This is a genomic window from Pseudodesulfovibrio thermohalotolerans (genome assembly GCF_021353295.2).
Taxonomy (GTDB): Bacteria; Desulfobacterota; Desulfovibrionia; order Desulfovibrionales; family Desulfovibrionaceae; genus Pseudodesulfovibrio; species Pseudodesulfovibrio thermohalotolerans.
Genome location: NZ_CP120635.1, coordinates 2,676,063 through 2,733,733 on the forward strand (window position 1 = coordinate 2,676,063; position 57,671 = coordinate 2,733,733).

At 61.4% G+C, this 57,671-nt stretch carries 44 protein-coding genes (1 of these 44 only partly in view); 23 read left to right on the top strand and 21 right to left on the bottom strand.

Translation table 11 applies throughout. From position 1 onward, the window contains the following. Window positions 1-1,109: the 5' portion of a pyridoxal-phosphate-dependent aminotransferase family protein gene (locus tag LF599_RS12695; protein ID WP_279521031.1), read on the bottom strand. Its footprint begins 34 nt before the window's first position; 1,109 of the gene's 1,143 nt are visible here — the first part of the coding sequence; it begins with the start codon at window positions 1,107-1,109; its stop codon lies beyond the left edge, outside the window. Window positions 1,110-1,340: 231 nt separating this feature from the next. Further along, complete coding sequence (locus tag LF599_RS12700; RefSeq protein WP_279521032.1) at window positions 1,341-3,041, bottom strand: autotransporter family protein; 1,701 nt, start codon at window positions 3,039-3,041, stop codon at window positions 1,341-1,343. 491 nt (window positions 3,042-3,532) lie between these two features. On the opposite strand from LF599_RS12700, the gene LF599_RS12705 reads away from it, so the two are divergent. From LF599_RS12705 to LF599_RS12720, 4 genes are all read left to right on the top strand, one after another. Continuing rightward, on the top strand, window positions 3,533-7,054 hold the full coding sequence (locus LF599_RS12705; RefSeq protein WP_279521033.1) for an FAD-binding and (Fe-S)-binding domain-containing protein: 3,522 nt from the start codon (window positions 3,533-3,535) through the stop codon (window positions 7,052-7,054). A gap of 170 nt (window positions 7,055-7,224) precedes the next feature. After that, on the top strand, window positions 7,225-7,638 hold the full coding sequence (ruvX, locus tag LF599_RS12710; protein WP_279521034.1) for a Holliday junction resolvase RuvX: 414 nt from the start codon (window positions 7,225-7,227) through the stop codon (window positions 7,636-7,638). Beyond that, the gene (gene mltG, locus LF599_RS12715; RefSeq protein WP_279521035.1) at window positions 7,614-8,675 is read left to right on the top strand and encodes an endolytic transglycosylase MltG; all 1,062 of its coding nucleotides are present in this window, start codon (window positions 7,614-7,616) and stop codon (window positions 8,673-8,675) included. Before ruvX ends, mltG begins: the two co-directional genes overlap by 25 nt. Before the next feature lie 61 nt (window positions 8,676-8,736). Next, complete coding sequence (locus LF599_RS12720) at window positions 8,737-9,789, top strand: Ppx/GppA phosphatase family protein (RefSeq protein WP_279521036.1); 1,053 nt, start codon at window positions 8,737-8,739, stop codon at window positions 9,787-9,789. Window positions 9,790-9,802: 13 nt separating this feature from the next. Here the strand turns inward: LF599_RS12720 and lepB are convergent, their stop codons facing one another. From lepB to LF599_RS12740, 4 genes are all read right to left on the bottom strand, one after another. Then, window positions 9,803-10,654, bottom strand: a complete 852-nt coding sequence (lepB, locus tag LF599_RS12725; RefSeq protein WP_279521037.1) for a signal peptidase I — start codon at window positions 10,652-10,654, stop codon at window positions 9,803-9,805. A 164-nt stretch (window positions 10,655-10,818) separates the two neighbouring features. Then, window positions 10,819-11,838, bottom strand: coding sequence for a glycosyltransferase family 2 protein (locus tag LF599_RS12730; RefSeq protein ID WP_279521038.1), 1,020 nt, complete (start codon window positions 11,836-11,838; stop codon window positions 10,819-10,821). A gap of 4 nt (window positions 11,839-11,842) precedes the next feature. Then, entirely contained in the window at window positions 11,843-12,760 is a 918-nt protein-coding gene (locus tag LF599_RS12735) for a TIGR00269 family protein (protein ID WP_279521039.1), read from the bottom strand. 11 nt (window positions 12,761-12,771) lie between these two features. Continuing rightward, window positions 12,772-12,969: a hypothetical protein gene (locus tag LF599_RS12740; protein ID WP_269942141.1), complete on the bottom strand. Its 198-nt coding sequence runs from the start codon at window positions 12,967-12,969 to the stop codon at window positions 12,772-12,774. A 205-nt stretch (window positions 12,970-13,174) separates the two neighbouring features. Here LF599_RS12740 and LF599_RS12745 point away from each other — a divergent pair, with 205 nt between their 5' ends. The 5 genes from LF599_RS12745 to LF599_RS12765 all read left to right on the top strand — a co-directional run bounded on the left by LF599_RS12745 (window position 13,175) and on the right by LF599_RS12765 (window position 17,169). Next, complete coding sequence (locus tag LF599_RS12745) at window positions 13,175-13,546, top strand: response regulator (RefSeq protein ID WP_269942140.1); 372 nt, start codon at window positions 13,175-13,177, stop codon at window positions 13,544-13,546. 217 nt (window positions 13,547-13,763) lie between these two features. Beyond that, a complete protein-coding gene (locus tag LF599_RS12750; protein WP_279521040.1) occupies window positions 13,764-14,405 on the top strand; it encodes a site-2 protease family protein in 642 nt (213 codons plus the stop codon). A gap of 24 nt (window positions 14,406-14,429) precedes the next feature. Further along, window positions 14,430-15,419: a tryptophan--tRNA ligase gene (trpS, locus tag LF599_RS12755; RefSeq protein ID WP_279521041.1), complete on the top strand. Its 990-nt coding sequence runs from the start codon at window positions 14,430-14,432 to the stop codon at window positions 15,417-15,419. Between the two features lie 69 nt (window positions 15,420-15,488). Continuing rightward, window positions 15,489-15,917 (top strand): FKBP-type peptidyl-prolyl cis-trans isomerase, encoded by a 429-nt coding sequence (locus tag LF599_RS12760; protein ID WP_279521042.1) that lies wholly within the window; start codon window positions 15,489-15,491, stop codon window positions 15,915-15,917. A 76-nt stretch (window positions 15,918-15,993) separates the two neighbouring features. Beyond that, entirely contained in the window at window positions 15,994-17,169 is a 1,176-nt protein-coding gene (locus LF599_RS12765) for a pyridoxal phosphate-dependent aminotransferase (RefSeq protein WP_279521043.1), read from the top strand. 388 nt (window positions 17,170-17,557) lie between these two features. On the opposite strand, the gene LF599_RS12770 is transcribed toward LF599_RS12765, so the two are convergent. After that, a complete protein-coding gene (locus LF599_RS12770) occupies window positions 17,558-18,172 on the bottom strand; it encodes a hypothetical protein (RefSeq protein ID WP_279521044.1) in 615 nt (204 codons plus the stop codon). A gap of 157 nt (window positions 18,173-18,329) precedes the next feature. Here LF599_RS12770 and LF599_RS12775 point away from each other — a divergent pair, with 157 nt between their 5' ends. Then, window positions 18,330-18,626 carry a late competence development ComFB family protein gene (locus LF599_RS12775; protein WP_279521045.1) on the top strand — a complete coding sequence of 99 codons (297 nt, stop codon included), beginning with the start codon at window positions 18,330-18,332 and terminating at the stop codon, window positions 18,624-18,626. Window positions 18,627-18,701: 75 nt separating this feature from the next. Here the strand turns inward: LF599_RS12775 and LF599_RS12780 are convergent, their stop codons facing one another. The 4 genes from LF599_RS12780 to LF599_RS12795 form a co-directional block, all read right to left on the bottom strand. Continuing rightward, entirely contained in the window at window positions 18,702-21,872 is a 3,171-nt protein-coding gene (locus LF599_RS12780) for an efflux RND transporter permease subunit (RefSeq protein WP_279521046.1), read from the bottom strand. 8 nt (window positions 21,873-21,880) lie between these two features. Next, window positions 21,881-22,951: an efflux RND transporter periplasmic adaptor subunit gene (locus tag LF599_RS12785; RefSeq protein WP_279521047.1), complete on the bottom strand. Its 1,071-nt coding sequence runs from the start codon at window positions 22,949-22,951 to the stop codon at window positions 21,881-21,883. After that, the gene (locus tag LF599_RS12790; protein ID WP_279521048.1) at window positions 22,951-23,319 is read right to left on the bottom strand and encodes a hypothetical protein; all 369 of its coding nucleotides are present in this window, start codon (window positions 23,317-23,319) and stop codon (window positions 22,951-22,953) included. Before LF599_RS12790 ends, LF599_RS12785 begins: the two co-directional genes overlap by 1 nt. 138 nt (window positions 23,320-23,457) lie before the next feature. Beyond that, a complete protein-coding gene (locus tag LF599_RS12795; RefSeq protein WP_279521049.1) occupies window positions 23,458-23,931 on the bottom strand; it encodes a MarR family winged helix-turn-helix transcriptional regulator in 474 nt (157 codons plus the stop codon). A gap of 94 nt (window positions 23,932-24,025) precedes the next feature. Between LF599_RS12795 and LF599_RS12800 the strand changes: the two genes are divergently transcribed. The 5 genes from LF599_RS12800 (at window position 24,026) to polA (ending at window position 32,341) form a co-directional block, all read left to right on the top strand. Further along, window positions 24,026-27,124 (top strand): UvrD-helicase domain-containing protein, encoded by a 3,099-nt coding sequence (locus LF599_RS12800; protein ID WP_279521050.1) that lies wholly within the window; start codon window positions 24,026-24,028, stop codon window positions 27,122-27,124. A 297-nt stretch (window positions 27,125-27,421) separates the two neighbouring features. Next, complete coding sequence (cbiR, locus tag LF599_RS12805) at window positions 27,422-28,150, top strand: cobamide remodeling phosphodiesterase CbiR (protein WP_279521051.1); 729 nt, start codon at window positions 27,422-27,424, stop codon at window positions 28,148-28,150. After that, complete coding sequence (locus LF599_RS12810) at window positions 28,147-28,656, top strand: bifunctional adenosylcobinamide kinase/adenosylcobinamide-phosphate guanylyltransferase (RefSeq protein ID WP_279521052.1); 510 nt, start codon at window positions 28,147-28,149, stop codon at window positions 28,654-28,656. The genes cbiR and LF599_RS12810 overlap by 4 nt, the downstream gene beginning before the upstream one ends. 3 nt (window positions 28,657-28,659) lie before the next feature. After that, window positions 28,660-29,655: a DHH family phosphoesterase gene (locus LF599_RS12815; RefSeq protein ID WP_269942128.1), complete on the top strand. Its 996-nt coding sequence runs from the start codon at window positions 28,660-28,662 to the stop codon at window positions 29,653-29,655. A 19-nt stretch (window positions 29,656-29,674) separates the two neighbouring features. Continuing rightward, window positions 29,675-32,341 (top strand): DNA polymerase I, encoded by a 2,667-nt coding sequence (gene polA / locus LF599_RS12820; RefSeq protein WP_279521053.1) that lies wholly within the window; start codon window positions 29,675-29,677, stop codon window positions 32,339-32,341. A gap of 448 nt (window positions 32,342-32,789) precedes the next feature. On the opposite strand, the gene LF599_RS12825 is transcribed toward polA, so the two are convergent. The 3 genes from LF599_RS12825 to LF599_RS12835 all read right to left on the bottom strand — a co-directional run bounded on the left by LF599_RS12825 (window position 32,790) and on the right by LF599_RS12835 (window position 37,982). Next, window positions 32,790-33,593: a substrate-binding periplasmic protein gene (locus LF599_RS12825; protein WP_319023421.1), complete on the bottom strand. Its 804-nt coding sequence runs from the start codon at window positions 33,591-33,593 to the stop codon at window positions 32,790-32,792. Window positions 33,594-33,719: 126 nt separating this feature from the next. Continuing rightward, window positions 33,720-36,869 carry an efflux RND transporter permease subunit gene (locus tag LF599_RS12830; protein WP_279521055.1) on the bottom strand — a complete coding sequence of 1,050 codons (3,150 nt, stop codon included), beginning with the start codon at window positions 36,867-36,869 and terminating at the stop codon, window positions 33,720-33,722. A 3-nt stretch (window positions 36,870-36,872) separates the two neighbouring features. After that, on the bottom strand, window positions 36,873-37,982 hold the full coding sequence (locus tag LF599_RS12835; protein WP_279521056.1) for an efflux RND transporter periplasmic adaptor subunit: 1,110 nt from the start codon (window positions 37,980-37,982) through the stop codon (window positions 36,873-36,875). Between the two features lie 351 nt (window positions 37,983-38,333). Between LF599_RS12835 and LF599_RS12840 the strand changes: the two genes are divergently transcribed. From LF599_RS12840 to LF599_RS12850, 3 genes are all read left to right on the top strand, one after another. Then, on the top strand, window positions 38,334-38,621 hold the full coding sequence (locus tag LF599_RS12840; RefSeq protein WP_269942124.1) for a DUF1844 domain-containing protein: 288 nt from the start codon (window positions 38,334-38,336) through the stop codon (window positions 38,619-38,621). Window positions 38,622-38,632: 11 nt separating this feature from the next. Continuing rightward, window positions 38,633-39,688 carry an N-acetyl-gamma-glutamyl-phosphate reductase gene (gene argC, locus LF599_RS12845; protein WP_269942123.1) on the top strand — a complete coding sequence of 352 codons (1,056 nt, stop codon included), beginning with the start codon at window positions 38,633-38,635 and terminating at the stop codon, window positions 39,686-39,688. Window positions 39,689-39,810: 122 nt separating this feature from the next. Further along, window positions 39,811-40,422, top strand: coding sequence for a nitroreductase family protein (locus LF599_RS12850; RefSeq protein WP_279521057.1), 612 nt, complete (start codon window positions 39,811-39,813; stop codon window positions 40,420-40,422). Between the two features lie 216 nt (window positions 40,423-40,638). Here the strand turns inward: LF599_RS12850 and LF599_RS12855 are convergent, their stop codons facing one another. Both LF599_RS12855 and LF599_RS12860 read right to left on the bottom strand, forming a co-directional pair. Continuing rightward, window positions 40,639-41,100 carry a 4Fe-4S ferredoxin gene (locus LF599_RS12855; RefSeq protein WP_279521058.1) on the bottom strand — a complete coding sequence of 154 codons (462 nt, stop codon included), beginning with the start codon at window positions 41,098-41,100 and terminating at the stop codon, window positions 40,639-40,641. After that, window positions 41,090-42,169, bottom strand: coding sequence for a 4Fe-4S dicluster domain-containing protein (locus LF599_RS12860; protein WP_279521059.1), 1,080 nt, complete (start codon window positions 42,167-42,169; stop codon window positions 41,090-41,092). The genes LF599_RS12855 and LF599_RS12860 overlap by 11 nt, the downstream gene beginning before the upstream one ends. A 409-nt stretch (window positions 42,170-42,578) precedes the next feature. Between LF599_RS12860 and LF599_RS12865 the strand changes: the two genes are divergently transcribed. The 4 genes from LF599_RS12865 to LF599_RS12880 all read left to right on the top strand — a co-directional run bounded on the left by LF599_RS12865 (window position 42,579) and on the right by LF599_RS12880 (window position 47,418). After that, on the top strand, window positions 42,579-43,886 hold the full coding sequence (locus LF599_RS12865) for a citrate synthase (RefSeq protein WP_279521060.1): 1,308 nt from the start codon (window positions 42,579-42,581) through the stop codon (window positions 43,884-43,886). Between the two features lie 64 nt (window positions 43,887-43,950). Further along, window positions 43,951-44,730 carry an NAD kinase gene (locus tag LF599_RS12870; protein WP_279521061.1) on the top strand — a complete coding sequence of 260 codons (780 nt, stop codon included), beginning with the start codon at window positions 43,951-43,953 and terminating at the stop codon, window positions 44,728-44,730. Between the two features lie 135 nt (window positions 44,731-44,865). Beyond that, window positions 44,866-46,626 (top strand): DEAD/DEAH box helicase, encoded by a 1,761-nt coding sequence (locus tag LF599_RS12875; protein WP_279521062.1) that lies wholly within the window; start codon window positions 44,866-44,868, stop codon window positions 46,624-46,626. Between the two features lie 3 nt (window positions 46,627-46,629). Beyond that, entirely contained in the window at window positions 46,630-47,418 is a 789-nt protein-coding gene (locus tag LF599_RS12880) for a hypothetical protein (RefSeq protein ID WP_279521063.1), read from the top strand. A 13-nt stretch (window positions 47,419-47,431) separates the two neighbouring features. Here the strand turns inward: LF599_RS12880 and LF599_RS12885 are convergent, their stop codons facing one another. Beyond that, a complete protein-coding gene (locus tag LF599_RS12885) occupies window positions 47,432-48,469 on the bottom strand; it encodes an HD-GYP domain-containing protein (protein WP_279521064.1) in 1,038 nt (345 codons plus the stop codon). Between the two features lie 229 nt (window positions 48,470-48,698). On the opposite strand from LF599_RS12885, the gene LF599_RS12890 reads away from it, so the two are divergent. Continuing rightward, on the top strand, window positions 48,699-52,049 hold the full coding sequence (locus LF599_RS12890) for a response regulator (RefSeq protein ID WP_279521065.1): 3,351 nt from the start codon (window positions 48,699-48,701) through the stop codon (window positions 52,047-52,049). A gap of 4 nt (window positions 52,050-52,053) precedes the next feature. Here the strand turns inward: LF599_RS12890 and LF599_RS12895 are convergent, their stop codons facing one another. The 4 genes from LF599_RS12895 to LF599_RS12910 all read right to left on the bottom strand — a co-directional run bounded on the left by LF599_RS12895 (window position 52,054) and on the right by LF599_RS12910 (window position 57,079). Continuing rightward, complete coding sequence (locus LF599_RS12895; protein WP_279521066.1) at window positions 52,054-52,956, bottom strand: Lcl C-terminal domain-containing protein; 903 nt, start codon at window positions 52,954-52,956, stop codon at window positions 52,054-52,056. Next, on the bottom strand, window positions 52,953-54,311 hold the full coding sequence (locus tag LF599_RS12900) for a dihydrolipoyl dehydrogenase family protein (protein WP_279521067.1): 1,359 nt from the start codon (window positions 54,309-54,311) through the stop codon (window positions 52,953-52,955). Before LF599_RS12900 ends, LF599_RS12895 begins: the two co-directional genes overlap by 4 nt. 148 nt (window positions 54,312-54,459) lie before the next feature. Further along, window positions 54,460-55,071 carry an SET domain-containing protein gene (locus LF599_RS12905; protein WP_279521068.1) on the bottom strand — a complete coding sequence of 204 codons (612 nt, stop codon included), beginning with the start codon at window positions 55,069-55,071 and terminating at the stop codon, window positions 54,460-54,462. Between the two features lie 10 nt (window positions 55,072-55,081). Beyond that, window positions 55,082-57,079: a GNAT family N-acetyltransferase gene (locus tag LF599_RS12910; RefSeq protein ID WP_279521069.1), complete on the bottom strand. Its 1,998-nt coding sequence runs from the start codon at window positions 57,077-57,079 to the stop codon at window positions 55,082-55,084. Window positions 57,080-57,671: the final 592 nt, after the last annotated feature.

Genomic DNA, 57,671 nt, shown 5'->3' on the forward strand with positions numbered 1-57,671 from the left:
GCCAGGTATTCCGTGAGCATGGCAGGCGTGATGTCACCCATGTGGCCCACACGGAAGATCGGGCGACGGCCCGCCTCCTCCAGGAGCTGATTCAACTTGAAGTAGCCCGGGTCCATGAGGTAGCCCTCGCCGCGCAAGGCTTCCTTCACTATCCCCTTGAGCTGGGCCGTGGTCACGCCTTCCGGGCAGATCACGGTGGACAGGGTGGGGGAACGGTGTCCTTCGGGGGCGAACATCTCGAAGCCGTCAAGACCGCCGACCCACTTTTCGACCATGGAGCGCATTTCACGATGGCGGGCAAAACGGTTCTCGATGCCTTCCTCGTTGACGATGCGATCAAGCTGGAACCACATCTGGTTGGCCAGGGTAGTGTTGGGCGTGGTCAGGGTCTGATTCTTGCGCGCCCGGTCGAGGTGCTTGGTGATGTCGTGATGGTGGCCTTTGTTGGTCACCTTCCGGGCCTTTTCCTCGGCCTCGCCGGAAACGAACCCGATGCCGAACCCGGCGGGCAGGCCGAGCGCCTTCTGGGTGGCCGTGGAATACATGGCCGCCCCGGACTCGGACAACGCCAGCTCCGAGCCGCCGAAGATGGATACGCCGTCCACGATGGGCATGGCCCCGTACTGCCGGACAAGGGCGCAAACGGCCTTGACGTCGTTGACCACGCCGGTGGACGTCTCGTTGTGGGTGAAGGAAACCACCTGGGGACGAACTTCCTTCAGCTTGTCCTCCAGCACGTTCAGATCGATGGCCTCGCCGTAATCGAACTTGAGGTTCACGGCCTTCTTCCCGTTGCTGGCCGCCAGATTGAAATACATGTCGCCAAAAGAGCCCACGGACACGTTGAGGATGGTCTCGTCCTCGGCCACCAGGGAGCGCACCGAGGTCTCCATGGCCGTGGAGCCGGAGCCAAGGCACAGGATCGGCTCGAAATCGGCACCGCACCCGGCAAGTTTCCGCAAATTCTCGCGAATAGGCCCGAACCGCAGCTCGTTTTCCGTGTCGCGGTGCCCGAACTCGGGCAACAGGGCCGCCTCCTTGACATCCTGCCGGATGTAGGTCGGCCCCGTGATGAACAGTTTCAAAGGCGCAAAATTCGGCTTGCTCATGATCTCTACCCTTCAGTGATGATGACGGAAATGAAAAGACTGCCCCATACCATGAAAAATGTTTCAGATCAGTATAACGGCAGAGGTTGAAAGGCAAGGGGGACAAGGGGATGGGCACGGTGTTCGGAACCGCGCGAAGCAGGCCGAACGGCCTTTCGAAAACCGCCGGATTCACCGGCGGTCATGCGGCGCGGACCGGCCATCCTGAAATGGCCGGTCCGCCCGGAAACGTTAGAACAAAACACAAAGCATGGCGGAACCGCCCACGGAAGTGGATTCATCGCTCAATTCGGCATTACCGCGCACCTTGAACGTGACCTGCTCCGACAGGTTGGCGGCAACTCCGCCGCTCAGGAAGAAGGCATCGCGGTCCTTCACTTCCGTCGGCACATCCATACTCTGGTCGAGCAAGGTCAACTCGACCTCGTCGTCGCCCATGGCCTGGCGATGCTGCCAGCCGCCACGGACATCCAGGGAAACGAATTCCATCACTCCGCGCAGACCGATCTCCAGCCGTTCTTCGAGCATGGCGACGTTGCGCCCGGCGACATGCGCGTTGGCGTCACCGCCGTCGGACTCGGTGTAGCTCTCCACATTCTCCTGGGCATAACGCACACGCACGGCGGGCACGAACGACCAAGTGTCGCTCATCGCCAGTTCGAGGCCGACGGTCGCCTCCGGGGAGAACCACCAACTGTCGTAGGAACCCTTGGCCTTGGATTCTCCCATGGCGGCGAGGTTATCGTTGACCTTGCGATTGTCGCTGTGATCGAGCCAGCCGCCGGTGACGGCGAGGTCAATGAACACGGGATTCCAACGTTGCCTGCCGTAAACGCCGACGAACGCGCCGTCCGACTCGTTGTCGAAAGACTTCGTGAACTGGGAATCCGCGTCAAAATCATTCCAGAGATAGCCTACCAGGAATCCCAGGGTGGTGCTGTCCGTGATGGACGCGTCATAGCCGATGGCCACACCCAGATTATTGGAATCGAAGTCCTGGATTGACGACGAGCCGTCGTATGAGGAGGTCGAACCGAAAACTGATGTCCACCAACGATCTCCGACGCAATCGAGACGGTCGCGAATCACGGATGAAACGTTGTCGGTCATGTCCGCGAGCACATCCGAGGAGCCTGAAAACGCAGTGGGATCGAAGGTCGCGACCTGGGAGGTTGTAGCGTTATAAAAGACCGGTACCGAGCCGGTGAAATTCATGGCGTCAACCGTGCCGGTAAATTCCCACAATACGGAGCCGGAAGGGTCTAAATCGATGTTCACCGTGGTTCCAAGACCCAGGTCGACAGCTCCGCCGAGGAAGGAGGTAGCATTCAGATTCAGCGTATTGCCTGATCCCAAAAAGGTAATGGCGTTGGACTGGTCGCTGACGATTCTTCCGGAGTTGGTGACCGTGTTGTCGTTGTCCTCGGCCCGAATGCCGTGGGCTCCAGTGCCGTGGGTGGTGATCGTTCCCGTGTTGGTGACCGTGTTGCTGCCGGCATCGGTGGATATGCCGTGGGCATCCGTGCCTTGGGTAGTGATTGTCCCCGTATTGGTGACCGTGTTGTTGGCGTGCTCGACGTGGATGCCGTCGCCAGAGCCTCCCGAGGTAGCAATTATGCCGTTGTTGATGATCACGTTGTTCTCTTCCGTGGCGTAGACGCCCACGGAGGTGTTGCCGGAGGTCGTGATCTCGCCAGAGTTGACCACCTGGTTGGCGCCACCCTGGAGGTCAACAGCGTAACTGCCCGACCCTGTGGTGGCGATGGTCCCGGTATTACTTATGGTGCTGGAGCCGCCTTGAGCTAATATTCCGTCCGCGCCGCTCCCTGTAGTCGTGAGATCGCCGGAGTTGGTAACCTGATTATTACCGCCTGTAAGGTGAACGCCCAAGACGTGCGAACCCGTGGCGGAGATGGTCCCGGTATTATTCACGGAACTGGAGCCGCCTTCAGCACTAATCGCGTTCGTGCTGCTCCCCGAGGCGGAAATCTCACCGGCGTTGTCGATAGTGTGTCCCCCTCCCAATGCGTTGACGCCCTCATCCCCGGGGGGAGGTACGATGCTGCCGCTGCCGGTAATGGACAACGTGTCGCCCGCTGCCAGATTCTGCGTGGCCGTGGCCTGATCCTCGATAACGTAATCGGCGGCAAAACCAGGCGTCGCCCACAGGACCAAACAACACGCGACAAGACACGCAACAAAACATTTCCTCTTGGGATGCGGCATCATATGAATCCTCGCTCAATTATAGAATTACTTTATATTGACTGATAAAACAAATTTAAGTCAAGCGATTGCAACACTCATCGTTTTATATTTTTTTAAAAACCACCCAAAGCACGAAGCGAATCGGCCCAAACTTGCCAACCGGGCAAAAAGGGCTTAACTCTCACCTCTTCACCCAACCCATGGAGTAATAAGACATGGCCCAGCTCGGACCTCATATATCTATTTCCGATGAACAGCTCATCACCCGCGCCCTCGGAGTGGTGGACATGGAACAGTTTCAGCATTGGCCCGAAAAGGTGAAGAAACTCGCCTCGAACCTGGCCGCTGAGCTCTTCCTCGTGCGCTACAACCCTTTCATCGACCCGGAACTGGTCCGCACGGCCGTGGACCGGCGGCTGAACATGTCCCGGCCCATGCTGGACCGCGAGTTCGCCACCATCCTGACCAAGGGAATCGAACTTTTCTGGGAACGTCACGGCAACGAGTTGGCCTTCCGGGACGAAATAGTGAAACGCCTCAAGTCGTTCATGCCCGAGGACGCCATCGGCCACGAGCCGCACTCGCGCATCGAATCGGCCACCGACGCCACGGACCTGCGCATGGAACTGCCCATGCTCGTACTCTTCCCCGATGACGAGGCGCAGATTCAGGGAATCGTCCGGCTGGCCAACGAAATGCGTTTCGGGCTCATCCCGCGCGGCGGCGGCACGGGCCTGACCGGCGGAGCCATCCCGGCCGAAGCGCGCAGCGTGATCCTGTCGCTCTCCCGCTTCAAGCGGATCATCGACATCGACCCGGAAGAGCGGACCATGACCGCCCAGTCCGGGGTCATCACCCTGAACGCCATCCAGGCGGCGGCCAAGAAGGGGCTGCTCTTCACGGTGGACCCGGCCTCCAAGGCGGGCTCCTCCCTGGGCGGCAACATTTCCGAGAACGCGGGCGGACCGTTCGCCTTCGAATACGGCACGACCATCGACAATCTTCTCAGCTACCGCATGGTCCGGCCCGACGGCTCGCTCATCGAGATTCGCCGCAAGGACCACCCGCGCCACAAAATCTACCCTTCCGACACGGCCGTATTCGAAATTCTCGACGACCGTGGCAAACTCCTCGACACGGTGACGCTCGGGGGCGACGAAATACGCGGTCCCGGGCTCGGCAAGGACGTTTCCAACAAGTATCTGGGCGGCCTGCCCGGCGTGCAGAAGGAAGGAACCGACGGCATCATCACCACCGCCACCTTCATCTGCCACCCCACCCTGGCCCACTCGCAGGTGCTTTGCCTGGAGTTCTTCGGCCGGTCCATGAACAACGCCATGCTGGTCATCAAGGACGTGGTCAGGATGCGCGACTCCATCCGCGAGGAAGGAGACCGGGTCAAAATCTCCGCCCTGGAGGAATTCGGACCGAAGTACGTCCAGGCCATCGAATACCAGACCAAGTCCACCCGCTACGAAGGCGACCCCATCTCGGTCATCATCATGCAGCTCGACTCGGACGACCGGGAAGCCCTGGACGCTGCCTGCCAGACAGTGCTCGCCCTGGCCCAGCCCTACGACGGCGTGGACATCTTCGCCGCCCGCGACGAACGCGAGGCCGAGCTGTTCTGGGAAGACCGCCACAAGCTGTCCGCCATCGCCAAGCGCACCTCGGGCTTCAAGGTCAACGAGGACGTGGTCATTCCCATGGAGGTCATCCCCCAATTCTCGGAGTTCCTCGAAGACCTGAACCTGGTCTACCTGGCCAAGATATACTCGACCACCCTGGACAAGATCGAAGACCTGGAAGGCATCAATCCCAAGGATGCGGACATCGGGGAAGCGCGCGAGCGCATCCGGTCCATCCTCGACGGCGACGTCACTTCCCGCGACTTTTCCGACGTCGAGCAGGAGGCCCAGTGCCGGTTCCTGTTCCTGAAGTTGCGCGACACCTATCCCAAACTCGACCGCGAGATTAAGGACCTGTGGCAGGAGCTCCAGCTCAAGCGCATCGTCATCGCCAACCACATGCACGCCGGAGACGGCAACTGCCACGTGAACCTGCCGGTCAACTCCAACGACGCGGACATGCTCGCCGCCGCGCATGAAGCCGCCGACACGGTCATGACCAAGGTTCTGGAAATCGGCGGCCAGGTATCCGGCGAACACGGCATCGGCATCACCAAGATAGGCTTCCTGAGCGAGGCAAAGATCAAGGCCCTGACCGAATATCGCGCAGAGATGGACCCGAACGGCGTGTTCAACCCCGGCAAGCTGACTTCGCGCGAACTGCCGAGCACGCCTTTCACCTTCTCCTTCAACCGGCTCATCCAAGACCTGGACGCGACCGCGCTCAAGGACAAGGAAGCCCTCATGGGGCTGCTGAAAAACATCCAGACCTGCACCCGCTGCGGAAAGTGCAAACAGGTCTGCCCCATGTACCAGCCCGCCCGCGGGCTCATGTACCACCCGCGCAACAAGAACATCGCGCTCGGCGCGCTCATCGAGGGCATCTACTACTCGCAGACCCAGACCGGCGAGCCCGCACACGAGCTGATGAAGGAACTGCGGGACCTCATGGACCACTGCACCGCCTGCGGCAAATGCCAGGCCGTCTGCCCCGTCAAGATCGACTCGGCCGGAGCCGCCCTGTCCATGCGCTCCTTCCTCGATTCCAAGGGCAAGTCCGGCCACCCGCTCAAGCAGGTCATCCTGCGCAACCTGGCCAAGAACCCGGCTCAGACCCTGCCCATGGCCGCCAAGGTCCTGGCCGTGGGCCAGTCCCTCCAGGACAAGACGCTCGGCATGATTCCGGCCCGCTGGCTGTCCAGAATCCAGTCGCCCGTGGTCAAAAATCGCAGTCCGCACATGGACTACCACAACCTGGCGGAACGGCTGCGCCTCGAAGAGGGCTCGGTCTTCAGGAATCCGGGCGCGGACCGCGACCAGACCGTGCTCTACTTCCCCGGCTGCGGCGCATCGCTTTTCTCCCGGTCCATCGGCATGGCCTCGGTCTATCTGCTGCTCAAATCCGGCGTGAACGTGGTCCTGCCCGACCACCACATGTGCTGCGGCTACCCCCTGCTCGCCTCGGGCTGCGAGGAGGCATACAAGACCAACCGCCACCGCAACGTGCAGGAATTCCTGGACCTGCTGGTAAAGACCGGCAAGGCGGGGCTCAAGGCGACCACCCTGCTCACGGCCTGCGGCACCTGCCGCGAATCGCTGGAAACGTATGACTTTTCCTCCGAGCTGGCCGACCCGCTCAAGCACCTCGACGTGGTCCAGTTCCTCCTGGAGCGGCTGCCCGCCGTGCGCCGGGCCGAACCGATCCTGTACCACTCCGCCTGCCACATGGAGTGGACCGGCGTGCCCAAGCTCAAGGCCCCGGAGATGTACCGCGCGGCCCTGGCGGGGCTGACCGGATCGAACGTGGACCTCTCGCCCGGCTGCTGCGGCGAATCCGGTCTCGGCGCCCTGACCAGTCCGGCCATCTACAACCGGCTGCGCGAGCGCAAGCAGGAACAGTTGCGCGAGGACCTCGGCTTTGACCGCCACCGCCCCATCGTGGTGGGCTGCCCGTCCTGCAAGGTGGGCATCAAGCGGTCCATGCTGCAAATGAAGCGGCCCAACCGCGTCCTTCATGCCGTGGAATACCTGGCCGAATGCGTGGGCGGCCCCAAGTGGGAAAAGGAACTCAACGAACTGCTCGACAAGGTGGACCGCAAGGGGGCCTAGCCCCCTCTGGATTCCCCCTATCGGCCCGGGTGCGCCCGGCTTCCGAAGGCCCGAACCTACACATGGAGGAGACCATGGACAGCCTCGGCGTAATAGACGCCCCAGGCAAGCCCGGAGCCCGTGTTCTGGCCGCGCGCCGCTCAACCGGCCTCCCTTCGGAGGCCGAATAGATGCGTGTGCTCGGCATAGACTTCGGCCTCAAACGCGTGGGGCTGGCCGTCTGCGACCCGACGGGAACCCTGGTGTCGCCCTTCCGGACCATTGAACGGACCACCCGGCAGGCGCTCTTTGACGAACTGACCGACATCATTCATGATGAGGCCATCGAGGCGGTGGTGGTCGGCCTCCCGCTCGCCATGTCGGGCGAGGAGACCCTGACCACCCGGCAGGCCCGCAATTTCGCCGAGAGCCTGGAACGAAGGATCGACGCCCCCATCCATCTCATGGATGAGCGGCTGACCTCGGCCCAGGCCGAAGAGGAACTCAACGCCGCCGGGCTGCGCGGCAAAAAACGCAAGGCCGTCCTGGACAGCCAGGCGGCCGTGGTCATCCTTCGCTCATGGCTCGATTCCGTTACGTCCTGATCTCCCTGGCCCTGCTGGCCACCCTGACCGCGCTCGGCGCGGGCGGCTACGCATGGTACAAGGCGTGGCAGGAACAGCAGTTCCTGACCACCGCGCCCGAAACGCCCGGCCGCGAAGTCCAGTTCCGTGTGGAGCCGGGCCAGATATTCACCACCATCGCCGCCAATCTCAAGAACGAGGGGCTCATCACCGACACCCGCCGCTTTTATCAGTTGGCCGTGCGCACCGGACGGGGCTCGGCCGTACGCGCCGGGGTATTCCGCCTGTCCACGGGATGGGTGCCCGAACGCATCCTGACCGAACTAACCTCGTCCAGCGGGGTCATGCACCGGGTCTCGGTCCGCGAAGGACTGACTTGGTGGCAGACGGCCCGGGTCCTTGAAGAGGCGGGCCTCGGCGACGCGGCCGGTTTCGCCAAGGCCGTGGCCGACCCCGAGCTGCTGGCCGAATTCGGCATCGAGGCCGGAGACGCCGAGGGATACCTCTTCCCCGAGACCTATCTGGTCACTCCGCCCAAGGACCGCCCCTCGCGCCACATGGCCGAGGTCATGCTCCGGGAATTCTTCCGGAGCATAAGGAAGATATGGCCCGCCGGACCGCCACCCGCAGAAGAGTTGCGCAAGATCGTTATCCTGGCCTCCCTCGTCGAAAAGGAGACAGGCGACGCAACGGAACGCGCCCGCATTTCGGGAGTGTTCCACAACAGGCTGAAAAAGCACATGCTCATCCAATGCGATCCCACGGTCATCTACGGCATGGGCCCGGACTTCGACGGCAACCTGAAAAAAAGCGACCTCCAGAACAAGGACAACGCCTACAATACCTATGTGCACCGGGGGTTGCCGCCCGGCCCCATTTGCTCGCCAGGCCTGGAATCCCTCATGGCCGCCGTCCACCCGGAAGAACATGGCTATCTCTATTTTGTCGCCAAGGGAGACGGCTCGCACCATTTCAGCCGAACCCTTTCGGAACACAACCGGGCCGTACGTACGTATCAGCTCAAGCGCAACCGCGCCACGTACCGTTCCACCAAGTAGTAACGGCTCTCGGCCCGGCGTTGCGGTGTCTCCGTTTTTTCTATAGGTTACAGGGGAAATCGTGACAGGATTCAAAGGGGAAAAGATGCGTCCGAGACTGAATACGGCACTGCTGACGGGATTGCTCCTCGTTATGCTCACGGCCTCGCCCGGAGCGGCGCAGGACGTCACCGTTGTCCGGCGCGCGGCCTTCGACATCGGCGCGGCGGTCATCAAATGCATCATCGCCGATGTGGACGTCTCCACGGGACTGATCGTCAACACCGTGGACAGCCTGTCCGAAAAGGTCGATTTCGCCGAAGACCTGAGCCGTTCCTATGACGGCAACCTGAGCAAGGGAGTCATGGATCAGGGGATCAATATCCTCGAACGATTCAAGGCCGTGGCCGTGGCGAAGAACGCCCTGGAATACTCCGCCGTGGGCGGCAGGCTCTTCCAGAAGGCCCAGAACGGCAGGGCGTATTTCGTGCGCATCCGCCAGGAGACAGGCATTCCGTCGCGGGTAATCTCGGAGCAGCAAGCGGCCATGCTCAGCTTTCATGCCGTGCGCCACGCGCTGGCGGGCAAGGCGGGCGACCTTCTGGTATGGGACATCGGCGGCAACTCCATGCAGATGACTATCCGCAAGCCCGACGGCGGCCTACTCTTCTATTTAGACCCCATGGCCGCAGTGGCCTTCAAAAACGTGGTCATCCAAACCATCCAGAAAAAGGACATCAACATAACGGTCAGCCCCAACCCGGTCAGCGTCGGGGAGGTAAGCCAAGCCCGGGCCCACATCCAGGCCCACGCGGCCATGACCGTTCCCAGGTATATTTGCAACAAGCTGGCCAACCAGGAACTGACCGTGGCGGGAATCGGCGGGGTACACTACTATTCCGTGCCCGAGGTTATAGGCAACCGCAAGGCGACCTACACCCGCGACGAAGTGGCGACGGCCCTCAATAAATGGACCGGCAAGACCGACAAGGACTTCAACAGCGAATACGCCGAGAGCCGCCTGACCAACCTCATCCTGGTCCTGGGCTACATGGACGCCCTGGGCATCAGGGAAGTCCGCCCGCTGAAGATCAACCAGGCCGACGGCCTGCTGGCTGCCCGCGAATTCTGGTAGGCCGCCCCGCCGCCTAGCGCAAAGGCGCGCCCAACCTCTCCGTCCAGTCGGAAGCCCCGGTATCGCCGGGGAAATACACGTATCCGGCCCTTCCCTTTATCCGCGCCCGGGGCACGGCTCCGAGCCAACGCGAGTCATAACTGTCCTCGCGGTTGTCTCCCATGAGGAAATACTCGTCCCCACCCAGGACCACAGGCCCGAAAACATCCCGCACCGGAATCATCCCCTCCTTGGTATGAACGGCGTATGTCTCCTCCAGGGGGACACCGTTCACCAACACCTGCCGGTCCCTGATCTCAACGGTCTCGCCGGGCAGACCGACGATCCGCTTCACGAAATCAAGCTCCCGGGTGGCGGGCAGGGAAAAAATGACGATCTCGCCCCGGCGCAGTTCGTCCTCGGGCTCCAGGACCTCGACCATGAAGTGATCGCCCTCACGGATGGTGGGCAGCATGGATGCGGACGGCACCTGGTAGGCCATGAAGAACCGGCTCTTGACCACCTCCTCGAACACCAGGCCCGAAACAAGGCTGACGATCAGGCAAAGCAGATAGACCCACCATTGGTTATACTGCTTGAGCGTGTATTCGGACAGTTTGCGGGCCGAGGCGAAAGCCTCCCCGGCCACGAACAAATTGTAGCCGAGCAGGATGGACACGCACAGAAGCATGGCCGCGAAATCGGCCCAGAACAGAAGCATGAACAAGGCCAGGGCCAGCTCGGCCAGATAAAAGCCGATCCCCTTTTTCCACTGACCGTTATAGACCTGGCCCAATCCCGGCGCAGCCAGGGAAAGGAGCAGGGCCAGCCACGGATTGCGGGACTTGACGGCGTTCCGCTTCGTTTGAATATCGTTATGGGCCACGGGTGAACCCTCCCGAACCGGAGGCGACCGGCTTGAGCGGTTTGTCCCCGGCCTTGCGCTCTTGGCCGGGGCCGCGATCCGATGCGGATGCGGGACAAGGAAGAACCCTTGTCTAAAGGAAAGAGTGCCAGATTCCGGCACGTTTGGCTAGACGAAGACGATAATCAGGCGGCCGGAATGTAGTCCCGGCCAAGGACACAGCCCCGCGCGTCCAAGAACTTGAAAATATCCTCGCGCGCGCCCCGACTGGCCACGTAGGGGATGCAGAACCCTTCCCCCGGCCCCGGAACCTCCTCGCGATCGCGGACCGTCAGGCCGTTCACGGTGTGGCCGATCTTTTTCGGGTCCACATCATAATAGGCGGCGAATTCGATGCCGTGGGCAAGCAGCAGGTCGGCCCGCTTGCGGGTGGTCCGCCCCGAACCGAGAATGTGGACCACCGGATGATGCGGATTGTTGCGCTCCAGCCAGCGCGCCAGATACTCGGTCTTGATGCGGTAGAAAGCGTCCACATCGTAACGCGGATGGGTGCGCGACAGCCTGTCCGGCGGATCGTTCCAGACCAGCAGCTCGGCGTCAGCCTTCATCATGCGCACACCGCCCTCCAACCAGCGCAGGAGCAGGTCGTAATCCTCGGGAAAATCGCCTTCCCGGTAGGGACCGTATTTATCAAGACAGGACCGCCGGAACATGATGGACGGGTTGGGCACGGGAAATTCCACGAACCTATTCAGGCTGATGGCCTCGTGGGTCAGCAGCTTGTTGGTCCAGTCCACGTAATGAGCATACCCGCGACAGGTCTCGCGGCAGCCGCCGAATCGCACCCGGCAACCGACGAGACCGACATCGGGGCGGTTGTCGAGAAGCGTTGCCTGCGCCGCCAGCCGTCCCGGCAGGACAATATCGTCGGCGTCCATGCGCGCGATGAACTCGCCCCGCGCGGCTTCGATGGCCGCGTTGGCCGCCCGGATGACGCCGCCGTGCGCGATGGACAAGCAACGGACGCGGGAATCCCGGCGCGCGTATTCGGCCAGGATTCCCGCGGTGTCGTCGGTGCTGCCGTCGTCCACGGCCACCACTTCGAAGTCCGCGCCATCCTGGGCCAGGAGCGAATCGAGCGCCCCGGCCACGGTATCCCCGCACTCGTAGCAGGGCATGGTCACGGATATTCTCGGAGCGGCCACAGCCCTACTCCGCCTGCGCCTTGCTCTCGGCCACGGCCGCCTTGATACGGCAGACCGAGCATATCTCGGCGCTGGTGGGCGATCCGCACTCGGTGCACGGGGCGAGTTCGGCCCCGCTTTCCTTCTCCATGTGAGCGAAAGCGGGCTTTCCATTCTTGAGGAACGACTGATAGAATTGGAGCTTCTGGCCGGGGCTGCGGTGCTCAAGCTCTCCCCACAATTCCTTGTGGCTGGTGAAACTGGCCCCCGAGGCATACGGACAGGGATCGGAATGTATTTCTATTTCCTTGAGAAAGGCGTAGTTCGCGGTCTCGAACTCGCTCAACCTGAACAGCGGCTTGACCTTGCGCACGAATCCCTCGGACGCGGGCAGGACCGGCCCCTGATCGGACAGGTAGGCCGTGTCCCAGCGCAGGGTGTTGGCGAACAGCCGAGCCACCTCGTCGTCGAGGTTGTGGCCCGTGGCCAGGACGTCGAAGCCCTCCTCCACGGCGATGCGGTTGAAATGATGACGCTTCATCTTTCCGCACACGGCGCAGACCGGGCGTTTGATGTGCTTTTTGACGTCGGGGATAGGCAGCCCCCAGGCCGCCATCTCGAAGACGCGCAAGGGCAGTCCGTGAAGCGCGCAGAAATCCTCGACCTTTTTCCGGGCCTTCTCCGACGAATTCGGGATGCCCAGATCAATATGCAGGCCGGTCACGTCGTACCCCTGCAACTTCAATTCGAGCATCAGCGCGAGGGAATCCTTGCCCCCGGACAGGGCCACCAGAATCCGGTCATCGCGGGTGAACATCTTTTCGCGGCGGATGGCAGTCTCCACCTGCTTGGTGAAAAAGAGCGGATAACAATCCGCGCAAAAGCCGGAATGATGGCTCGGCAAGGCAACATGGGCCGTCTTGCGGCATCGGGTGCATTTCATATCTCGCCCCCCTAGCCGGCCGAGGTTACTTTGCGGACCAGAAGCTCGTCGCCGTGGGAAAGCTTGCGGTCCGGGGTGAGCAGCTCGCCGCCCCGGGCGACGAGAGCCATGGTGGAACGGAGCTGCAATCTGTTCAGTACAGCCTGCACCGTGCGAATGTCGCTCAGCTCGATGCGCTTTCCGTCCGGTTCAAGATTGACAAAGATCATGTGGGTCTCCTTTGCCGCAGGTCATTTTGAGGGCCAACGGCTGGGCGGACAGTACCCATGTTGGCGGCCGAGTTCAAGTCCGGCCCCCGCCGCCTCGCGGACCGGGAACGCGATGATTATTCGCCATAAAGGTTCAAACCGCGGTTGACCCTAAACCGAAATATCGCCTATGTTCAGAACAAGGGCTAAATCCAAGGAGGAAGCCATGAGTCAACCAAAGATTCTCGTCGTCGACGATGAAAAACACATCCGAATGCTCTATAGGGAAGAACTGGAGGCGGACGGCTACACCGTGGCCACCTCGGACGGCGAAGAGGATATTCTTGACGTCGTCGCCAGGGAACATCCGACCATCGTCATTCTGGACATCAAACTGGGCGTCAATCGTTCCGGGCTCGACCTGTTGCAGGAAATCCGCACCAAGGACCAACAGATCCCCGTCATACTCTCGACGGCCTACGATTCCTTCCAGCATGATCTCAAATCCATCGCGGCCGACTACTACGTGGTCAAGTCGGTGGATCTGACCGAATTAAAGGACAAGGTAAGGATGGCCCTGAACAAAGCCGGCGCGTAACCGAACGCCCCGAGAGTTCCTTCCCGAGACGACGCCTTCCCGCAGGGGGAGGCGTCCGGCTTTTTGCCGCGCGGGAGCCTATGCCGCGCAAGGCGCGTCCGAGCGGTCTTCCCAGGCTCTCCCCAAAAGCGAAAATCGCGTAAAAACCGCCGTACACGGCGGGTTCCCCGGCTGAAATCGCTTGCCGCCCAACCCCGTTGCATGGTAGCCGCACCAGATGTTCAATATCACCGCACAGGATATCCAGATATACCTGACCCTGGCGCCCGGGCTGCTCATCGCCCTGGTCTTCCACGAAGTGGCCCACGGTTATGTGGCCTACCTCCTGGGCGACCCCACGGCCAAGTCCGAGGGACGGCTGACCCTCAACCCGCTCAAGCACCTGGACCCCATCGGCACCCTGGCGTTCTTTTTCGTCCATTTCGGCTGGGCGAGACCCGTTCCGGTCAACGCCCGCTACTTCCGCAACCCGCGCAAGGGCATGATGTTCACCGCCATGGCCGGGCCGGGCATCAACTTCATCCTGGCCGCCGCGTTCGCCGCCGCGTTCCATCTCATGGGGCTGTTCGGGCTGAGCCCCGCCAACGCCCTCTATGCCGTCGCCTATTACGGGGTCTTCGTGAACCTCATTCTGGCCGCCTTCAATCTTTTGCCCATCCCGCCGCTGGACGGCAGCAACATCCTGGCGTACTTTCTCTCTCCCCGGGCCGCCTACAAGTATATGTCGCTGAGCCGCTACGGGTTCATCATCCTCATAGCCATCATCCTGCTCGGCCGATACACCGGGCTTGATATCGTCGGCCGGGTGATCGTTCCCCTGGTCCGAGGCCTGGGCTCCCTGCTGGGTGTGCCCCTCTAACCTCTAACCGCAGACCACTTCATCATGAGCGAAAAACAACGAATCCTCTCCGGCATGAGACCCACCGGTCCCCTTCACCTCGGCCACTACTTCGGCGTCATCGACAACTGGCTGAAGCTTCAGGAAGAATATGACTGTTATTTCTTCGTGGCCGACTGGCACGCCCTGACCAGCGAATACGCCGATCCCACCCGCATCAAGGGTTTCATTCCCGGCCTGGTCAAGGATTGGGTGGCCGCCGGACTGGATCCGGAAAAATGCTCCATCTTCCAGCAGTCCCAGATCAAGGAGCACGCCGAACTCAACCTGATTCTGTCCATGTACACCCCGCTGGGCTGGCTCGAACGCTGCCCCACGTACAAGGACCAGAAGGAACAGTTGACCCAAAAAGACCTGAACACCCACGGATTTCTCGGCTATCCGGTCCTCATGTCCGTCGACATTCTCATGTACAAGCCCCTGGCTGTGCCCGTCGGCAAGGACCAGTTGCCCCACCTGGAGCTGACCCGCGAAATCGCGCGCCGCTTCAACCACCTGAACAACACCGAACTGTTCCCGGAACCGGCCGACATGCTCACCGAGGCTCCGGTCCTGCCCGGCCTGGACGGACGCAAGATGTCCAAGAGCTACGGCAACTCCATCATGCTCTCCGAGCCGATGGACGAGATCATGCCCAAGGTTCGCGGCATGAAGACCGACGAAAACCGGCTGCGCAAGTCCGATCCGGGCGATCCCGAAATCTGCAACCTCTTCCCCTACCACAAGCTCATGACCGACCCGGAGAAACTCCCCGAGATCGTCAAGGGGTGCAAGGACGCCTCCTGGGGCTGCGTGGACTGCAAGAAGCTGCTCATGAAATCCCTGGAACAGTTCCTCACCCCCCTGCACGAACGCCGCGCCGCCTGCACCGACGAACGGGTGCGGGAAATCCTCGAAGCCGGCAACGCGAAAGCCCGTGTATATGCCCAGCAGACCATGGAAGAGGTCCGCAAGGTCATCAACTTCGACTTCTAGGTCAAAATAGGCTATACTGAGGAAATCCACCCGGCCAAGGCCGGGTCCAACAACCATCCAGGAGATTCTATGACTGCGCAGAAAGGCAGCACCGTCAAGGTTCACTACACCGGCACCCTCAAGGAGGACGGCAGCCAGTTCGATTCCAGCCAGGGCCGCGAGCCGCTGGAGTTCAAGCTCGGAGAAGGCATGGTCATCGCCGGTTTCGAGAATGCCGTGATAGGCCGGTCCGCGGGCGACACCGTGACCGTGGAAATCCCGCCCGAAGAGGGATACGGCTCCCCCAGCGCAGAACTGGTCTTCCAGGTCCGTCGCGAGCAGCTTCCCCCCGACGTGGAACTGGAAGAGGGAATCATGCTGGAAATCCGCACCGAGGACGGCCAGCCCGCCTATGTCCGTGTGACCGAGTTCGACGCCGAAACGGTGACCCTGGACGGCAACCACCCCCTGGCCGGTGAAACGCTGGTCTTTGATATTGAAATCGTGGAAGTAGCGTAAAAGATTAAACTTCGACAAACTTCCCCGCCTCTTGCTGCATCGGCGAGGGGCGGGGTTTTATTTTAAGAGACGCGACATGAGCATATCCGACAGATGCTGCGGCATCGCCCCGTTCCTGGCCATGGAGATTAACGAAAAAGCCGAAGCCATGGAGCGGGCCGGGCAGTCCGTCATCCGCATGTGTGTGGGCGAACCCGACTTCGACACCCCCGAATGCGCGAAGAAGGCCGCCTGCAAGGCCCTCGACGAGAACCTGACCCACTACACCCATTCACTCGGCATCCGCGAACTGCGCGAAGCCATCTGTGAAGACTACGAAAAACGCTACGGCGTGACCCTCGATCCCGACAACATGGTCGTCACCCAGGGCACCAGCCCGGCCATGCTCGTCCTCTTCTCCACGATCCTCCAGAAAGGCGACAAGGTCATCACGTCCGATCCGTGCTACGCCTGCTACGACAATTTCATCCTGTTCTCAGGAGCCGAACCCGTCAAAGTCCCGGTCTTCGAGGACGACGGCTTCCAGTACCGCGTGTCCGCCATCCGCAAGGCCCTGGCCGAAAACGATGGGATCAAGGCCATCCTCATCAACTCACCGGCCAACCCCACCGGCACCCTGCTCTCCGAGGAGCGCCTCAAGGCCATCGCGGAAATCGCCGAAGAGCACGACCTGTGGATCATCTCGGACGAAATCTACCACGGCCTGGTCTACGAAGGTAAGGAACACTCCATTCTCGAATACACGGACCGCGCATTCGTCTTCAACGGCTTCTCCAAGCTCTACGCCATGACCGGCTGGCGGCTCGGCTACCTCATCTCCCCGCCGAACTTCATGCGCACCCTCCGGAACCTCTGCCAGAACTTCTTCATCTCGGCCAACACCATGGCCCAATGGGGCGGACTGGCCGCCCTCAAGGAAGCAGGGGCCGACGTCGAACGCATGAAGGCCACCTACAACAAGCGACGCGTCTACATGCTCGAACGCCTCAACAACATGGGGCTGCCCGTCAAGAACGAGCCCACCGGCGCCTTCTACATCCTCGTCAACATGCGCAACCAGGCCGCCAAGTTCAACGGCTCCTCCCTGGAACTGGCCTACGATATCCTCGAAAAAGCCCATGTCGCCGTCACACCCGGCATCGACTTCGGACAAGGCGCGGAAGGCTACGTCCGCTTCTCCTACGCCACCTCCATGGCCAACATCGAGGAAGGCATGAACCGCCTGGAACAATACCTGAAAGACTGCGCCTAAACACGGCCAACCACACGACCCGCAACGGGGGCATGGACACATGCCCCCGTTTTTTTGCGCCCGACGAACGGGACGACAGGAAGGGAGGCCTCGCCGGCGGGCGTCTCCGACGGCCAGGGCGCTGCCCTGGACCCGCCAGAGAACCTTTTGAAAAAGGTTCTCTGGACTCTCCAAAACTTTTTAGCGCCGCTTCGCGGGGAACACGCTCATAATTTTCGGGAGATCCAGAAAAAGGGCACCTTCGAACTTCCCCCTGCGACCCAAACGCGAAGCGACCCAAAAAGTTTAGGAAGGAAAAGGGGATGGGGTCCGGGGAAGGGGAAAGGGAAAGCCCTTTTCAAAGGGTTTCCCTTTCCCCTTCCCCCGGCCGCCGGAGGCATCCCCCTTTCTACACCCTGATGTCCAATCCCTTGTAGGGGGTGAAACCGGCACCGACGACTATGCCGCCGGGAGCGAAGAGGTCCTGGGTATTCATGTTGGTGGAGTACCACCAGGCCATGGCGTCGGTGGACAGGGTTCGGTTCATGTCCTGTTCGGAGAGACGGTTCTTGGCCGTGGCGACGAGTTTACCGAACTGGAGGGTCCGGCCGAGTTGCTCGACCTTGTCGGGATTGGCCGAAAAATAGGCATTTATCATCTCCCGGTCCGGGTGCTCGCCGATTACGGTGGCGGACCCGGCGGAATCGTAGTGAAGGCGGAAAGCGGCGGAAGTGTCCACGCCCAGACTTTCGAGATCGGCCTCGACTTCGTCGTTCCATGTCTTGAGCATATCGTCATACCGGGCTTCGATGTCGACAAAGGCCAACTCGCGGCTGTTGTCCGGCGTTGCCGAGGAGAGCAGATCGCGAAGATAGCCGCGCATAACCGCGCCGGACGACGCGACCTCGTCCCGCCGGTTTTTTGACTGCTCCGGTCCAAGGGGAAATTCGCTGTCCGAAACGGTTTTTCTCGAACGCCTGTACGTGTACCCTTGTACAGTCTGTTCAATAGGTTTGGTGGACATGGAGCTTCTCCACGCAAAGGTTTCAACCGGGAAAACGAAGACGGCTTCACTATATCCGTAGCATGAAATATACCATTCGATTGCCAAGCAACGGCCATACGGGTTACCATGCCGCAACTCCTGACAAAAACCGCAGAACCCCGAGGGAGGGCCGACCATGCTCAAAAAAACGTTGAAGATACGCGGGGTGGACGTCTCCAAAATAGCGAACCGCAATGAAAACCGGGTTGCCACGCTGATCCCGGAGATCATCGAGGAATATTACGAAGACTATATTTTCGAGGACCTCGACATCCAGGACATCTACGCCCTGACCCTGAATTTGCTCCCGGCCGCCTATGCCCAGGCCGGGTCCATCGTCCTCTCCGACCGCATCTCGGATTACGAAATCCGGTCCCGAATCCGGGACGCGGTGGAGCGGGTCCTGGACAACCCCACCCGAGCGAACGATTAATCCGCGATCGCCGCAAAAATAAAACGGCCCGCCATGACGAACATGGCGGGCCGTTTGTTTGCTTGTAGGATGCGATCAGGCTTCTTCGCGCTTGCCGCCCCGCTTCTCCATGGGGATGACGAACATGAGCAGAGCCGGAATGACGAACACGGTAAAAACCGTGGACAAGGCCAGCCCGCCCAGAACCACCGCTCCCAGGCCGCGATACAGCTCGGAGCCGGGGCCGGGAGCCACGGCCAGGGGGAGCATTCCGAAAACCGAGGTGGTGGCGGACATGTAAATAGGCCGCAACCTGGTCCGGGTGGCTTCGAGCACTGCTTCCTTGTAGTCCATGCCTTGTTCCCGGACGTTGCCGAGCGACTGGTGGACGATAAGGATGGCGTTGTTCACGACCACACCGATAAGGATGACGAACCCGAGCATGGTCAGGATGTCGAGGGGCTGTGGAGCGATGAACAGATTTTCCAGGCGCAGCCCCATGAACCCGCCTGCACCCGCCAGGGGTACGGTGAACATGATGATCAGCGGGTAGATAAAATTTTCGAACAGCGCGGACATGAGCAGGTAGGTGATGACCAGCGCCAGGATGAAGTTCCACTGGAGTGCCTCTCGGGTCACGGTGAGCTTGTCGGCCGCGCCGGACAACCGCACGGACACGCCGTGCATGAGCCCGGTCTGCTCCACCTGGGGCAAAAGTTGCTGTTCGATGATCTCCATGGCGGATTGCAGGGGCATGTCCACGGGCGGCGTGACCTGGAGGGTGATGGTCCGCTGCCTCTCCAGATGGCGGATCTGAGTCACTCCATAGGTGTTCTCCATGGCGGCCAGCGACGACAGCGGCACGGCCCATCCCTTGGGAGTGGCCACGAGCTGCGAATACAGTTCCTCGGGCGTGGCCACGTCCTCGGCCGAGGCCTTGAGCACCAGGTCGATCTTTTTCTTGCCCTCTTCCTTAAAGTCGCCCACCTGGCGTCCGTCCAGGATGACGTCCAGCGCGGTACCCAGGTCTTCCGAACTCAGCCCCACGGCCTTGAGCCGGTCGCGGTAGGGATGGAAGCGCACCTCGGGGTAAAGCAGTTCCAGGGACGGGATGGGCCGGATCTGCGCACCGTGGATGGTCTGCATGGTCATGCCGAACATGGCCCCGGCCGCGGACACTAGCTGGTTCAAGTCCTCGCCCGAGAAATCCACGTTGATGACCCGGCCTTCGCCCAGCCCCTGTTCGAAGATGGACGCCTGGAGCGACACGCCGAACATGCCGGGAATGGATCTGATGATCCCCATGAGCTCGGGGATGAGCTTGCCCGCGTTCTGCTCCTGGGTGGAAATGGCCCCGAACAGATTGATGGTCGGCGCGGACACGTAGAAGAGCTCGTCCACGCCGGGAGTGCCGTCCACTTCCTTGCGGAACCGGGGCCTGACCCGGTCGAAGACGTACTTGCCGATGTCGTCGCGCTCCTCGAAGGACAGGCCTGGCGGCGGAATGAGGATGTTCAGGATGAGATTGCGGTTGCCCTGGGGAAGGTACTCCATCTTCGGGAACATGGTCACGACCATGAGCACGGACACGGCGGTCAGGGCGAAAACCGTGATCAGCCGCCCCTTCCAGTTGTCGATGGCCAGGGAGAGCAGGTTGATGATCCCGTCGGCCGACTTGCCGCCGACCAAGGTCAGGGGGGCCATCACCCGCTTGACCAGGGACAGCCCGGCCGGTGCGCGCGGCCCGTCCTCCCCGCCCCCGGGCCGTTTGCGGCGGTCCGCGATGCGGTAGAACTGGTTGGCCAGCATGGGGATAACCAGGACGGACACGAGCATGGACAGGACGATGGCGCAGGTCACGGCGATGGCGATGTCCTTGAACAGCTGCCCGGCCTCCTGCTCCATGAAGACCACGGGCAGGAACACGGCCACGGTGGTCAGGGTGGAGGCCAGGACCGCGCCCCAGACCTCGCTAGCCCCGTCGTAGGCGGCCTTGAACGACGATTTGCCCATGCGCCTGTGGCGGTCCACGTTTTCAAGGACCACGATGGCGTTGTCCACGAGCATGCCCACGGCGAACGAGATGCCCGCCATGGAGACGATGTTCAGGGACCGCCCGACGGCCGCGAAGATGATGAACGCGCCCACAATGGACACCGGTATGCTCACGGCCACGATAACCGTGGAGCTGACGGACTGGAGAAAGATGAACAGGACTGCGATGGCCAGGACCGAGCCGATGAGGATGTTGCGCTGGACCAGGTCGATGGCGCCGTTGATGTACGGCCGCTGGTCGTAGACCCAGTTGAAACGCACGCCCTGCCCGGCCAGGCGTCCGGCGTTGAGGTCCTCGATGACCTGATGGACGCTGTCGGTCATGGTCAGGATGTTGGTGCCCGGCTCGGGGCGCACGCCCACGACCATGCCGGTCTTGCCGTTGTGGCGCATGGCCACTGTGGGCTTCTCGTTGCCGCGCGACACCGTGGCCACGTCGCCCAGGTTGACGCGGTACTGGCCGGACGAGGAGATGACCACGGACTCGACGTCCTCCGGGGTCTTGAAGTCGGCGGGGGTGCGGATGCGGTAGTCCCGGCGGCCAACCCCCAGGGTGCCCGCCGACACGGACACGTTCTCGCTCCTGAGCACCTCGATCAATTCGGTGGCGGTCAGGTTGTAGGAAGCGAGCTTGACTGGATCGACGATGACGTCCATCTCGTCCTCGCGCCCGCCCCCGATGAACAGCTCGGCCACGCCCGGGACGCGCTCGATGTACTGCCGGACCTCGTTTTCGAAGAACGTCCGGTAGGTGGTCACGTCCTTGTCGTTGCCCGGCAGGGTTTCGAGGACCATCCAGATGACCGGGGAGGTGGTCGCGCCCGTGGCCGAGATGATCGGCCGGTCCACGTCGTCCGGGTATTCCGGCACCTCGTCGAGCTTATTGGACACGCGTAGCAGGGCGCTGTCGATCTCGGTGCCGATCTCGAAAGTCAGGGTCAGTTCGGTGCGGGCGTTGTAGTTGGCGCTCTCCATCTCGGTCAGGCCGGGGATGCCTTTGAGTACCTTTTCCTGCTCCTCGGCCACATCGCGCTCCATCTCGTAAGGCGTGGCCCCGGTCCAGGTGGTGGTCACGGTGATGACCGGCTCGGTCACGTTGGGCGAGAGCTGGTACGGCAGGCCGAGCAGAGCCACCGCGCCGAACATGACGACGAGGATGACGCCCACCAGGACGGCCACGGGCTTACGTATGGCGGTTCCGACGATATCCACGATCCCTCCTAGGGCAGCCCGGCGGGTTGCGCAGCCACGGGCTGTTGCGGCTGGAGCCGCTCGTTGCCCTTGACGACCACGTCCATGCCCTCCCGCAGGGTCTTGGACTTAACCCCGGCCTCCATGCCCCGGTAGCCGACCACGTACACGGGCATGGGGTCGGCCTTGCCGTCCACCACGGCCCAGACGACCATCTGCCCGCGGGAGGAGATGATCGCGTCGCGCGGCACGATCAGGGTCTTTCCGCCCAATCCCTTGGGCAGGACCACCCGGGCCTCCATGCCCTCGGCCAGGAACCCGTCGTTGTGCACGCGAATCTTGACCGGAAAGGTGCGCGTAGCCACGTCGCCCTTGGGAATGGCCGCAAAGACCGAACCCTCCACGTCACGGCCCGCCACCTTGACGGTCACCTTCAGGCCAGGCTTGACCACGCCGAAGGCCTCACGCGGGGCGTTGACCACCACGTCGAAATCCTTGTCCGCGGCCATGACGGCCACGGTGGCGCCCACGGAGACCCAGTCGCCCCGAAACGCCCTGCGCTCCAGGACAACGCCGTCGTAGGGCGCGCGGATGGTCTTCTTGCCGCGCTCTGTGAGCAGCCGGTTAAGAATGGCCCGGGCGGCGATCATATTCTTTTCGGCGGACAGGGCGGACAGCCGCTTGTCGTCGTATTCGCCCTCGGCCACGGTGCGGCTCTTGAACAATTTGGTGGTCCGCTCGTTTTCGAGCTTGGCCAGCTCGTAGTCGGCCTGGGCCTGATCCACCAGGGCTCGAGCGTTGGCGATGCTACTGTCCAGAATGTCCGAAGAAAGGACCACCAGGGGATCGCCCTTGGCGACGCGCTGGCCGTCCTCCACGTCCAAGGACACAACCTTGCCCTCGACCTCGGCGGCCACGTTGGAAGTTTCCGTGAAATAAACCGTGCCGATGAATTCGATATGGGGAGCCATGTCGCCGCAGGTCACCTTGGCCGTGACCACAGGGGACGCGGGACTCGCACCCGGCGCCTGGGCCAGGGCCGGAACGGCCAGCAGGACCGCTAGGCAAAAGACTACCGCACTCTTCAGGAATCTCTTCATCACTCACTCTTCTTCCGTAAGTTTTTCCAGGGCTTGAAAACAAACACAAAAATCGTGGCGACCAGGACCGCAACCTGGACGAGTCCCCATATGAAATTCATTTTCTGATTATACAGATACGCCCCGTCACGCAGCGCATCAAAGCCCAGCTCGCCGGAGATGTGCATCATTGCCGTCTCCCAGGGACCGAGGCAGACTGTGCCGAAGACGATGGCCGTAACCGTGACGACCCATTTGAAGATCAGCCAGCCGTGCCGGAAAAAACCGAATCCGGTGAACAGGGAATAGGCCAGCCCGGTAAGCAGGCAGCCGAAAGCGCCCGGCACGACCACCACGGCCATGTCCACATGATGGATGGCCCGGTTCATGCCGTAAAGCTCGCGCCCATCCGTCGCGCCCGGCTTGAAAAAATAGAGAAGAATCAGGGGCGATGCCGCCCCCGACCCAGCAGGCGACCGTGCACAAATGCAGTCCCTTCAGCCACTTCTGCCCCCCGGCCCCCAATTTCAACATGATTCGTTCCTCATGCAACAGGCTTCGTCCAGGTGGGGTTCGATGAGCTGCCACAGAACCCGCTTGCACACGGCGAGGTCCTCTGGGTCCACATGCCTGACTATCGCGGCGCGGCTCTCCAGAACTATGTCCAGGGTGAAATCCACCAGTTCACGGCCCTTCTTGGTTATGTATATGCACTTGACCCTTCGGTCGTCGTCCCCCGGCTCTCGGCGTACGAGGCCATGTTTTTCCAGGGCCGCCACAAGACGGCTGACACCGGTTTTTTCCTGGGAGAGCATATCACAAAGCCTTCCCTGAGTCAGCCCGTCGATCTTGTACGCGGGCAACAAGGCGCGCCACTGCTCCACCGTGATCTTGACCCCCGCTTCGGCGAAGCGGACGGCCAGATCGTTGGCAAAGACGCGGGACGCCTTCCAGGAAAGGAAACCAACGGATTCCTTCGGGTTCAGACGGTCAAAATTCATGGCAAAAGTTGTATCTGCAACAAACAATATCGTCAACCCATTTTGGGCCGACGACGGGTTGCAATAATAGGAGGATACCTATACTGTTCAGTCCATGGAAAGATTCACCGCCGACCTGCACATTCATTCCCGTTTTTCGCGTGCCACCAGCAAGAACCTGACCATCCGGAACCTGGCTGCCTGGGGTCGTCTCAAGGGACTTTCCGTCCTTGGCTCGGGCGACTTCACCCACCCCGAATGGCTGGCCGAAATCGAAGAGCAACTGGAGGACAACGGCAAGGGCCTTTTCGTCCTCAGGGAGCCCGACGGGCTGGAAAAGGAAATCCCCACCTTTGACGGAGAGATTCCCGGCCGCACCCGTTTCATGCTCCAGACGGAGATCAGCTCGATCTACAAGCGCGGCGGCAAGGTCCGCAAGGTGCACAACCTTGTCTTCATGCCCAACCTGGACGCGGTGTACAAATTCAACGAAAGGCTCGGCGAAGTGGGCAACCTGGCCTCGGATGGCCGTCCCATCCTCGGACTGGACTCCCGCGATCTTCTGGACCTGGTGCTGGACACCCACTCGCAGGCATTCCTGGTCCCGGCCCACATCTGGACGCCGTGGTTCTCCCTGTTCGGCTCCAAATCCGGCTTCAATTCCATCCGCGAATGCTTCGGCGACTACGCCGAGGAGATATTCGCCATGGAGACCGGACTTTCCTCGGACCCCGAAATGAACTGGACTTGGTCCGAACTGGACCGCATTAGGCTCATCTCCAACTCCGACGCCCACTCCGGCGAAAAGCTCGGCCGGGAAACCAACCTGTTCCGCGGCGAAATTTCCTATGAAGGCATCTACCGCGCCCTGCGCGGCGAAGGGCTGGGGAACAAATTCCTCGGCACAGTCGAATTCTTCCCCGAGGAGGGCAAGTACCACATGGACGGCCACCGCAAATGCGGCGTATCCATGGATCCCCACGAGACCATCGCCCGCGACGGCATCTGCCCGGTCTGCGGCAAGCCCGTGACCGTGGGCGTATACAACCGCGTGCTGGAACTGGCGGACCGCGAGGAGCCGGTCCAGCCTGCGGGCGCGCCCGGCTTCGTCTCGCTCATTCCGCTCAAGGAGATCCTATCCGAGGTGCTCGGCGTCGGTCCGGGCTCCAAGAAGGTCAACCACCTTTACATGAAGCTCATTCGGGAGTTCGGCAACGAACTCGACATCCTCCAGCGGGCACCCGCCGAGGATCTCAACCGCTTTTCCTGCCACCTGGCCGAAGGCATCACCCGTATGCGCGACGGGCAGGTCATCCGCAAAGCCGGGTTCGACGGTGAATTCGGCGTCATCTCGGTCTTCTCGGAAAAAGAGCGGGCCCAGATCAAGAACGGGGGCGAACTGATCCACATTCCCCGTCCCGAACCCCGGCCCGATCCGGGGCTGACCACGCCCTGCCGCGCCGTCGCAAGGCCCAAGATCGAGGCCGTGCCGCTGTCCTACAACCAGGGCCAGCGGCAAGCCATCGACGCGGGCCCCGGCCCGGTGCTTGTCCTTGCCGGTCCCGGCACGGGCAAGACCCAGACCCTCATGGGACGGGTGGAACGGCTCATGGACGAAGGCGTCAACCCCAAGCGCATCCTGGCCCTGACCTTCACCAAGCGGGCCGCCCAGGAAATGCGCGACAGGCTGCACGCCCTTCGCGGCGAAAATGCCGAGATGCCCCAGGCGGGCACCCTGCATTCCCTGTGCTTCGACTACTGGAAGCACGCCTATTCCGAGACGCCCATCGTGGTGCCCGAGGACGCGGCCAAAAAACTTTTCGTCGAGGTCAACCCGGATTTTTCGGGCAGGAACCTCAACCACTATTGGAACAAGTACCTCCTGGCCCGGGAACAACTGACCGAGTTACCCGAGAATCTGGCCGAGGCGCACATCAACTACGGCAACCAGAAAAACCACTGGGACCTGGTCGACTATACCGACCTGCTGGAGTTCATGCTCGAACAGAGCGGCGCGCCCACTTTCCACATGCCCTACAGCCATGTCCTGGTGGACGAGGTCCAGGACCTCAGCCCCCTGCAACTGGCCGTCATCAAGGGCATCGCCGGAACCGCGGGCGAGGGACTGTTCTTCATCGGCGACCCCAAGCAGTCCATTTACGGATTCCGGGGTGCCGTGGGCAATGTGGAGGAACACCTCAAGGGACTGTGGCCGAACATCAAATCCATCACCCTGACCGACAACTACCGCTCTGGCCAGACCATCCTTGATGGCGCGGGCAACCTTTTCCCGGACTCGCCGCGCCTCACGGCCCGCAAGGACATCACCGCCACCATGCACATGTTCGAGGCCCCGGACTCCCTGCATGAGGCCACCTGGATCAGCGACAAGATCAAGGGGCTCATCGGGGCCACCAGCCACTCCATCGCGGACAACGAGGGAGGCGGCGAAATGGCTCCGGGCGACATCGCCGTGCTGGTGCGCTTCAAGCAGATCATCCCGACCATCGAAAAGGCGCTCAAGCGCGCCGGCGTGCCCGTGTCCACCCCCGAACTGGAAGGATTCTGGCAGGAACCGCGCGTGGCCGCCATCCTCAAGGCCGCGCAGCAATTCCTGGGCATGACCCTGTCCGGCGTGGAAGACACCATCGAGATTCCGGATCACATTCTGGCCAAGGGCCCCGTCGGCCTGGCCGCCTACCTGAACGAAACCCCGCCCTTCGACCAGTTTTTCTGGGACAGCCGCCAGTTCAAGGAACTCAAGGCCGAATTCGACCGGCGCGGCGGCTGGCAGGGGTTGGTCAACTGGGTATCGTTGCAAACTGAGCTGGAACTTGTCCGCCGAACCGCGGAGAAGGTCCAGATCATGACCCTGCACGCCTCCAAGGGGCTGGAATTCGAAGCCGTGTTCATGCCCGCCTGCGAGGAAGGCATCCTGCCGTTCGCGGGCATGGACCTCCTCACCGCAAAAATCACTCTGACCCCCGGCCGGGGGCAGCGTTTCCACGAGGAACGCCGCCTCATGTACGTGGGTATGACGCGCGCGCGGCGCAATCTCTATCTCACCTACGCCCAGGAAAGACAGCTCTTCGGCAGGACCCTGTCTCTGCCGAGGTCACGCTATCTGCGGGAAATCCCCGAGGCACTCCTGACAAAATCAGCCCTGGCCGCACGCAAGGTGACCAAGGAAAAGCAGCTCGGCCTGCTCGACTAGAGAAAGAAGCGACACCTTCACGCTCCGCATGATCTGCGGGACGCGAAGACGCCGAGCCGGTGTAACCGGCGGTAAACATCCAAGGTGTGAAACCGATGTTGAAACAATTCTCTATACACGGCCATAGCCCAAACCCCGCCACGCCGCCCGCCATCCGGACGGCGCGCCGCAAACGCCATGCACCAAAATTCTAATTCCCGGAAACCGAACGGATTCCCGCCCGAGGCCCGAAAGGCCAAAGACGAATCAGCGCGTCCCGACCTCCCCTCCGTGCGCGATGTCGAGGAGAAATGGAATGTGCGCTTCCCGTTCAATCTGGCCGCGCCCTCGGCCGTGCTGCCCGCCGGGGTGGCCGAAAACAGCCTGTTCCTGGCCGATTTTTTCCCTGAGATCGCGCTGCTGTTCTTCGAAACCGAATCCTGCCTGGCCTACACCGACGAGGACCTGCCGCCCTGGCTGGCAGACCTGCCCTGTTCCTGGCACGTGCACATGCCGCTGGACCTGCCGTGGGAAGCGGGCATCGACACGGTCTGGCAAAAGATCGACGGGCTGATCGACAAGCTCGCCCTGGTCTCGCCCCATGCCTACGTGCTGCATCCGCCCACCGCGCCCGACATGCTCCCGGCCCTGGCGGACCGACTGCGGGACAAAGGCGTGCCGCCGTCCCGCTTCCTCATCGAGAACGTTGGCCTGTGCAGCCTGACCCCGGTATGGGACGAGGTCGTCGAGGGCGGCTTCTCCGCCTGCCTGGACATCGGCCATATCCTGGCTTACGGACAGCGCGACATTCTCCGACTGCCCGGCCTCTGGGAGCGCGTTCGAATGCTGCATGTCTACGGGGCCGAACGGGACATGCGCCACTGGCCCCTGCGCGAGCTGGACCCGGTGGGACAGGTCCTGCTGCGGCACCTGGTAGATCGGACCTCGGACATCACCCTGACCCTTGAAGTCTTCCGCGAAGAGGAGCTGTTCGACTCCTTGGACCTCTTCGCCCAATGGTTTTCGCAATGGAGCAACAATAAATGATTACCCTGGTACTCGGCGGCAACAAATCCGGAAAGTCCGATTTTGCCCTCGATCTGCTCGCCCAAGCCTCCGGTCCGACCCTGTTCGTGGCCACCGGAAAGGCTCGGGACATGGAGTTCCGCGAACAAATTCGCAAACACCGTAAAAGCCGGACTCCGTATATCGAAGTGGCGGAAGTCGCCGAGGACTTGCCTCATACGCTCCAAAAGGCTAAATTGACATTTCCGGCCGTGTTGGTGGACAGCCTTGATTATTGGCTGTTCTCCTGCAGGGAAGCCGGATGTGAGCCGGAAAAAGTTGAAGAATTCATAGCAGTTCTCAACAACTGGGGCTCCACGGATTTGATACTCGTCTCCTGTGAGACAGGGCTTGGACCGTTGCCTGCGGGCAGTCAGGTCCGGGCCTTCGTGCGGAGCCTCGGCGCGCTCAACCAAGCTGTCGCCGTTCAGGCCGACCAGGCGTTTCTGGTTGCGGCCGGGCTGCCGTTAACCCTGAAACAGGGATAATACGTGGCACTTTTTCGACAACTTGAAGAACAGGTCGACCAACTCCTCAGCCTGTTCAACAAGGAAGACAACTGGCTGATTCTCATCAATGCCGACCCGGATGCCCTGGGTTCGGCGCTGGCCTTGAAACGGATCATGACCCGCCGGGTCAACGCCGCGGCCATCGCGCAGATTAACGAGATCAAGCGGCCCGACAACCTGTCCATGATCCGGTACTGCCGCATCCCCACGCAGAAGCTCATCCCCAATCTCGCGGCCCAATACGACAAATTCGCCCTGGTGGACTCCCAGCCCCATCACAACCCGGAGTTCAAGCAGTTCGACTTTTCGGTGGTCATCGACCACCACCCCATTCAGCAGGACAACCTGGTCCAGGCCGAATTCGTGGACATCCGCCCCAAATACGGCGCGGTCTGCACCATGATGACCGAATACCTCTACAACATGAAAATCCGTCCGGCCAAGCTGCTGGCCACGGCCCTCATGTACGGCATCCGCTGCGACACCAAGACCTTTGAGCGCGAATTCATCGACGCGGACATGGCCGCCTTCAAGTACCTGAACAAATTCGCGGACTCCAAGCTGATGAACCGAATCAGCCGCAGTGAATTCCACCTGGACTGGATGCGCTATTTCTCCCGCGCCTTCTACAACCTGCGGCGCATCGGCCACGGGCTCTTCGCCCACTGCGGCAACGTGGACAACCCGGACATCCTGGTCATTGTCGCCGACTTCTTCACCCGCGTGCACAATGTCCCCTGGGTGGTGGTTTCAGGCACGGCCGAAGGCAAGCTCGTGTGCATCTTCCGCGGCGACGGACTGCGGCGCGACATGGGCACAATGGCCCAGAAGCTCATGAACGGCCTGGGTTCCGCCGGTGGACACCAGCAGGCCGCCAGGGCCGAGGTCGACCTGTCCGAACTGGAAGGCGTGGACCCGGAAATCTTCATGCTCAAACGGCTCGGCCACGGACGAAAATCCGCTATCCGCCGCATCTAACCCCTACCCCCTCATATCTATGTCGTTAAAAGAACGCCTCAATTTCGATAAGGACCCGGTTTACCTCATCGACGGAACAGCCTTGCTCTACCGGGCCTTTTACGCCCGCGCGGACCTGTCCCGATCGGACGGGTTCCCGACCAACGCCATCAACACGGTCATGCGCGTGCTCATGAACCTGCTCAAGAACGAAAATCCCGGGCACATCGTCTTTCTCATGGACGGCAAAGGCCCGACCTTCCGCAACGAGGCGTATCCCGAATACAAGGCCAACCGGCCGGCCATGCCCGAACCCCTGGCCGAACAGGTGGAGCCCGTGCGCCGGGGAGTGGAACTGCTCGGCATCAAGCTGCTGGTCACCAACGGCGTGGAGGCGGACGACTGCATCTGCTCTCTGGCCAACCGCTACAAGGCGGACCGGCCGATCATCATCCTGGCCTCCGACAAGGACATCAAGCAGTGCCTCGACGACCGGGTCGTCATGGTCAGCCAGATGGGCCGCAAGGAAACCATCCACACCCTGGACTCCTTCCGCGAGGCCGAGGGCATGGAACCGGCCACCTGGCCGGACTTCCAGGCCGTGATCGGCGACTCGGCGGACAACATCCCCGGCATCCCCAAGGTCGGCCCGGTGACGGCGCGCAAGATATTCGCCGCAACCGGCCCCACGCTTGAAGAGGTTCGCGACAATCTGGACAAGCTGCCGGAAAAGTTGCGGGCCAAGGTGGAACCCGAGCTGGACAATGTATTTCTCTACCGGGACCTGACGCGCATGAAAACCAACTGCTGCGAACAGGATATGGACGAGTTTCTCCTCCAGCCGCCGGACCTGGACGCCCTGAACGCCTATTTCGAGGAATACGAGCTGCGCGGGTTGCAGCGAATCCTGCCCAAGGACACGGGCAGCCGCGCAGGCCAGCCCCCGCTCGCCTCCACGCCCAAGCCCGTTTCCAAGGCAGCGCCCGCAGGAACGACCGAACAATATTCCTTGTTCGGCGGCGCGCCCGCCAACGAACCGCCCGCTGAACCGCTGGATGTGAACGTGGCGGAAACCGTTGACGGCCTGCCGGAGTTCGGCGGCGAAGACGTGGGGCTGACCTTTGAGGACGACGCCTTTTTCGTGGGTCTGAACGGACAGGAATACCGCTACACGGGGCCGGCCGAAGAGCTGATGCGCAAGATCGAACACGCCTCGGTCATTGCCACGCCGAGCGTACAGGACCTGCTTCGCGCGGACAAAGCCTGGGGCCACATCCTGTCGAGCCAATGGTTCGACCTGAGCCTGGCCGCCTATCTTCTCGACCCCGAGGCGCGCAATTACACCTGGGCGCGTCTCCGTCAGTCCATGTTCCAAGACGGCCGCCCGGAATTCGCGGAAGCGGTTCGCGGACTGCACCCGCAGTCCCAGGGACTGGCCGCGCTGGCCTACATGGCGGGCATCCGGGGCCAGGTGGAGGGCGCGCACCTGAACACGCTCATGCGTGAACTGGAACTGCCGCTCATCCCTGTGCTCACGGCCATGGAACGGGCAGGCATCTCCATCGACCCCAACGAGTTCAAGTCCTTCCTGGACGATGTGAACGGCCAGCTCGACGAATTGACCCGGACCATCATCAAACTGGCTGGCGAGGAATTCAATATCCGCTCAAGCCAACAGCTCGCCGTGGTCCTTTTCGACCGCCTCGGCATCAAGCCCGGGTCCAAGACGTCCACGGGTCTGCGCTCCACGGCCAACCAGGTGCTTGAAAAAATTCGAGACCAGCATCCCATCGTGGACGCGGTGCTCCAATTCCGTATGCTCGAAAAGCTGCGCTCCACCTACCTGGAGCCGCTTCCCAAGATGGTCGGCGCGGACGGACGGTTGCACACCCATTTCAACCAGCTTTCCACGGCCACCGGCAGGCTGTCGAGCTCCCAGCCAAACCTGCAGAACATCCCCATCCGGGGAGTGCACGGGCCGAGAATGCGCGCCTGCTTCAACGCGGCGGACGGCAACCTGCTGGCCGCGGCTGACTATTCCCAGATCGAACTGCGCGTCCTGGCCCATTTCTCCCAGGACCCGGCGCTCATCGACGCCTTCCGTCACGACGAGGACATCCACGCACGCACGGCCGCGCTCATCCATGACAAGGACATCAAGGATGTGACCTCCGATGAACGGCGCGGGGCCAAGACCATCAACTTCGGCCTGATCTACGGCATGGGCGTGCAGAAGCTCGCCCGCGAACTCCAGATCAAACAGACAGAGGCTCAGGAATTCACGGAGAAATACTTCGAGAAAATGGCGACCCTCAAGGCGTACTACGACACCATCGTCAAGGACGCCGAGACGCACGGCTTCGTGACGACCCTTGCCGGACGCCGCCGCCTCCTGCCCGAGTTGCACTCCCGCAACAACCAGCTTGCAGCCCAGGCCCGCCGTCAGGCCGTCAACACCATCATTCAGGGTTCCGCCGCGGACATCATCAAGATGGCCATGGTCCAGACCTACAAGGACAAGCGGCTCAAGGAACTTGAGGCCCGGCTGATCCTCCAGGTTCACGATGAGCTCATAATCGAGGTCCCGGCCGCGAACATCGATCCCGCCGGAGCGAGGTTGACAGAGATCATGCAAAACGTGACCAAGCTGGACGTGCCGCTCAAGGTCGACCTGGGCGTGGGAAAAAACTGGGCCGAAGCGCATTAACGACTTCCGGCCCCGGACACCCCGTCGACGTCCATAGACATTGACAAAAAAAGAGCCCCGCGTTGCGGGGCTTTCTCATTGTCCTGCCGGGCTATTTGGTGTGGCATTGGTTGCAACAATAATAACACCCGTCGACGTTGTCATAATACCTGCGGGCCTCCCTGAGCGCGTCATGACAATTCGAGAACTCTCCGAGGTAGATACAATTTTCCGACAACGGTTTGTACCGGCAAGAGATCGTGTGCACCTCATGTTCGCCGGTGGGTTGCGCATTTTTGTTGACGTAGTATCTCATTTTCTAGGCCTCCTTTAATGTTTGAATTGCTGCAATTTTTATCGTATATTAAATAAATGTTCAATATATTATTAAGTTGAATATAGATATGCCTATGCAAAAAAAGCCCCGCTAAACGGGGCTTTCCTTTTCTTTTCCGGCCCGACCTCGGGGCTACGGGATGTCCACGTACTTGGCGATGATGGCGTCGAGACGGCCCTCGGCGCGCATTTGGTTGATTATCTGGTTGAATTCCGGAAGCCGGTCGGCATAGGGGCTGTTGCGGTTGATAAGCAAATGGAAGGGCATTCCCTCCAGGGAGACGCCAGTTTCCACGATGCGGTTCGTCACTCCGCCCGCCTTGATCTGAGGCCATGCGGCCATGGGCCACTCGATGACGATGTCTCCCCGGTGATTGGCCAGCATGAGCCATACGTTTTTGAGTTGAGGAGATTCATAGGTTTTGATGCCCCGAGAGCGAATATGCTCGTCGCTCCAACCGTTGCCGTGATACGTGACGACCACAAGCCCCAAACGGAATATATCGTCGATGGAATGTATTCGACTGATCTCGGCCAACCTGGGGTTGTCCACGGTGGTGAAAACCCTGAGCTGTTTCACGTAGAACGGATCGGAATGCGTCACCGTATAGACCCGTCGTCCGGCAGTGGGCACGGTAATCATGGCGTCCGCCTCACCCAACTGGACCAGGACCTGGCATCGGCTCCACGGGTATTCCCGCCAATTGGCCCCGATCCCCATTCGACAGAGCGCCTCGTTGACGATCTCGAAGAAAAAGCCGGTCATGTACCCTTCCCCGGTTCTGGTGAAAAAAGGCCAGAAATCCGGATAGACCACACGCAATGGCTCGGAGGCCTGTGCAGATGTAAGACCAGTCAGGAGCAAAACAGCCAACACGACGCCTGCCAGCCGCCTTCCAACCCTACCGATCGTTGAACCCATGTCACAATTCTCCATACTGAAACGGTATCAGATTATTCTTTTCCGTCAACTCGACAGGATTATTTTCAGAAGCCCGAAGAAAAACAATAAAAGGCCGCCTCAGGGCGGCCTAATATTCACAGTCGTTGACGGACTATTCGATTATTCCTTCTTGTTGGCTATGCCTCCACGCCGCAAAAGCCCTCCCAGCCGGGAGCCGGCGCCCTGAACGGCGGTATAGAGCGAGGGAACCACCAGCACGCCGAGAAGCGTGGCCGCGATCATGCCGCCGAACACCGAGGTGCCCAGGGCGTGTCGACTGGACGACCCCGCCCCCGAAGCCCGGACCAGCGGTATGACGCCGAGGATGAAGGCGAACGAGGTCATGAGAATGGGCCTGAAACGCAGGGCCGCGGCTGCCTTGGCCGCTTCCATGAGGGACATGCCCGCATCATGCTTTTCCTTGGCGTATTCCACGATCATGATCGCGTTCTTGGCGGCCAGGCCGATGAGCATGACCAGCCCAACCTGGGCGTAAACGTTGTTGTCCAGTCCGCGCAACCACTGGGCCGACATGGCCCCGAAGATGCCGAGCGGTACGCAGAGGATGACCGCGAACGGCGTGGTCCAGCTCTCGTACTGAGCGGCCAGCACCAGAAACACCATGACGATGGCCAGGGCGAAGATCAGCCCTGTCTGGCCTCCTGCGTGCTTCTCCTGATAGGCGATGGCGGTCCAATCGAACCCGTACCCGTCGGGCAGGGTCTGCCGGGCCACCTCTTCCATGGCGGCCATGGATTGGCCCGAGCTGTACCCTGCCGGGGTGGCTGCGTTGATCTCCACCGTGCGGAACACGTTGTAACGCTGCACGTACTCCGGACCGGAGATGCGCTTGGCGCTGCTTAAAGTGGACAGCGGAACCATCTCCCCGCTGGCGGAGCGCATGTAGAACCTGTTGAGATCCTCAAGCCGGGTGCGGAACTGCGACTCGGCCTGGGCCATGACGCGGTAGGTGCGCCCGTACTTGTTGAAGTCGTTAATATAATAGCCGCCGAGGTAGGTCTGCAACGTCTTGAAGACGTCGGAGATCGGCACCCCGAGCTTCTTGACCTTGTCGCGGTCAATCTCGACAAAGTACTGCGGTACGCCGTCGCTGAAGGTGGTGAACAGGTTCGCCACCTCGGGCCGCTTGGACGCCTCGGCTATGTACTGCTTGGTCACGGCGGCCAGCTCGGACACCGAATTGCCGGAACGGTCCTGCAACTCGAACTGCAAACCGCCGGTGGACGAGAGGCCGGGGATGGGCGGCGGCGCAAAGGCCATGATGACCGCCTCCTGGATGGACCAGAACTCCTTTTGCGCCTTGCCCATGATGGACGCGAGCGACAGATCCGGCGATGTCCGATCCGCCCAGTCGTCCAGCACGACGAAGACCGCCGAGGTATAGGACGAATACGCGCCGGTCAGGAGGTTGAACCCGCCGAGCACGACATAGTCGTGCACGCCGGGGGCGTCCTTGAGGTACGTCTCGACCTTGCGCATAACCGCCTCGGACCGCTCCAGCGAAGCGCCCTCGGGCAGGGATGCGTTGATGATGAAGTACCCCTGGTCCTCGTCGGGCACAAAGCTTGACGGCAGGATGGCGAACAGCCCGCCGCACGCCCCGATAAGCACGGCCACCACAAGCACGCCCATGAAGGCGCGCCGGACCATGGAGGCCACGGCGGCGTTGTACTTGCGGGTGCACCAGTCGAAGACGGCGTTGAACTTGTCGAAAAACCAGCCGAGCGGGCCGCGAATGGGTTTGTAGGGCCGCAGGAGCAGGGCCGACAGGGCGGGAGACAGGGTCAGGGCGTTGACCGACGAGATGGCCACGGACACGGACAGGGTCAGGGCGAACTGCTTGTACAACTGGCCGGTGATGCCGCCCATGAAGGCCACGGGAATGAACACGGCGATGAGCACCAGGGTACTCGCGATGATCGGCCCGGTGACCTCGCTCATGGCTTTCTTCGTGGCTTCCTTCGGCGACATGCCCTCCTCGTCAATGTTGCGCTGGGTGGCCTCCACCACGACGATGGCGTCGTCGACAACGATACCGATGGCCAGCACCAGGCCGAACAAGGTCAGGGTGTTGATGGAGAACCCGAGCACCGGGAACAGGGCGAAGGTGCCGATCAGCGAGACTGGCACGCAGACCATGGGAATGATGGTCGTACGCCAGTTTTGCAGGAAAACGAAGACCACGAGGAAGACAAGGATAAGGGCCTCGTACAACGTGTCCATGACCTCGTCGATGGAAGAGTTCACGAAACGGGTGGTGTCGTAGGGAATGGAGTAATGAACGCCCTCGGGGAAGAAATGGGCCAATTCATCCATGGTCGCCCGAACCTGTCTGGACACCTCAAGGGCGTTGGAGCCGGGCAGTTGGTAGATGAGCATGGAGGCGTTGGGCTGGTTGTTGAGCCGGGCGAAGGTGAAATAGTTCTTCGCACCCAGCTCCACGCGGGCCACGTCCTTGATGCGCACGGTGGACCCGTCGGCCTTGGCCTTGAGAATGATATTGCCGAACTCCCCGGGATCGGCCAGACGGCCCTTGACCCGCAGGGTCATCTGAAACTGCTGGTCCCTGGGCGTGGGCGGCATACCGATCTGGCCCGCCGGAGCCTGGGTGTTCTGCTCCTCCACGGCGTTGATGACGTCGCTGACCGTCAGGCCGTAGGAGGTCAGCTTGTCCGGATCGAGCCACAGCCGCATACCGTAGTCCAGGTCGCCGAACATGTTCACGTCGCCGACGCCCTCGATGCGGCGCAGCGCGTCGTAAATGTTGATCTTGCCGTAGTTGTTGAGGAAAAGAGTGTCGTATTCCGGCCTGTCCGAGGTCAGGGACACGATGAGCACGAACTCCGGCGACTGCTTGCGCACGGAAATACCAGTGTTGCGGACTTCCTGCGGCAGTTGGGGAGTGGCCAGATTGACGCGGTTCTGCACGTCCACGGTGGCCAGCTCAAGGTCACGACCGAGCTCGAAGGTCACGGTCAGGCTCATGGAACCGTCATTGGCCGAAATGGACTTCATGTACATCATGTCCTGCGCGCCGTTGACCTGCTCTTCGATGGGCGAGGCCACGGACTGCTCCACGGTCTCGGCATCGGCTCCGGTATAGGTGGCGCGGACGGACACCGACGGAGGCGATATCTGCGGGTACTGGGCGATGGGCAGGGCGAACAGGGAAAGGACGCCCACCAGCAGAATGATGATGGCCACCACCGACGCGAAAATAGGCCGATCTATGAAAAAGCGGACGAACATGGGCTACTCCGCTCCGGCGCCGGCCGCCTTGCCGCCATCGGAGGGAACCGGCGCCTCCTCGACGCCCGCGTCCCCGGAGGGGGCGGGCTGTGTGCCGTCGGACACCATGGGCACCACGACCGGCTTGATCTTCATGCCCGGCTTGACCCGGTTGATGCCTTCGGAAAGAAGCATCTCCCCGGCCTTGACGCCCTCTGCGACCACGGCCAGATTCATGGACTCGGAACCGAGCTTGACCGGCTGGTTCCGGATCGTCCCGTCCGGGTCCACCAGGAACACGGACTTCATGCCCTGAACGTCCATGATCGCCTGGACCGGGACGACCACCGCGTCGCTATGGTTGGAAACCCGAACGCGGACCTTGGCGTACTGGCCCGGCTTGAGCATGTTGTCGGGATTGGGGAAAAGCACACGAATGCCCAGGGTGCCGGTCTTTGGATCAATGGTCGGATCGACCATGTCGAATCTGCCGGGCTGGTTGTACTCGCCCCCATCGGCCAGAATCATGCGAATGGGCATCTCTCCGGCCCCCCGCGCCTTCTTGTCGCGCATGGCGCGAATGTAATCGCTCTCGCTGACGCTGAAACTGACGTAAACCGGGTCCGTGGTGGAAATGGTCGCCAGCAGGGTGTTCTCACCCTGCCCCACCAGGTTGCCCACATCCACCTGCACACGGCCGATAACGCCGTTGATGGGGGAATATATCTTGGTATAGCCGAGCTGAATCCGGGCGTTCTCCACCTTGGCCTTGTTGTCGGCCAACTGGGCCTGATAGGTGGCCGCCTGGGTCTGATAGCTCTCGAACTCGTCGCGGCTGACCACGCCCTCGTTGAAAAGCTTCTTGAACCGCTTCAAATCCTTGGAGGCCTTGTCGTACAGGGCCTGGTTGTATTCCAGACCGGACTGGGCCTGTTTCAGCTCCTCCTTGAACGGCTTGGGATCGATGACGAAGAGCAGGTCGCCCTTCTTCACGGCCCGGCCCTCATCGAATTTCCGCTCGATAAGAAACCCGGCCACACGGGCCCGGACATCCACGGTTTCATGCGCGCTGATCTGGCCGACCCACTCGCCCCAAGTGGGCACATCGCGGACCTCGGCCTTGACCACCTTCATGGGCGTCGGCTCCTGGGCCGCCGGCTCCGGGGCTTTTTTGTCTTCGCCGGTGCACCCGGCGATAAAAAGGAAAAGAAAGGAAAGAACGCAACCGATCGTCATGGAACGCAACACAGAGTTATCCATCGCAAAAACCTTACGTTGTGTTGTAATAAAAAAGCTCCCACCATCAAACGCAGTTGCCCATACCCTATCGATATTTATATGCCATGTACATTACTTATTCCACATAATGCACATAGTTGCGCCACAACCGAATCCCCAATCCGTCGGCCCGCGTATTGACTACCGGCTGCCCAGACCGTACTTATCGGTCAGTGACAACCGCATCCAATCAGCATGGAGAGGAACATGGCCGAGAACACCTGTAGAGAAAATCCCATGAAGGGCATCCCCTTGGGCATCAATTTCACAACCTTCCTGTATTCCCTGTCGTCCTCGGCCGTGGTCGCCCTGGGCGAAGCGGCCGACCCGGGCACCGGCAAGGTCGAGTTCAATAAGGAGCTGGCCAAGCACACCATCGACGTGCTCGGAATGCTCAAGGAAAAATTCGACAACGGCTTGGACGACGAAGAAAAGAAACTGCTGTGCGACATCGTGTACAATCTGCGGATGGCTTACGTTAACAAGACAAGATAACGGGAACGACAATGTCTCAGATCATCAAGGCCGGGCTGGTGGGCGTCACCGGCTACACCGGCATGGAATTGGCCCGGCTCATGATACACCACTCCTCCATGGAGCTGGTCAGGGCCACCTCCCGGTCCGAAGCGGGCAAGAAGCTCGCCGATATCTATCCCTTCCTCAACCGGCTGCCGCTGGGCGAACTGGTCATCACCCAGCCCGACGCGGCCGATCTGGCCGAGGAATGCGACGTGGTCTTCCTGGCCGTTCCCCACAAGACCGCCATGGAGATCGCCGCCGAGCTGCTCGAAGCGGGTGTGAAGGTGGTTGACCTCTCCGCCGATTTCCGCATCGACGACAAGGACACCTACGAGGCGTGGTACAAGGTGGAACATACCCGCGCCGACCTGCTCGGAGAAGCGGTTTACGGCCTGCCCGAGCTGTACCTCGACAAGATCATGGGCGCGCGGCTCATCGCCAACCCCGGCTGCTACCCGACCTCTTCCATCCTCGGCCTGGCCCCGGCCCTGTCCGCAGGGCTCATCGAGACCGGCGACATCGTCATCGACGCCAAGTCCGGCGCTTCGGGCGCGGGACGCGGGGCCAAGGTGCCCAACCTCTTCTGCGAGGTGGCCGACTCGTTCAAGGCCTACGGCCTGCCCTCCCACCGGCACACTCCCGAGATCGAGCAGGAAATTTCCAAGCTGGCCGGAACCGACCTCACGGTTTCCTTCAACACCCACCTGCTGCCCATCGACCGGGGCATCCTGTCCACCATCTACACCCGGCTCAAGGGCGAGACCTCCCTGGAGGAGGTGCGCCAAGTCTATACCGACTTCTATTCGGACAAGCCGCTGGTCCGCGTGCTGCCCGAGGGCCAGTTGCCCGAGACCCGATTCGTGCGCGGCACGGTCTTCTGCGACATCGGCCTGGTGGTCGATCCCCGCACCGGCAGACTGATTATCCTGTCGGCCATCGACAACCTTTGTCGAGGAGCGTCCGGCCAGGCGTTGATGAACGCCAACCTGATCTGCGGACTGGACATTGACGAAGGGGTGCCCATGGCTCCGATGATGCCCTAGCCGCCCCCCTTTCCCCGACGAATCAAAGGCCGCCTTCTTCTGGCGGCCTTTTCTTTTTCCCGACAGTGGTTATATTGAAGAAAGGCAACCGCTCCACGACATTGAACCCGGAGGATATCCATATGGAATTCAACGAGATCCTTGAACGACGCAGGGCCATCAACTTTTTCGACCCCACCCGGGACGTACCCGAGGACCTGCTGCGCACCGTCCTGGCCGAGGCCGGACAGGCCCCGTCCAGCTTCAACCTCCAGCCGTGGAAGATTAAAATCGTCCGCGATCCGACGCGCAAGGCGGCGTTGCGGGCCCTGGCCTTCGATCAGCCCAAGGTGACCGAGGCCCCGGTGGTGCTCATCGTTCTGGGCGACCGCGCGGGCTGGCAGGCAGGCAACCCCACCTTGGAAGGCCACTTCGAGCACAACCTCAAACCGGAACAGCGCGACTGGTTAATCAACACCGCCAAGGCCCTGTACGGCGACACCCCGGACGCTTCCTTGGCCTTTGCCGCCAAGAACGCGGGCCTGTTCGCCATGTCCTTCATGTTCGCCGCCTGCGCCCACGGGCTGGACACCCACCCCATGGACGGCTTCGACCGCGAGGCCGTGCGCAAGGAATTCGACATCCCGGACAACTACTGGATTCCCATGCTCATCGCCGTGGGGCACCGCACCCCCGACCTCCAGTTGCATCCCAAGGCATGGCGGCAATCCGTGGACGACATGATCCTGAAATAAGGCGGCTCGCGGCAACGGCGCGTTCACTCCCCTTCTCACGGAAGCTTCCGCTCCGTACAGAAGACCGCGCAAAAGAGAAGCCCCTCACAACAACACAAGGCCCCGGCACAAAATCGTGTCAGGGCCTTTCCTTTGCGCCGTCGCCGAAAACGACGGCACGAGAAAAGGGGACCCGAAGGCCCCCTTTTCCGCTATGGGAATGGAGTGTGTATGGAACTATTTTCGCACGGCGTAGGCCGATGTTCTGCGGACCAGGGCGGCGATCGCCAGAACGCCCAGGACCATGACCAGAGAGAGGTGCACCCACTCGATGGTCACGATGTAGAGCGGGTCCAGGGTCACGCCGGGAAGGTTGCGATAGACGCGCAGCGCGCCAGAAAGAATCAGGCCGCCGACCACGATGACGCGGGCCAGCCCCAGGCCGGTCAGGGCGAGCTTGTTCTTCCAGCTCCTGAGCCAATTGACCGCGACCAGAGCCGCGAGGAAAAGGAGCACGGCCCCGAGGACGTAATGAATCTTGTGGACCAGGAAGAAGTCGCCGGTCCAGGCCATGCCCGGAATGGTGGTCAGGGCGTATCGCTTGGCCAGCGGCATCTGCATGAACCCGGTAAAGGTCAGGGAGGCCACGGTCAGAATGAACAGCCGGGTGATCCAGCCGGAATAGGGTCTAGTCTTCATGGCCGTCCTCCCCGTCGTTGTTCAGGAGCTTGGCCCCCAGGCCGAGCACTCCGGCGGCGATGCCCGCAACCGGGGCGACGAGCGCGGCCGTGGCCAATTTTGTCTCGTCGGCCATGACGTCCTCGACCGGCCCCATATGCGGTTTGCCGGGGCCGAGCGCGTTCTTCACGCCCTTGCCGGGTCCCTTGGCCTTCGCCCCCTTGCCGGTTCCCCGGCCGGAGTCCTTGTCTATGGCCTGGTCGATGAGTTCAAACGGCACCGGGGACAAATACAATGTATTGGTTCCGCCGTTCTCCTCAAGCCCGTAGATGAACCAACCCTTTTCCTTGGCCATCGCCTTGGCCTTGGCCACGATCTCGTCGCGCGGGCCGATGATCTGAACGTCCTCCGGACAGACCTCGATGCACGCGGGCAGCGCGCCCTTGTCCAGGAGCTGATAACAGCGGTCGCATTTGTACATGACGCCGTTGCCCGCCAGACGCGGCATGAGGTGACGGTACAATCCCACGCCGGACTGACGTTGGGGAATGTTCCACGGGCACACGGCGCGGCATTTCGCTCCGCCCATGCACAGGTCCGGGCTGATGCGGGTCAGGCCGTTGACCTGCTTGTTGGCCGCGCCGAAGGGGCACAGGTTGGCGCAGGGGGGATTCTGGCAGTGCATACACCGCCGAGGTATGTTGATGTCGTAGGACTCTCCCTCGTATTCCACCACGGCGTTTTGCAGAAAAAGCCAATTGTAGGGGGTCAGACGGTCGTCCACATCGCGCAGGTCCGACCAGTCCTCGGGCTTGGCCCGGCGGGACGGAAGCATCTCCGGGAACGGCTTTACCGGCTCCGGGAATTTGGATGCGTTGGATTCGCGGCACGCCTCAACGCAAGCGCCGCAGCCGATACATTTGGACAGATCCAGCAGGGTGGCCAGTTCGCCGTCCGAAGGCGACGGCACACGCTCCTGCGCAGCCAGGACCGGGGCGGCCGGGATAAGGGCTCCGGCTCCTCCCACGCCCAGGGTCTTGAGGAACCCGCGACGGCTTATGGTTCCCGGCCCATGTTTTTTCTCTGACATGTCGGTTTGCAACCTCGTCTTGATGATGTTTGCGGACCGGACATCCTTTCCGGTGTCGACGCCATATACCCTATAGGGGTATAAGCCGGAAAGTCAACCCCGGGATGGGCTTGCGGGGTGAAACCGTGCAAAACGGTCTTGCACAGCCCCCGGAGACAGACTAATTTTCGACACCAACACACCGTAATCAATTGAATTAATGACATTGTTGCCAATTCAACGTTTGACACTGCAACTGCTTTATTATAGATAGTCGGTCTGGATTGTAAATCCACCCTTGATCGGAAGCTTCCACCGCATGGTACGGCCTGACCTCCAAAGGCCGACCGGAACCAGGCCAAACGACCGAATATTATTTCATAACCCGACAACGGTCGGGAGGCTTGACGTATTTTCCAGAGGTAACGAGATGCTCAAAGACGACAAATGCGCCTGCGGCAAAACCGCCAAACTCATCATCGACGACCAGACCTTCGAGCTGCCCGTCATCGTCGGCACCGAGAACGAACACGCCATCGACATCACTTCCCTGCGAAGCGAGACCGGATACATCACCTTTGATCCGGGTTACGCCAACACCGGCTCGTGCAAGAGCAACGTGACCTTCGTGGACGGCGAAAACGGCATCCTGCGCTACCGGGGCTACCCCATCGAGGACCTGGCCGCACACGGAACGTTCATCGAAACCGCCTACCTGCTCATCTTCGGCGAGCTGCCCACCAGGGCCCAGCGCCAGAAATTCCGCGACCTCCTGAGCGAACAGGAACTGCTGCACGAAGGCTTGAGGCACCACTTCGAAGGATTCCCGTCCACCGGACACCCCATGGCCATCCTGTCCGCCGTCATCAACGCCCAGGGCTGCTACCATCCCGATCTGCTGGAGATATCCTCCAAGGAGGACTTCCTGCGGGCCGCGGCGAAAATCATTTCCAAGGTGCGGACCATCGCGGCCTGGTCATACCGCAAGGCGCAGGGGCTGCCGTTCATGTACCCCGACCCGAAGCTCTCCTACTGCCGAAACTTCCTGCACATGATGCACTCCATCCCGCACCGCCAGTTCGAGCCCACGGACGCCGAGGTGAGAGCCCTGACCCTCTTCTTCCTGCTCCATGCCGACCACGAGCAGAACTGCTCCTGCTCCACCGTGCGTATGGTCCAGTCCACCGAGGCCAACCTGTTCGCCTCGGTCTCGGCCGGAATCTGCGCCCTGTGGGGACGCCTCCACGGCGGGGCCAACGCGGGCGTCATCCAGATGCTCGAAGAGATTCACGAGGGCGGGACGTCCATCCCCGAGTACATCGAAAAGGTCAAAAGGAAGGAATGCAAGCTCATGGGCTTCGGCCACCGCATTTACAAATCCTTCGACCCCCGCGCCAAGATACTGCGCAAGGCCGCCCACGACATGCTCGAATCCACGGGCCACGACGATCCGCTGCTGGACATCGCCCTGGAGCTGGCCGAAGCTGCCATGAGCGACGACTACTTCATCGAGCGCAAACTGTACCCCAATGTGGACTTCTACTCCGGCATCATCCTGCGCACCCTGAACATCCCGGTGAACATGTTCACGGTGATGTTCGCCATCGGCCGCATGCCCGGCTGGATCGCCCATTGGTACGAGGCCTACGCGGACGGCACCACCAAGATTCACCGCCCGCGCCAGATTTACACGGGTCGCGAGCCCCGGACCTACATTCCCCTGGATTCCAGACTGTAAGCAACCATCGGGGCCCCATCGGGGGCCCCGTCTCCTTTCCGCTTGTCGGGAGCCTCTCCCCTTAATGAACACTCCGAAAAGAATCAAAAAAATCGCCTGCGTGGCCTCGAACTCGCCCAGGGCGCAAGAAGGCCTCAGGCAACTTGCCGAATGCCACGACCTGGTCCCGGCCGACGAAGCCGACGCCCTGGTGGCGTTGGGCGGCGACGGCTTCATGCTCCAGACCATGCACGACTACATGGACACGGGCATCCCCATCTATGGCATGAACCGGGGCACCATCGGCTTCCTGATGAACCGTTTCGAGCCGGACGGGCTCCTGGAACGGCTCAACCGGACCCAGGGGCTCATTCTCAACCCCCTGGTCATGACCGCGACCACCGCCGAGGGGCAGACCTGCTCGGCCCTGGCCTTCAACGAGGTGGCCCTGCACCGCTATTCGCAGCAGTCGGCCAACATCCGGGTGTGCATCAACGGACGCGAACGGCTGGACAAACTCGTCTGCGACGGCATCATGGTGGCCACCCCTGCCGGATCGACAGCCTACAACCTGTCGGCCCACGGTCCGATCATCCCGCTCGGGTCCAACGTCCTGGCCCTAACCCCGGTCAGCCCGTTCCGCCCCCGGCGATGGAACGGCGCGCTCCTGCCCCACTCTGCCGAAGTGGTGTTCGACATCCTCGACCCCGGACGCAGGCCCGTGGGAGCGGCCGCCGACTCGTTCGAGGTACGCGATGTGGCACGGGTGCGCGTGGTCGAAGACCACTCCCGCCCCGCCACGGTCCTGTTCGACCCCGATCACTCCCTGGAAGAGCGAATATTCAACGAACAATTCGTCCACTGACCCGGCACCCCCGAGGCCCCGCATTGTACAACCGGGCAAATACGGTATAGTGTTGCCCGCAACGAACGAATTTCTTGTTCCGGTCCTCTCTGAATATAATCCATGGCCGGAATCCACATCACACAGTAGGTAAAAATGGAAAACGACAATCTGCATCCCGAAAACGGGACCGACACCCCGGAAAACGGCCCTGCGCCGATAACATTCGAAACCCTGCCCGATACGCTTCGGCGGGCCTGCGACCGCGCCGGATGGGACAAGCTCATGCCGGTCCAGGAACGCGCCATACCCTTCCTCCTCGACAATCAGGACGTCATGGTCCAGGCCCGGACCGGCTCCGGCAAAACCGGCGCATTCGTCCTGCCGCTCATGGAAAAGCTCGACCCGACACGGCACACCTGCCAGGCTCTGGTCATGGTTCCCACCCGCGAACTCGCCAAACAGGTCGCCCAGGAGGCGCGGATGCTGGCCGGCGACGAGCTCAAGGTGGTGGCCGTGTACGGCGGCGTGGGCTACAAGGAACAGCTCGACGCCTTCCGCGAAGGTGCGAACCTGGTTGTCGGAACCCCCGGCCGCATTCTTGACCACCTCATGCGCCGCAACCTGACCCTCGACGACCTGCGCGTGCTCATCTTCGACGAAGCGGACCGGATGCTCTCCGTGGGCTTCTACCCGGACATGGTCGAGGTGAAACGGTATCTGCCCCGCAACATCGACGGGGCCTTCATGTTCTCGGCCACCTTCCCGCCCAGCGTGTTGCGCCTGGCCGAAGAGTTCATGTACAAGCCGGAATTTCTGAGCCTTTCATCAGACGAAACCAACGTCTCCGCCATCTCCCACCAGTTTGTGGAGGTTCCGGCCATGGGCAAGGAGCGCAAGCTCATCAAGCTCATCGAACTGGAAAATCCCTCCTCGGCCATCATTTTCTCCAACACCAAGCGGAACGTGGAGTTCATCGCCGCCCTGCTGGCCCAGTTCGGGTTCGACGCGGAAGGGCTGACATCGGACCTGACCCAGAACAAGCGCGAGCGGCTCATGACCCGCATCAAGGAAGGCAAGCTCCGCTTCCTGGTGGCCACTGACGTTGCCGCGCGAGGCATCGACATCCCGGAGCTGTCCCACGTGTTCATGATGGAGCCGCCCGAGGACCCCGAGTCCTACGTGCACCGCGCGGGCCGCACCGGCCGCGCCGGGGCCACGGGCACGGCCATCACCCTGGTGGACGTCATTCAGCGGATCGAACTGGAGCGCATCGCCTCCCGGTTCAAGATTCACTTTGAAGAGATCAAGGACCCTACCGATGACGATGTGACCGCCATCATCGGGGAACGGCTGACCGCCATCCTTGAAAAAAGATTCCGCAAGCTGACCAACCTCCAACAGGAGCGGGTCTCCCGCTTCCTGCCCATCGCCAAGAATTACGCTGAGCATGAGGACTCCCTTTCCCTGCTGGCCATGCTCCTGGACGAGTTGTACCAGCCCACACTGCACGGCAAGCCCGCCGAGCCCGACACCGCCCCCGAACCGCAGCGCGAACGGCCCGCCCGCAATCGCGGCGGGCGCAAACGCAACCCCGAGAGCGCGCCCAGGGAACAACGCCAGGCCAAACCCGCCCGGGACGAGGATTCCGACGAATTCCCGGCGGCCAAGGAACAGTCCCGTCCGCCCAAGGCCAAGGGCAAACGCCCGGCCAAGCCCGAGAGCAAACGCCCGGCCAAGCCCGAAGGCAAGCGCCCGGCCGACCCCGCTGAATCCGCCGAGCCTCCCAAGCCCGCCAAGCCTTCCAAGCCCGTCGAAGCGCGGGAAAGCGCTCCGGCTGACGGTGAGGACGGCGCTCCCAAGGCCAGACCCAAGCGGCGCAGGCGCAGAAGAAAGCGCAAGCCTTCCGGCAACTAGGCCGTGAACCGCGAAAACCTGATTCTCGGCCTGGCAGCAGGCTATCACTACGGCGACGTTCGCCCGTTTCTCGCCTCCCTGAACAGGGCGGCGTATTCGGGCGATCTCGTTTTCTTCGTGTCGGAAACAACCCGGGACCTGGACCGCATCCGAGCCCACGGTGCCGAACTTAGGCCCATGGAGCGGCGGCCCGGCCTGGAGGCGGTGCCCTGCAACGGACTGCGTTACTTTCTGTATCTGGATTACCTGACGTCGTGCGCCCACCGATACGACCGCATCCTCATCGCCGACGTGCGTGACGTAATCTTCCAGCGCGACCCATTCGATTACACCTGGCCGGAAGGCATCTGCTGCACCCTTGAGGACCGCTCGGCCACGGTGGGCTCGTGCCCCTTCAACGCCCGTTGGGTGCGCGGGCACCTGGGCGAAGAGGCCCTCGACGCCATCGCGGACCGGCCCGTGTCCTGTTCCGGGACCACCGTGGCGGACCATGCGTCCATGCTCGCCTACCTGAAGCGAATGACCGAACTGCTGCTGCCCCCGTCAACGGGCGAATACATGGCCGGATACGATCAGGGGGTGCACAACCATCTGATCCACACGGACGCCCTCGACCGTCTGACCCTGTTCGATAATGCGGGACCGATCCTGACCCTGGCCCAGACCAGGGGAGAACCGGCCGTGAACGAACTGGGGGAAGTCCTGAACGACTCCGGGCAGGCCGCCCACCTGATTCATCAATACGACCGCAAGCCGTCGCTCTTCAAGATAATCCGGAAACGATACGCCTGACCCGCGCGACCGACTATTCGTCGGGCACGTCGTCGCCCACGTTCTCCCTGATCTTGAGAATGGCGTCCAGATTGTCGAGGAAATGATCCGTGAGACGCGGATCGAAATGCCTGCCCCGTTGCTCGCCGATATAGCTCCACGCCTTGTCCACGGGCCAGGCGGCCTTGTATGGCCGTATCGAGGTCAGCGCGTCGAACACATCGGCCAGGGCCACGATGCGTCCTTCCAGGGGAATATCCTCTCCTGACAGCCCGGCTGGATACCCCGATCCGTCCCATCGCTCGTGATGCGTCAGGGCGATTCGCCGGGCCGTGACCATGAGCCGGTTGTCGTGCTCGCCGAGAATCTTTGCCCCGATGGTCGTATGGGTCTTCATGATTTCCCACTCTTCGGGATTGAGACGCTCGGGCTTTGTGAGGATGTGGTCGGGGATGCCGATCTTGCCCACGTCATGCATGGGCGCGGCGCTGTAGAGGAGGTCAGCGGCCTCCCGGTCCAGCCCGGCAGCCAGGGCCAGGACCCGGCAATAGCCGCTCATGCGGATGATATGCAGGCCTGTCTCGCTGTCCTTGTATTCGGCGGCAACGCAGAGCCTGCGGATGATCTGCAGCCTGGTCTCGTAGAGATCGCGGGAACGCTCGGCTACCTTGCGCTCCAGATCCAGGCTTTGATTGTGCAGGGCGAGATGAGTGCGCACGCGGGCCAGGACCACGGCCGGGCTGACCGGCTTGGTAATGTAATCCACGCCGCCAACCTCGAACCCCATGGTCTGATCCGACTCCTGATCCCGGGCCGTGACGAAAATGACCGGGATATTTTGGGAACGCAGGTCCGCCTTCAGCGTCCGACAGACGGTGTAGCCGTCCATGTGGGGCATCATGACGTCCAAAAGAATGATATCCGGCGGGCTCGTACGGACAAGATTCAACGCCTCCCGCCCGTTGAGCGCGGCCAGGACCCGATACTCGTCCTTGAGGGTCTCCACGAGCAGATCGAGATTCGCTGGTACGTCATCCACCACCAGCACGGTTTGTTTGCCCCTGTCCGGCATATATCCTCCGATATTTTACCCACAGCAACCTGTCTGCGATCTTCACGATTTGAACATGCACAGGCAATTATAATTGAACCAAATACGACATGAATCCTTATATAACGTCAACAATGCAAATCTGTTGCGGCAAACAAGAAAAAGCTGCGATTATAATACGCGACGGGTAGAATCTCTGATATTGTAATTCCAAACAGAAACAATAGGACTCAACGCGGAAACGAGCCCCATGCTGAAGCACTTCTCCGACACCTCGCTGGCCCTTCGCAGTTTTGTGGGGACTGTCCTCTTCCTGACCTTGCTGTCCGGGACAGGTCTTTATTTCCTGTACAGACAGGAAGCGAACTCCATCGAAAAATCCCTCAAGCTGAACGAATCCATCCACAACAAAATGGTCGCCCAGAGCATCAACCTGGACCTCAAGGCCCTGTTCATAGACCTCTACCTTGTGGCCAATCACGTGGAGACCAAGCGTTTCCTGCAATTCCGGGACAACAACACGCGCCACGACCTCGAAACCGAACTTCTGACCCTGAGTTCCATTAGCAAGGCCTACGATCAATTACGGCTTCTGGACAACGACGGCATGGAGCTGATCCGGGTCAACTACAACAACGGGAACCCCGCGCCGGTTCCTCCAAGCGAGCTTCAAAACAAATCGAAACGTTATTATTTTCTTGAATCGCTGCCCCTTAAAAACGGTGAGATATACGTATCCCGATTCGATCTGAACATCGAAAACGGGAAAATCGAACTGCCGCTTAAACCCATGATACGGGTATCCACCCCTGTCTACGACGACACCGGATGCCGCATCGGCATCGCCATCCTCAACTACCTCGGCCAACGGATCATAGATCGCCTCGACAACGGCAAGGACCCCCTGGACAGCACGACCATCCTCCTCAACGAAGACGGTTACTGGCTGGCCTCGCCGCAGCCGGAAAAGAACTGGGCCTTCATGTACGACAAGCGGAAGGACATCTGTTTCAGCGCGGAACACCCCCGGACCTGGGCCAAAATAAAAGCCTTGACCAACGGCCAGTTCACCTCCCCGGAAGGCATCTTCACGGTGAGCACCATCAGTGTCGTCCCCAAGACCGACTCCGAGGTCAGGGTGACCCGCTCCCACCAATGGAAAGTCGTCTGCCTCACTTCGGCCGACGTAATCCGGAGCAGCGTCAAGCCAGTTCTTCGCCACTACACGGTCATCTTCTGCGTCATTCTGCTAATGTCCGTTTTCATCGGCCTGACCCGGGCACGTTTCATCGCGGCCCGCGAACGCAATGCCAAAGAACTTGAGGCCGCCAGGCTCGCGGCGGAAGAAGCGAACCGGGCCAAAAGCGACTTTCTCGCCCGCATGAGCCATGAAATCCGCACGCCCATGAACGCCGTCATCGGCCTGACCCATCTCGCCCTGCGGACAGACCTGACGGCAAAGCAGTCGGACTACCTGTCCAAAATATCCTTGTCGGCCAACACCCTGCTCGGAATCATCAACGATATCCTGGACTTCTCCAAGATAGAGGCGGGCAGACTGACCGTTGAGGAGACGGACTTTCTTCTGGACGACGTGTTCAACAACATCATCAATATGCTCGGTTTGTCGGCGGAACAAAAGGGCATCGAATTTCTGCTCATGGTCCGCAGCACGGTGCCCAACCGGCTCAGGGGCGACGCCCTTCGGCTCGGGCAGGTGCTGCTCAACCTGACCAACAACGCCATCAAGTTCACGGACAAGGGCGAAGTCATCCTCCAGGCCGAGCTTCTGGAACAGGACGGGCACAAGGCCGTCATCCGGTTCAGCGTCCGGGACACGGGCATCGGCATCAGCCCTGAGCATATGGAAGGACTGTTCAAACCGTTCAGCCAGGCCGACGGCTCCATATCCAGGGAATTCGGCGGGACCGGCCTCGGGCTGTCCATCAGCAAACGGCTGGTGGAAATGATGGACGGCGATATGGTCGTGACCAGCGAGCCGGGCAAGGGCAGCGAATTTGCCTGCACGATCCCCTTCAAGCTGCAACCCGACCACGCGCGCGAATCCTTCGAATATCCATCGGAAATCAAGGGGTTGCGAGTTCTGGTGGTGGACGACAGCAAGATGTCGCGCATGGTCCTGTGCAAGATTCTTGAATCGTTCACCTTCAAGGTAAACGAGGCGTCCTGCGCAACCGACGCCCTGACCGCGATCGAAAAATGGGACAAGATCGACCCCATCAAGCTGGTCATCACGGACTGGAACATGCCGGACATGGACGGCATCAAACTGTCCCGGCACATCCGCCTGAACACGACCATAACACGCAAGCCCAAGATCATCATGCTCACGGCCTACGGCCAGGAATCCATCCGCCACCGGGCCGAGACGGCCGGCATAGACGGATTCATGCTCAAGCCGTTCAACCGCTCGATCCTGTTCGACACCATCATGGAAGTCCTCAGCGACCATGACGGGAGCACGCCCAAGCGTCCTCCCCGCCCCGATCAGACCGGAGTGCCCGCCAATCTGCTCGGAACACACATCCTCCTGGTCGAGGACAACGAAATCAACCAGCAGGTGGCCCGGGAGATTCTAGAAAGCGCGAACATCAAGGTGGCCATCGCCAACAACGGCGAGGAGGCTGCGGAAATGGCCCTGTCCCAGGACTACGACGCGGTGCTCATGGATATCCAGATGCCGGTCATGGACGGGTTCCAGGCCGTCAAGGCCATTCGCGAGGGAGGCAAAACATCCCTGCCGATCATCGCCATGACCGCTCACGCCCTGGTGGGCGACCGGGAGAAGAGCCTCCAGGCAGGCATGAACGATCACGTGACCAAGCCCATCGACCCGGACGAGCTGATGCGGACCCTGTCCCAATGGCTGCCGGAACGAGAAGGCGAATCGCCTCCGCAGGCCGACTACGCACCGCCGTCCTCCTACACTTCGGATGACCTGCCGCGGATTCCCGGCCTGAACATGCATCGTGCCATTTCAAGACTGCGGGGTAACGCCAAGCTCTACCGAAAGCTGCTCATGGACTTCGCCCAGGACAGCGACGGCCTGTTGCGAAAACTGCTGGACCACAACGAGGCCGAGAGATTCGAGGAGTGCCGCGCCGTGGCACACAACCTCAAAGGCGTGGCAGGCAACATCGGAGCCGACCGGCTGCATTCCCTGCTGACGGAACTTGAGCAGGCCCTGGACCTCGGCGGAAACGACCGGCCATTTCTCCTGGAAGAGACGACCCGCGAACTGCGTCAGGTGACAAGAGGCATCAAGGAGACGCTTCGGCCCCCGGAAGAGCCGGAGCTGTCGAACGGCGACATGAACAGAATCGAGCCCGACGGACTCCAGAACATGCTGCCCGAGCTCGCCGAACTGCTCACCCTGCTCGACCGGCATGACATCGATGCCCAGAAACAATTCCGCGCCATACGGGAACGGTTGACGACCTGCGCCCCGGCCTATGCCCGCGAGCTGGCCAGGCTCATCGACCAGTTCGATTTCACCACGGCGGGCGAAGGGCTGCGCGATCTGATGGCGCATTGTCGGGACGGCGCGTGCACGGACGAAACGCTATCCGGCGGGGAGTAGGGAATCAGGCCGTGCGTACGGCCCAGACGTGAAACTCTGCGCGCGCCTTGAACCCCACGCCCACAGCGCCCTTGTGCATGTAGCAACAAAATGACCACTCCGGATCGTACCCGCTGTCCGTGGACGACCAGTAGGCTTCGCGCACGTTCTTGAAGGGATGTCCCGCAGGCAGGGCCGGATCGGCCCGCGAACAATCGGTCAGCGACTCCAGTTCCATGATGGCGGGCAGCCGCCAGGGCTGTCCGGTCCGTTCGGCCAACCCGGCCACGACCCGCCCGGCCGTATCCCGATCCACCATTCCCCCGGCCAGATCGGCCCGTCTTTGCCAGACAAGGCCGGTCAGCCGATCCTGAATATCGCCGCCGTCTTCGCCGAACCTCGGTTCGGGCCAGACGCGCCCCATGCGTAACGCTCCGTCCTGGCCGGTCCCGGCACAGTCCACGGAAGTCCCGTTCACGTCGTGGCAGTCGCGCTGTCCGGTGGCCCACAAGGACGTCGACGTTCCCCGCACGGGCCAGACGACCGCATCGTCCGCCTTGCGCCCGAAGAACATCCGTCCGCCGCTGAACTGCACCCACCAGGCATAGGCGTGATCCCTGGCCGACGTGGTGGATGTCCAGCACCGGCCCGCCCAGACCCGTTCGAAGGGATGGCCCGACGGCAGGGCCGGTTCGCGCTCGGCGTGGTCCACCAGGGAATACAGCTCGCGCCGGTTGGGCAACCGCCAGTCCGAATACCCGAACAGGTTCTCGCGGTTCATGGTTTCGATGAACCCGAACGCCTCGGGCCAGGACAGCCCGGTCTCGGAGGGCTGGGCTATCCGGGGCCAGACCAGGCCGGTGACGTTGTCCGCGACCACATCACCCTTCACTGTGAACCTTGCAGGCGGCGTATCGGCGCGCGTCATCCCAGCATGTACCTCACCGCATAGCCGAAGGAGGGATAGGCCCACGGCTGGGCCAGTAGGTCATCGCGGGTCAGGCCATGACGAATGGCCATGCCGAAGATGTTGGCCACCTCTTCGGCGTGCGCGCCAAGATAATGCGCCCCGAGGATGCGGCCCGTTCCCCGCTCCACCAGGACGCGGTAGCCGGCGTGGTCCATGCCCAGCCGTTGATGCTCGGACCACTTGGCGGCGTCGCCCTCGTATATCTTGAACTCCAGTCCCTGGTCGCGCGCCTGTTCCTCCAGCAATCCGGCGCAGGCAAGGGTCGGATGGGTGAAGACGGCTCCGGCGGTTCCGGACAGGTCCGATTTGACCGAGCCCTCCTTCAGGATGTTGCCGACCACGGTCTCGGCCTGCAACGCGGCCACCGGAGTCAGGGGATGGCCGGGCTCCACGCAATCACCCGCGGCGTAAACCAGCGGATTGGAGGGGCTGCGCATGTACTCGTCCACAACGATGCCGCCCCTGACCGTCTCAACGTCCGCCTTGTCCAGGTCGAGACCTTCCAAATCGGGCACACGGCCAGTGCCCGAAACGGCCGAAGCCGCCACGAACGACATCTCCACGTCGTCCGGGCCGGAAACGATCACGCGCACGCCGTCCTCGAACGGCTCAACGGCCTTGACGGGATGGTCCACGTGTACGGCGACGCCCTGGTCGCGCATGGCCTTTATCAGCTTGCGGCTCAACACATCGTCGAAGCCCTTGAGCACCCTGCGGCTGCGGTGCAAAATGGTCGCCTTGCCCCCGGCCGCTGCGGCGATGCAGGCAAATTCAAAGGAAATAAACCCGCCGCCGATGAAGAGCATGGATTCGGGCAGCGTCTCCAAATCCAGGAACTGGTCGCTGGTCAACAGCAGTTCCTCGCCGGGAATGCCGAGTTTGCGGGGCGCCGCTCCGGTCGCCACGACAATGTGCCGGGCCGAAAGCCTGCCGAGCCCCTCCACTTCCACGGAGTCCGGTCCGGTGAACCGGGCCTCGCCATGGACCGTGGTAACGCCTCGGCCGTGAAAGGAGTCGAAGACCATGCCGGAGATGGGATCGATGACCGAATGCTTGAAGCTCATGAGCGAAGGCCAATCCACGCGCACGTTCCCTATCACGCCGTGAGCGGCCTTCTCCCGCACCCGAAGAATTTCGTGGGCCGTGTCGGCCAGGGTCTTCTTGGGCTCGCACCCACGCAACGGGCACGCCCCACCCCAACCGTCCTTCTCCACCACGGCCACATCGAGCCCGGCGTCGCCGAGCTTGCGGGCAACGATGCCCCCTGCCGGGCCGGAACCGATTACTATCACATCATACGTCTGCTTGGTCACTGGTCTGCTCCAGGTTGATTTCCTAAATAAAGGCCCGCCTAAGCGGACCCGTTCCTCCCCATCCTCGCATATTCGCCCGGAATGTAAAGGGCGGGGCGCTCCCATCCGGAAACATCCCGCCCGAAACAAAAAAACGGGACTGGACCAGCTAGCCGACTTGAACGCACGCGGGTTCGGCCCGCCATTTCAGGTTGCGCACCGATGAATAGGCGGCCCTGCCCGACAGAAACTCGTCCAGCCGCAACCGCGCCTCCCCCAGCAAAAGGGAAAGCAGGGGCTGGTCCACACGCGGGATGCGGACAAGGCTTTCGCGGATGCGCGCGTCCCAGCAATCGCAGTACACGTCGATGTCGTCCAGGCGCAGACGCTTGCGGCAGTCTTCGCAGCCGCAGCAGATCGCATAAGGCTCCTGCACGTTGAGCAGGCCGTACTCGGTGGTCAGCTCCTCGCCCGCGTCGATATCGCGCACCGCGATCTCCAAACCGTAATCGGTCATCATGGTGGACGGATGGCAGTTGTGGTTCATGTAGCGGGCGTGGTCCCAGCTCAGGACCAGATTGCCGCACTTGTCATGATACATGTAGGTTTCCATGGCCGCGCGCAACGAGGCGGGCATACCGAAAAACGCTTTGCGGTCGAGACAAAGATCGAACCTGTCGCGGACCACCACCACGGTTCCCCTGGGGATGGGCATGGTGGCAAACACACCGACGCCGATGGCCGGGTCCCCGGACTGGACCCTGGTATGGGGATGGATCACGTATTCCTCTTTAATAGATGTAGCGCACCTGATGCCGCTCGGCCTCGATGCGGTTGTAGATGGAACGCATGATGCGCCCGTAAAGCTCGTCGCCCAGGATAATATCCTCGATGTCCGCGTCCACGTTTGGATTGTCGTTGACCTCGATGACGCAGGCCTTGCCGCCCATGTCCTTGAGATCGACGCCGTACAGACCGTTTCCGATGAGGGAAGAAGCCTGGACCGCCGCCTTGAGGATATGAGGCGGGACCTTGTCCACGGGCACGGCCTCGGACCGGCCGCTGAAATCCTCGCCCTGCCCCGGCTCCTGCCAGTTGTAGATCTGCCAATGGTTGTTGGCCATGAAATACTTGCAGGCGAAGAGAGGCTTGTTGTCCAAAAGTCCCACGCGCCAGTCGTACGCCGAGACCAGAAACTCCTGGGCGATGACCAAATCCGTGTGCCGGAACATTTCGGCCAGCTTGGCCTCCAGCTCCTCCATGGTGGACACCCGGAACACGCCCAGGGAAAAAGAACTCTCGGGCAATTTCAAAACCAGGGGCAGAGGCAGGGAGCGTAGAAACTCGGGCTTGCACTCCTTGCGCGTCAGATGCCAGCCGCGCGGCTGGGCGACGCCCGCGTGGGCCAGCCGCTCCTGGAGGTAGACCTTGTTGGAGCAGAGCATGATGGACCAGGGGTCGTCCACCACCACCAGTCCCTCGGTGTAGGCGTGCCGGGACATGGCGTAGGTGTGGTTGTCCATGGCCGTGGTCTCCCGGATGAACAGGGCATCGAACTCGCAGATGCGCCGGTGATCCGCCTTGGTGATGAACTCGACGAAAAATCCCACCCGCTCGGCGGCCTTGCGGAATTTCTCCAGAGCAATGGCGTTGGACGGGGGCGTAGGCTCCGCCGTGTCCACCAGAATGGCAAGGTCGTACTGGTAGTTCTTGAGCTTTGGCCTGTTGTACCGCTTCTTCAGACAGAACGCGTCGAGCGCACTGCGAAGAAGCGCGGGATGCCGCTTCGCCACCTGGCGAAGGTGCAGGAGCTTGACCTTGCGGAACTTCCAGCCGTCCTCACGCCCTTCCATGGTGATGGTGAAAAACGGGATGGCGAACAGGGAAAAGAGCTTGCGGGCCAGTTCCGCCCGGCATGGGTCCGGGGTGCGTCCAAGGATGATGGTCAGCTCCAGAAGTTCCCCTTTGCCCGGGAGCTGCCTGGAATTGATGGTGTCCTTGAGCTCGTCGAGCAGGCTTTGGGCAACCATAGGCGTGGTCACGTCCTTCACTGTCATGACAGAAGGAGTCACACGATGATTGCGGGCCGAAGCCAGCAGAGAGACGTAATAGCCCATGGAATGCGTCTTGTACGAGGAACACAGGTTCAGAACGTGAAACCTGTTGGAGTCCGCGTAGTTGGTGTCGACGAGATAATCCGTGGCCGAACAGAATTGCACTCCGGGACAGCAATCCCGCATTCTGCCCGGCTCCTCAACCACGATGACCACGCTCTCGGGCGCCCCCTGCCTGCCCGAAGGCGACAGGACCATGCGCACGGCGGGTTCCCCCGGTCCGTAGTAATCCGACAGGGTGCGCACCGGCTCGAAGCCGAACTTGCGGTACCAATTGACCAGTTTGGGGTTGTTCATGTCCGCTTCGAGGGAAACGCGCTCATACCCGTGGCTGACGGCAAACTCCACGACATGCCGGACCAGGGACTCGCCAAGGCCATGCATACGGTGCTCCCTGAGAATGGCCAGTGAATAGATGCGCAGGGAGCGCTTGTACTGAAAGACCACGGCGCATCCGGCCGGAACCGGCTTCCGACGTTTGGCCTTGCCCTCGATGACCAGGGCCAACTGTGACGGGCTTGTGATGCTGCGGCGCAGGCTGGCCCGCGAACTTCGCCGGTTCTCGTTGAACCCGGTGCGCTCGCAGGCCTCGAATAAGGGAAGGTCGTCCAATGTCGCGGCGCGAACGGACGAGGAAGAAAAGGAGACGGCTGGCGTCTCGCACGCAAGGCTCATGAAGCCTCCCGATGTTGCAGGCCACCCGGGCCGCGATCTCACGCCCGAGAATGCTCCTCCAATATACCTGCTTTCAGGGCTGGTAAATAGAAAAAACGAGGGTTCCGCGACGCCCTTTTCCGAGCCGAAACACGGCTTGCGCAGGCAATGCCAACACACCAAAAACAATAAGAAAAATGTGGACATTGCAAGAGACGCACCGCCCCTCCGCCCGCCCGCATCCGCGCCCCTGTCCCCCCGCCGCAAACGCGATTCGCCGCCGCCTCCCGCCGCCATCTGAAGACGAAAAAACGCAACTGTAATGAAACGACGAAAAATGGCGGTTTTCGACGGAAACAAGACTTTGTTTCGTGTTTAGCTCCTTATCCTGAAAAAAAATCATTTTTTATGTGACCAGCCAAAAAATCCACCATTTCAAGTTGATAATAATTACTACACGCTCATTTACCCATATTAAAAAACTCCTTCCCCAAAATTAATTTTCCCCACCACACTGTGCAAAACACGGACAATTCCACACCTAATTGGTCAAGATTGTGTTTTTTCAATCCCCAGGGAGAACAAGCCGGACATCAGGCTGACGGTATTTTTT

What these genes read in the sequence shown, in the direction of transcription:
- LF599_RS12870 (WP_279521061.1), top strand. Translation starts at nt 43,951, where the DNA reads ATGAACACTCCGAAAAGAATCAAAAAAATCGCCTGCGTGGCCTCGAAC.
- LF599_RS12835 (WP_279521056.1), bottom strand. Translation starts at nt 37,982, where the DNA reads ATGAAGGTGGTCAAGGCCGAGGTCCGCGATGTGCCCACTTGGGGCGAG.
- LF599_RS12865 (WP_279521060.1), top strand. Translation starts at nt 42,579, where the DNA reads ATGCTCAAAGACGACAAATGCGCCTGCGGCAAAACCGCCAAACTCATC.
- LF599_RS12785 (WP_279521047.1), bottom strand. Translation starts at nt 22,951, where the DNA reads ATGAAGAGATTCCTGAAGAGTGCGGTAGTCTTTTGCCTAGCGGTCCTG.
- LF599_RS12825 (WP_319023421.1), bottom strand. Translation starts at nt 33,593, where the DNA reads ATGGAGAATTGTGACATGGGTTCAACGATCGGTAGGGTTGGAAGGCGG.
- LF599_RS12765 (WP_279521043.1), top strand. Translation starts at nt 15,994, where the DNA reads ATGAGCATATCCGACAGATGCTGCGGCATCGCCCCGTTCCTGGCCATG.
- LF599_RS12885 (WP_279521064.1), bottom strand. Translation starts at nt 48,469, where the DNA reads ATGCCGGACAGGGGCAAACAAACCGTGCTGGTGGTGGATGACGTACCA.
- LF599_RS12875 (WP_279521062.1), top strand. Translation starts at nt 44,866, where the DNA reads ATGGAAAACGACAATCTGCATCCCGAAAACGGGACCGACACCCCGGAA.
- LF599_RS12745 (WP_269942140.1), top strand. Translation starts at nt 13,175, where the DNA reads ATGAGTCAACCAAAGATTCTCGTCGTCGACGATGAAAAACACATCCGA.
- LF599_RS12910 (WP_279521069.1), bottom strand. Translation starts at nt 57,079, where the DNA reads ATGAGCCTTGCGTGCGAGACGCCAGCCGTCTCCTTTTCTTCCTCGTCC.
- LF599_RS12890 (WP_279521065.1), top strand. Translation starts at nt 48,699, where the DNA reads ATGCTGAAGCACTTCTCCGACACCTCGCTGGCCCTTCGCAGTTTTGTG.
- LF599_RS12895 (WP_279521066.1), bottom strand. Translation starts at nt 52,956, where the DNA reads ATGACGCGCGCCGATACGCCGCCTGCAAGGTTCACAGTGAAGGGTGAT.
- LF599_RS12750 (WP_279521040.1), top strand. Translation starts at nt 13,764, where the DNA reads ATGTTCAATATCACCGCACAGGATATCCAGATATACCTGACCCTGGCG.
- LF599_RS12705 (WP_279521033.1), top strand. Translation starts at nt 3,533, where the DNA reads ATGGCCCAGCTCGGACCTCATATATCTATTTCCGATGAACAGCTCATC.
- LF599_RS12735 (WP_279521039.1), bottom strand. Translation starts at nt 12,760, where the DNA reads ATGAAATGCACCCGATGCCGCAAGACGGCCCATGTTGCCTTGCCGAGC.
- LF599_RS12810 (WP_279521052.1), top strand. Translation starts at nt 28,147, where the DNA reads ATGATTACCCTGGTACTCGGCGGCAACAAATCCGGAAAGTCCGATTTT.
- LF599_RS12760 (WP_279521042.1), top strand. Translation starts at nt 15,489, where the DNA reads ATGACTGCGCAGAAAGGCAGCACCGTCAAGGTTCACTACACCGGCACC.
- polA (WP_279521053.1), top strand. Translation starts at nt 29,675, where the DNA reads ATGTCGTTAAAAGAACGCCTCAATTTCGATAAGGACCCGGTTTACCTC.
- LF599_RS12775 (WP_279521045.1), top strand. Translation starts at nt 18,330, where the DNA reads ATGCTCAAAAAAACGTTGAAGATACGCGGGGTGGACGTCTCCAAAATA.
- LF599_RS12860 (WP_279521059.1), bottom strand. Translation starts at nt 42,169, where the DNA reads ATGTCAGAGAAAAAACATGGGCCGGGAACCATAAGCCGTCGCGGGTTC.
- LF599_RS12800 (WP_279521050.1), top strand. Translation starts at nt 24,026, where the DNA reads ATGGAAAGATTCACCGCCGACCTGCACATTCATTCCCGTTTTTCGCGT.
- LF599_RS12795 (WP_279521049.1), bottom strand. Translation starts at nt 23,931, where the DNA reads ATGAATTTTGACCGTCTGAACCCGAAGGAATCCGTTGGTTTCCTTTCC.
- argC (WP_269942123.1), top strand. Translation starts at nt 38,633, where the DNA reads ATGTCTCAGATCATCAAGGCCGGGCTGGTGGGCGTCACCGGCTACACC.
- LF599_RS12850 (WP_279521057.1), top strand. Translation starts at nt 39,811, where the DNA reads ATGGAATTCAACGAGATCCTTGAACGACGCAGGGCCATCAACTTTTTC.
- LF599_RS12740 (WP_269942141.1), bottom strand. Translation starts at nt 12,969, where the DNA reads ATGATCTTTGTCAATCTTGAACCGGACGGAAAGCGCATCGAGCTGAGC.
- LF599_RS12790 (WP_279521048.1), bottom strand. Translation starts at nt 23,319, where the DNA reads ATGAACCGGGCCATCCATCATGTGGACATGGCCGTGGTGGTCGTGCCG.
- LF599_RS12830 (WP_279521055.1), bottom strand. Translation starts at nt 36,869, where the DNA reads ATGTTCGTCCGCTTTTTCATAGATCGGCCTATTTTCGCGTCGGTGGTG.
- mltG (WP_279521035.1), top strand. Translation starts at nt 7,614, where the DNA reads ATGGCTCGATTCCGTTACGTCCTGATCTCCCTGGCCCTGCTGGCCACC.
- trpS (WP_279521041.1), top strand. Translation starts at nt 14,430, where the DNA reads ATGAGCGAAAAACAACGAATCCTCTCCGGCATGAGACCCACCGGTCCC.
- ruvX (WP_279521034.1), top strand. Translation starts at nt 7,225, where the DNA reads ATGCGTGTGCTCGGCATAGACTTCGGCCTCAAACGCGTGGGGCTGGCC.
- LF599_RS12855 (WP_279521058.1), bottom strand. Translation starts at nt 41,100, where the DNA reads ATGAAGACTAGACCCTATTCCGGCTGGATCACCCGGCTGTTCATTCTG.
- LF599_RS12840 (WP_269942124.1), top strand. Translation starts at nt 38,334, where the DNA reads ATGGCCGAGAACACCTGTAGAGAAAATCCCATGAAGGGCATCCCCTTG.
- LF599_RS12770 (WP_279521044.1), bottom strand. Translation starts at nt 18,172, where the DNA reads ATGTCCACCAAACCTATTGAACAGACTGTACAAGGGTACACGTACAGG.